This window comes from Lactobacillus sp. XV13L, from assembly GCF_059900875.1.
The window spans coordinates 56,831-114,501 of the sequence record NZ_JBWXGD010000003.1 but is presented as its reverse complement, the minus strand read 5'-3'; the positions used below and the strand labels follow the sequence as shown (position 1 = coordinate 114,501).

General features: G+C 50.1%; 51 protein-coding genes (2 of these 51 running past the window's edge). 6 read left to right on the top strand and 45 right to left on the bottom strand.

Going from position 1 to position 57,671, the window contains the following annotated elements; genetic code table 11:
• Both AC2JF6_RS03305 and AC2JF6_RS03300 read right to left on the bottom strand, forming a co-directional pair.
• Nucleotides 1-1,197: the 5' portion of an SH3-like domain-containing protein gene (locus tag AC2JF6_RS03305; protein ID WP_500729344.1), read on the bottom strand. The gene continues 342 nt to the left of window position 1, outside the view; the window shows 1,197 of its 1,539 coding nt (coding positions 1-1,197); it begins with the start codon at nt 1,195-1,197; its stop codon lies off the left edge, out of view.
• Between the two features lie 155 nt (nt 1,198-1,352).
• Nucleotides 1,353-2,891, bottom strand: a complete 1,539-nt coding sequence (locus AC2JF6_RS03300) for an LBA0864 family S-layer associated protein (protein WP_500729343.1) — start codon at nt 2,889-2,891, stop codon at nt 1,353-1,355.
• Nucleotides 2,892-3,078: 187 nt separating this feature from the next.
• Here AC2JF6_RS03300 and AC2JF6_RS03295 point away from each other — a divergent pair, with 187 nt between their 5' ends.
• Both AC2JF6_RS03295 and AC2JF6_RS03290 read left to right on the top strand, forming a co-directional pair.
• Nucleotides 3,079-4,521: an APC family permease gene (locus AC2JF6_RS03295; RefSeq protein WP_500729342.1), complete on the top strand. Its 1,443-nt coding sequence runs from the start codon at nt 3,079-3,081 to the stop codon at nt 4,519-4,521.
• A gap of 88 nt (nt 4,522-4,609) precedes the next feature.
• On the top strand, nt 4,610-5,074 hold the full coding sequence (locus AC2JF6_RS03290; RefSeq protein WP_500729341.1) for a Fur family transcriptional regulator: 465 nt from the start codon (nt 4,610-4,612) through the stop codon (nt 5,072-5,074).
• A gap of 32 nt (nt 5,075-5,106) precedes the next feature.
• On the opposite strand, the gene AC2JF6_RS03285 is transcribed toward AC2JF6_RS03290, so the two are convergent.
• The gene (locus AC2JF6_RS03285; RefSeq protein WP_500729340.1) at nt 5,107-6,855 is read right to left on the bottom strand and encodes an SH3-like domain-containing protein; all 1,749 of its coding nucleotides are present in this window, start codon (nt 6,853-6,855) and stop codon (nt 5,107-5,109) included.
• Nucleotides 6,856-7,027: 172 nt separating this feature from the next.
• Between AC2JF6_RS03285 and clpP the strand changes: the two genes are divergently transcribed.
• Nucleotides 7,028-7,612 carry an ATP-dependent Clp endopeptidase proteolytic subunit ClpP gene (clpP, locus tag AC2JF6_RS03280; protein ID WP_500729339.1) on the top strand — a complete coding sequence of 195 codons (585 nt, stop codon included), beginning with the start codon at nt 7,028-7,030 and terminating at the stop codon, nt 7,610-7,612.
• A 149-nt stretch (nt 7,613-7,761) separates the two neighbouring features.
• Here the strand turns inward: clpP and AC2JF6_RS03275 are convergent, their stop codons facing one another.
• The 6 genes from AC2JF6_RS03275 to AC2JF6_RS03250 all read right to left on the bottom strand — a co-directional run bounded on the left by AC2JF6_RS03275 (nt 7,762) and on the right by AC2JF6_RS03250 (nt 12,380).
• On the bottom strand, nt 7,762-8,136 hold the full coding sequence (locus AC2JF6_RS03275; protein ID WP_500729338.1) for a hypothetical protein: 375 nt from the start codon (nt 8,134-8,136) through the stop codon (nt 7,762-7,764).
• Between the two features lie 854 nt (nt 8,137-8,990).
• Nucleotides 8,991-9,734, bottom strand: a complete 744-nt coding sequence (locus tag AC2JF6_RS03270; RefSeq protein ID WP_500729337.1) for a class II aldolase/adducin family protein — start codon at nt 9,732-9,734, stop codon at nt 8,991-8,993.
• Nucleotides 9,735-9,740: 6 nt separating this feature from the next.
• On the bottom strand, nt 9,741-9,998 hold the full coding sequence (locus tag AC2JF6_RS03265) for a hypothetical protein (protein ID WP_500729336.1): 258 nt from the start codon (nt 9,996-9,998) through the stop codon (nt 9,741-9,743).
• A 20-nt stretch (nt 9,999-10,018) separates the two neighbouring features.
• On the bottom strand, nt 10,019-11,563 hold the full coding sequence (locus AC2JF6_RS03260) for a PTS galactitol transporter subunit IIC (protein ID WP_500729362.1): 1,545 nt from the start codon (nt 11,561-11,563) through the stop codon (nt 10,019-10,021).
• Between the two features lie 20 nt (nt 11,564-11,583).
• Complete coding sequence (locus tag AC2JF6_RS03255; RefSeq protein WP_500729335.1) at nt 11,584-11,901, bottom strand: PTS sugar transporter subunit IIB; 318 nt, start codon at nt 11,899-11,901, stop codon at nt 11,584-11,586.
• A gap of 11 nt (nt 11,902-11,912) precedes the next feature.
• Nucleotides 11,913-12,380: a PTS sugar transporter subunit IIA gene (locus AC2JF6_RS03250; protein WP_500729334.1), complete on the bottom strand. Its 468-nt coding sequence runs from the start codon at nt 12,378-12,380 to the stop codon at nt 11,913-11,915.
• A 276-nt stretch (nt 12,381-12,656) separates the two neighbouring features.
• On the opposite strand from AC2JF6_RS03250, the gene AC2JF6_RS03245 reads away from it, so the two are divergent.
• Nucleotides 12,657-13,439 carry a DeoR/GlpR family DNA-binding transcription regulator gene (locus AC2JF6_RS03245; protein WP_500729333.1) on the top strand — a complete coding sequence of 261 codons (783 nt, stop codon included), beginning with the start codon at nt 12,657-12,659 and terminating at the stop codon, nt 13,437-13,439.
• A 33-nt stretch (nt 13,440-13,472) separates the two neighbouring features.
• Here AC2JF6_RS03245 and whiA read toward each other — a convergent pair whose 3' ends face one another.
• The 17 genes from whiA to AC2JF6_RS03160 form a co-directional block, all read right to left on the bottom strand.
• Nucleotides 13,473-14,408 carry a DNA-binding protein WhiA gene (gene whiA, locus AC2JF6_RS03240; protein WP_500729332.1) on the bottom strand — a complete coding sequence of 312 codons (936 nt, stop codon included), beginning with the start codon at nt 14,406-14,408 and terminating at the stop codon, nt 13,473-13,475.
• A 5-nt stretch (nt 14,409-14,413) separates the two neighbouring features.
• Complete coding sequence (locus AC2JF6_RS03235; RefSeq protein ID WP_500729331.1) at nt 14,414-15,442, bottom strand: gluconeogenesis factor YvcK family protein; 1,029 nt, start codon at nt 15,440-15,442, stop codon at nt 14,414-14,416.
• Between the two features lie 4 nt (nt 15,443-15,446).
• Nucleotides 15,447-16,325 carry an RNase adapter RapZ gene (gene rapZ / locus AC2JF6_RS03230; protein WP_500729330.1) on the bottom strand — a complete coding sequence of 293 codons (879 nt, stop codon included), beginning with the start codon at nt 16,323-16,325 and terminating at the stop codon, nt 15,447-15,449.
• A gap of 119 nt (nt 16,326-16,444) precedes the next feature.
• Nucleotides 16,445-16,984 carry an HdeD family acid-resistance protein gene (locus AC2JF6_RS03225; protein WP_500729329.1) on the bottom strand — a complete coding sequence of 180 codons (540 nt, stop codon included), beginning with the start codon at nt 16,982-16,984 and terminating at the stop codon, nt 16,445-16,447.
• A gap of 51 nt (nt 16,985-17,035) precedes the next feature.
• The gene (gene uvrA / locus AC2JF6_RS03220; protein WP_500729328.1) at nt 17,036-19,888 is read right to left on the bottom strand and encodes an excinuclease ABC subunit UvrA; all 2,853 of its coding nucleotides are present in this window, start codon (nt 19,886-19,888) and stop codon (nt 17,036-17,038) included.
• A complete protein-coding gene (gene uvrB, locus AC2JF6_RS03215; protein ID WP_500729327.1) occupies nt 19,878-21,917 on the bottom strand; it encodes an excinuclease ABC subunit UvrB in 2,040 nt (679 codons plus the stop codon). The genes uvrA and uvrB overlap by 11 nt, the downstream gene beginning before the upstream one ends.
• A 96-nt stretch (nt 21,918-22,013) precedes the next feature.
• Nucleotides 22,014-23,738 carry a phospho-sugar mutase gene (locus AC2JF6_RS03210; protein WP_500729326.1) on the bottom strand — a complete coding sequence of 575 codons (1,725 nt, stop codon included), beginning with the start codon at nt 23,736-23,738 and terminating at the stop codon, nt 22,014-22,016.
• A gap of 139 nt (nt 23,739-23,877) precedes the next feature.
• Entirely contained in the window at nt 23,878-24,804 is a 927-nt protein-coding gene (gene trxB / locus AC2JF6_RS03205; protein ID WP_500729325.1) for a thioredoxin-disulfide reductase, read from the bottom strand.
• A 57-nt stretch (nt 24,805-24,861) separates the two neighbouring features.
• The gene (locus AC2JF6_RS03200; protein ID WP_500729324.1) at nt 24,862-25,881 is read right to left on the bottom strand and encodes an NAD(P)H-dependent glycerol-3-phosphate dehydrogenase; all 1,020 of its coding nucleotides are present in this window, start codon (nt 25,879-25,881) and stop codon (nt 24,862-24,864) included.
• A 33-nt stretch (nt 25,882-25,914) separates the two neighbouring features.
• Nucleotides 25,915-26,751 (bottom strand): prolipoprotein diacylglyceryl transferase, encoded by an 837-nt coding sequence (gene lgt, locus AC2JF6_RS03195; protein WP_500729323.1) that lies wholly within the window; start codon nt 26,749-26,751, stop codon nt 25,915-25,917.
• Nucleotides 26,748-27,710 carry an HPr(Ser) kinase/phosphatase gene (hprK, locus tag AC2JF6_RS03190; RefSeq protein ID WP_500729322.1) on the bottom strand — a complete coding sequence of 321 codons (963 nt, stop codon included), beginning with the start codon at nt 27,708-27,710 and terminating at the stop codon, nt 26,748-26,750. Before hprK ends, lgt begins: the two co-directional genes overlap by 4 nt.
• A gap of 18 nt (nt 27,711-27,728) precedes the next feature.
• Complete coding sequence (locus AC2JF6_RS03185; RefSeq protein WP_500729321.1) at nt 27,729-28,007, bottom strand: hypothetical protein; 279 nt, start codon at nt 28,005-28,007, stop codon at nt 27,729-27,731.
• A gap of 8 nt (nt 28,008-28,015) precedes the next feature.
• Nucleotides 28,016-29,132, bottom strand: a protein-coding gene (gene prfB, locus AC2JF6_RS03180; protein ID WP_500729320.1) for a peptide chain release factor 2 whose coding sequence is annotated in 2 segments (ribosomal slippage) — nt 28,016-29,059 and nt 29,061-29,132 — 1,116 coding nt in all. Because the reading frame shifts where the segments join, the coding sequence is not laid out codon by codon here.
• A 69-nt stretch (nt 29,133-29,201) separates the two neighbouring features.
• Nucleotides 29,202-31,601, bottom strand: coding sequence for a preprotein translocase subunit SecA (gene secA, locus AC2JF6_RS03175; RefSeq protein WP_500729319.1), 2,400 nt, complete (start codon nt 31,599-31,601; stop codon nt 29,202-29,204).
• A 126-nt stretch (nt 31,602-31,727) separates the two neighbouring features.
• Nucleotides 31,728-32,282, bottom strand: coding sequence for a ribosome hibernation-promoting factor, HPF/YfiA family (gene hpf, locus AC2JF6_RS03170; RefSeq protein WP_500729318.1), 555 nt, complete (start codon nt 32,280-32,282; stop codon nt 31,728-31,730).
• Between the two features lie 82 nt (nt 32,283-32,364).
• Nucleotides 32,365-33,060 (bottom strand): ComF family protein, encoded by a 696-nt coding sequence (locus AC2JF6_RS03165; RefSeq protein ID WP_500729317.1) that lies wholly within the window; start codon nt 33,058-33,060, stop codon nt 32,365-32,367.
• Nucleotides 33,057-34,340 (bottom strand): helicase-related protein, encoded by a 1,284-nt coding sequence (locus AC2JF6_RS03160; RefSeq protein WP_500729315.1) that lies wholly within the window; start codon nt 34,338-34,340, stop codon nt 33,057-33,059. The genes AC2JF6_RS03165 and AC2JF6_RS03160 overlap by 4 nt, the downstream gene beginning before the upstream one ends.
• Before the next feature lie 45 nt (nt 34,341-34,385).
• Between AC2JF6_RS03160 and AC2JF6_RS03155 the strand changes: the two genes are divergently transcribed.
• Nucleotides 34,386-35,048, top strand: a complete 663-nt coding sequence (locus AC2JF6_RS03155; RefSeq protein WP_500729314.1) for a YigZ family protein — start codon at nt 34,386-34,388, stop codon at nt 35,046-35,048.
• Nucleotides 35,049-35,134: 86 nt separating this feature from the next.
• Here the strand turns inward: AC2JF6_RS03155 and AC2JF6_RS03150 are convergent, their stop codons facing one another.
• The 18 genes from AC2JF6_RS03150 to AC2JF6_RS03065 all read right to left on the bottom strand — a co-directional run bounded on the left by AC2JF6_RS03150 (nt 35,135) and on the right by AC2JF6_RS03065 (nt 55,646).
• Entirely contained in the window at nt 35,135-36,301 is a 1,167-nt protein-coding gene (locus tag AC2JF6_RS03150; RefSeq protein ID WP_500729313.1) for a glycosyltransferase family 4 protein, read from the bottom strand.
• 204 nt (nt 36,302-36,505) lie between these two features.
• Nucleotides 36,506-38,302: an FAD-dependent oxidoreductase gene (locus AC2JF6_RS03145; protein ID WP_500729312.1), complete on the bottom strand. Its 1,797-nt coding sequence runs from the start codon at nt 38,300-38,302 to the stop codon at nt 36,506-36,508.
• A 21-nt stretch (nt 38,303-38,323) separates the two neighbouring features.
• Nucleotides 38,324-40,132, bottom strand: coding sequence for an FAD-binding protein (locus AC2JF6_RS03140; RefSeq protein WP_500729311.1), 1,809 nt, complete (start codon nt 40,130-40,132; stop codon nt 38,324-38,326).
• Between the two features lie 35 nt (nt 40,133-40,167).
• Nucleotides 40,168-41,163 carry a helix-turn-helix transcriptional regulator gene (locus AC2JF6_RS03135; protein ID WP_500729310.1) on the bottom strand — a complete coding sequence of 332 codons (996 nt, stop codon included), beginning with the start codon at nt 41,161-41,163 and terminating at the stop codon, nt 40,168-40,170.
• 170 nt (nt 41,164-41,333) lie between these two features.
• Complete coding sequence (gene rny, locus AC2JF6_RS03130) at nt 41,334-42,956, bottom strand: ribonuclease Y (RefSeq protein WP_500729309.1); 1,623 nt, start codon at nt 42,954-42,956, stop codon at nt 41,334-41,336.
• Between the two features lie 127 nt (nt 42,957-43,083).
• Nucleotides 43,084-44,196: a recombinase RecA gene (gene recA / locus AC2JF6_RS03125; RefSeq protein ID WP_500729308.1), complete on the bottom strand. Its 1,113-nt coding sequence runs from the start codon at nt 44,194-44,196 to the stop codon at nt 43,084-43,086.
• 151 nt (nt 44,197-44,347) lie between these two features.
• Nucleotides 44,348-45,007 (bottom strand): ABC transporter permease, encoded by a 660-nt coding sequence (locus AC2JF6_RS03120; protein WP_500729307.1) that lies wholly within the window; start codon nt 45,005-45,007, stop codon nt 44,348-44,350.
• The gene (locus AC2JF6_RS03115) at nt 45,000-45,941 is read right to left on the bottom strand and encodes a glycine betaine ABC transporter substrate-binding protein (protein WP_500729306.1); all 942 of its coding nucleotides are present in this window, start codon (nt 45,939-45,941) and stop codon (nt 45,000-45,002) included. Before AC2JF6_RS03115 ends, AC2JF6_RS03120 begins: the two co-directional genes overlap by 8 nt.
• Before the next feature lie 11 nt (nt 45,942-45,952).
• A complete protein-coding gene (locus AC2JF6_RS03110; RefSeq protein ID WP_500729305.1) occupies nt 45,953-46,576 on the bottom strand; it encodes an ABC transporter permease in 624 nt (207 codons plus the stop codon).
• Between the two features lies 1 nt (nt 46,577).
• Complete coding sequence (locus AC2JF6_RS03105; protein ID WP_500729304.1) at nt 46,578-47,756, bottom strand: ABC transporter ATP-binding protein; 1,179 nt, start codon at nt 47,754-47,756, stop codon at nt 46,578-46,580.
• A 156-nt stretch (nt 47,757-47,912) separates the two neighbouring features.
• A complete protein-coding gene (pgsA, locus tag AC2JF6_RS03100) occupies nt 47,913-48,473 on the bottom strand; it encodes a CDP-diacylglycerol--glycerol-3-phosphate 3-phosphatidyltransferase (protein WP_500729303.1) in 561 nt (186 codons plus the stop codon).
• A gap of 23 nt (nt 48,474-48,496) precedes the next feature.
• Entirely contained in the window at nt 48,497-49,615 is a 1,119-nt protein-coding gene (locus AC2JF6_RS03095; RefSeq protein ID WP_500729302.1) for a helix-turn-helix domain-containing protein, read from the bottom strand.
• Between the two features lie 64 nt (nt 49,616-49,679).
• Nucleotides 49,680-50,408: an SDR family NAD(P)-dependent oxidoreductase gene (locus AC2JF6_RS03090; RefSeq protein ID WP_500729301.1), complete on the bottom strand. Its 729-nt coding sequence runs from the start codon at nt 50,406-50,408 to the stop codon at nt 49,680-49,682.
• A gap of 177 nt (nt 50,409-50,585) precedes the next feature.
• Nucleotides 50,586-53,033: a DNA translocase FtsK gene (locus AC2JF6_RS03085; protein WP_500729300.1), complete on the bottom strand. Its 2,448-nt coding sequence runs from the start codon at nt 53,031-53,033 to the stop codon at nt 50,586-50,588.
• A 19-nt stretch (nt 53,034-53,052) separates the two neighbouring features.
• Nucleotides 53,053-53,445, bottom strand: a complete 393-nt coding sequence (locus AC2JF6_RS03080; RefSeq protein WP_500729299.1) for a DUF1149 family protein — start codon at nt 53,443-53,445, stop codon at nt 53,053-53,055.
• Nucleotides 53,446-53,447: 2 nt separating this feature from the next.
• Complete coding sequence (gene trmL / locus AC2JF6_RS03075; protein WP_500729298.1) at nt 53,448-54,005, bottom strand: tRNA (uridine(34)/cytosine(34)/5-carboxymethylaminomethyluridine(34)-2'-O)-methyltransferase TrmL; 558 nt, start codon at nt 54,003-54,005, stop codon at nt 53,448-53,450.
• Nucleotides 54,006-54,061: 56 nt separating this feature from the next.
• The gene (locus tag AC2JF6_RS03070; RefSeq protein ID WP_500729296.1) at nt 54,062-55,252 is read right to left on the bottom strand and encodes an AI-2E family transporter; all 1,191 of its coding nucleotides are present in this window, start codon (nt 55,250-55,252) and stop codon (nt 54,062-54,064) included.
• Nucleotides 55,253-55,265: 13 nt separating this feature from the next.
• A complete protein-coding gene (locus AC2JF6_RS03065; protein WP_500729295.1) occupies nt 55,266-55,646 on the bottom strand; it encodes a PTS glucitol/sorbitol transporter subunit IIA in 381 nt (126 codons plus the stop codon).
• Between the two features lie 207 nt (nt 55,647-55,853).
• On the opposite strand from AC2JF6_RS03065, the gene AC2JF6_RS03060 reads away from it, so the two are divergent.
• The gene (locus AC2JF6_RS03060; RefSeq protein ID WP_500729294.1) at nt 55,854-56,885 is read left to right on the top strand and encodes a lactonase family protein; all 1,032 of its coding nucleotides are present in this window, start codon (nt 55,854-55,856) and stop codon (nt 56,883-56,885) included.
• A 179-nt stretch (nt 56,886-57,064) separates the two neighbouring features.
• Here AC2JF6_RS03060 and AC2JF6_RS03055 read toward each other — a convergent pair whose 3' ends face one another.
• Nucleotides 57,065-57,671: the 3' portion of an RluA family pseudouridine synthase gene (locus AC2JF6_RS03055; RefSeq protein WP_500729293.1), read on the bottom strand. Its footprint extends 284 nt past the window's final position; 607 of the gene's 891 nt are visible here — the last part of the coding sequence; the start codon falls outside the window, past its right edge; its stop codon occupies nt 57,065-57,067.

Here is a 57,671-nt window from a genome sequence, read left to right as displayed (position 1 = left end):
CCCATCGGCAAACGTTGCGTTGTGGATGTAGCGCCCCGTCAGCTTCTTTTTGGTCTTGTTCCAGATCCTAAAGCTCCAGATTTGGTTAACACACAGGTCCGATTTGCGAATCTGCAGGATTTCCTCAGACCTTGTAGCGTTTTTATAGGCGTTGTCATTGGCAAGGACGTAAATATACTTGCCCGCTGCACTGATTGACTGCCCGTGCCCCAATTTAATGTAGGGACTGACCTTGATGTGGGCGGCGTATTTTTTAAACGTCCCCCACTTCAGGCCGGGAAGATTCTGCGCCTTGTACTTCTTGATCCGCTTCAAGTCGTAAGAAACCAAGTGGCCCTTTTTGTCACGGCTTGAATTGAACACCGCAACGGTAAAAGTGGAGTGGCGAACCGTGATGCCTTGCGGAATGATGCCCACTTGCCCCATGCGATCCGCTGCCTTGTGGTAGTCAAGGCTAACGAACCGGGGCTGAAAGAGCTTGGTCTTCAGGGTCAGGCCGCCCCCGTAAAACGTGTTCGGCCGGGTTTCAAAGGTAAAATGGTGCTTGGCATTCCAATTGCGCGACGTGGACTTCGAGCTCCCCTTCCACGTGGGGACGGGAAAAGGGCCCCAAATAGGCTTCTTGCGGGCGCGAGCAATGCCTTCCTTAACATTGTCGCGAACCGTCACGGCGACGCTCGCCCGGGCCTTGCCGTAGCGGTAATCAACAATCGTCCTGCCGGGCATGCCGGAGTTAATGTCCGAGTGCGAGACCCGCACCCGCGATACGTCGACGGCAGTGCCGCTTGCGTTGGCAACGTAATTAATTGCATCCCGCGTATTGAAGAAGTAATCGGCATTCTGCACGAGGCTGACCTTCTTGGCAACTGCTATGCGGTTGCGCACAAAGAAGTTCTGGTTAACCCAGCCCACGGGACGCCCGTCCACGATTATTTTCCAAAACTTGCCCTTTTTGGTTTTACGCCACTGTTTAGACTGAATCTGTGCGTGTTTAAAATACTTCGTTGAGGTAAACCTGCCCGTCGGCCCCTTCTTTTTAACGTGGTGGTAAATGGCATAATTGCCCGTGCCGGCAATCTTGGTCACGGCCTTATGATAGCTTTTTGCATATGCGCAAGTAGTGCTGCCAGCAAAAAATAAGCCGATTACGGTTGCAGCCCCCACAATCAGCAGCTTGCTTCTCAATCTTCTCCCCATTAATCCGTTTCCTTTCAATATTCGTATATATTATTTTTGCACTAAGAGCAAATAGAAGCAATGGAAAGTTGGTGCTTGATACACCTTTAAGCAAAAATCTAGCACAAAAAAAGCAGCCCCGTGCTTGAAGCTGCCTTAATTCATGTATAAATTTTTTACTTAATCTTGCCCGCAGTCAGCTCGCCGCGTTGAGCAAATTCAACGTAGAGCTTGCTGCCTGAAGCCGACAGGCCCTCGATCTCACGCTTAACGTGCAGGCGGTGGGTCTTCTTGTATGTGCCGTCTTGAGCGACCTTGAAGATGTAGTCGTTGAAGCCGATGTAGAAGTTGCCGTGACTTTGGTCGTACGTGAAGCCCTGAACCGGTGAATGGTTGCTAATGAAGTTGCCCCTCGTGGCACCAACTTCAACCGGCGTCCAGGTGTCGCCTGACCTTGTGACCTTCCAGTATTCGTAGTAACCGTTGCCGCCGTTGTGGAACAGGCAGTACATGGTGTTGTCACCGGCGAACGTTGCGTTATGAATGTAGCGGTTGGTGTGGCCGGACGACGTGCCGTTCCAGATCCTGAAGCTCCAAATCTGGTTGATCTTCATGTCGGACTTGCGGATCTGCAGAATTTCTTCGGACTGACTGGAGTTGCTGGACGTATTGTTGTTGGCAATGACGTAGATGTAGCTGCCCGACGAACCGATAGCCTGGCCGTGACCCAGCTTGATGTACGGGCTGACCTTGATGTGCGAAGCATAACGCTTGAACGTCGACCAGTTAAGGTCTGCCAGGTTCTGCGCCCTAAACTTGTTAATGTGGTTCAGGTCGTACGACACCAAGTGGCCATTCTGGCTGCTGCTGGATGTGAATTCCGCAACCGTGAAGTTGGAACCATGAACGGTAATGCCTTCTGGGATGGGGCCAACCTGGCCCATCTGGTCGCCTGCCTGGTGGTAGCCTAAACTGACGAAGCGCGGCTGGAACAGCTTGGTCTTCAAGGTCAAGCCATTTGCGCGAAAGGCGTTTGCCCTGGTCTCAGCGGTATAATTGTGGGCCGCGTTCCAGTTGCGGGATGATGACTTCGAGCTGCCCTTCCAGGTGGCAACGGCCTTGGGTCCGTTTTTAGGCGTAATGCCAGCGTGCGCAATGCCCTCGTTCTTATCTCCGCGAACGGTGACGCTAACGCTTGCTTTGGCCTTGCCGTAACTGTAGTCAACCTTCGTTTCGCCCGGCGTGCCCGAGTTAATGCTTGACTTAGACACGCTAACCTTATTTGGACTGACGGCGGTACCGCTGCCGTCGGTCACGTAGTTGATGGCATCCTTGGTCCTGAACGAAAAGTCCGGATTTTGCGCCAGGCTAACCTTCTTGGCAACCGAAATCTGGTTGCGCGCAAAGAAGTTCTGGTTAACCCAACCAACGGTGCGGCCGTCAACGATAATCTTCCAGAACTTGCCCCGCTTAGTTGCAACCGAATTTTTCGATTGAATCTGAGCGTGCTTGAAATACTTAGTTGACGTAAATTTGCCGAATGGTCCCTGCTTAGAAACATGCCGATAGATTGGATACGTCTTGCTTCCCGCAATCTTCGTGACCGCCTTGCGGTAGCTTTGGGCATTTGTCACAGAATTATTGCATCCCACGAATAGGCTCGCTGCGATTACCGTACCGGCAATCAATAACTTAGACTTGACTCCTTTTTTCATTTCACTTTTCCTCTTTTTCTCTTTTTCCTTTCAAGTTTCATATATTAATTATTTTGACACTATTATATTGACGAATCAATAGTTGTTTTGTATGTAAGTACTAAAATTCGCAGATATAATAGTATTACACTCTTGTTTGGTATATAATTAGGCGGTTATCACTTTTTATTTAGGGAGAACAGATTATATGATCGAATCACAGAAACAAACAAAAAAGATGGTGTGGACGACCCTGGCGCTAATGGCCTTCTCCACCGTCTGGGGCTTTGGCAACGTTGTCAATGGCTTCGTGTACTTCAACGGGACACAGGTTGTCTTCAGCTGGATACTTATCTTCCTGCTATTCTTCATCCCGTATTCACTCATGGTCGGTGAACTTGGTTCCGTATTCAAGGAGTCCAACGGCGGCGTTTCCTCGTGGGTAAATGCCACAATGGGACCCAAGTGGGCCTATTACACCGGATGGACCTATTGGGCCGTGCACGTTGTCTATATTTCAAGCAAGGGTACCGGTGGATTAAGGGGCATGTCCTGGGGCATCTTCGGCAACACCAACTGGTACGACAGCATTCCTACTTCCTGGACGCAACTGGCAACCCTGGTCGTCTTCCTCTTCTTCTGCTGGCTCGCAAGCCGCGGCGTTTCCGTCATCAAGACACTGTCAACAATCGCCGGCTCATCAATGTTTATCATGTCGCTTTTGTTCATTATCATGATGTTTGCCGCACCGGCAATTAATCCGCACGCCAGCTTCATGAACATTGGCTGGCACTGGAAAAACTTCGTGCCCAACTTCAACATGCAGTACTTTACTTCCCTGTCCATTCTGGTCTTCGCTGTCGGCGGCGCGGAAAAGATTTCGCCTTACGTCAACAAACTGAAGGATCCTGCCCGCAACTTCCCGAAGGCAATGCTCGGATTGTCGGCAATGGTCATGGTATCGGCCATCTTAGGCACCATCGCCCTCGCAATGATGTTCGATACCAAGGCGGTTAACAACAACCTCAACGAATATATTTCTAATGGTCCTTACATGGCCTTCAACCGGCTGGGCGAATACTATGGCCTGGGCGGACTGTTCATGTATATCTATGCCTGGTGCAACGTTATCGGCCAATTTTCAACGCTTGTGCTCAGCATCGACGCACCGCTGAGAATGCTTCTCGGCAGCAAGGAAGCCAAGGATTACATCCCCAAGAAGCTCCTGAAGGTCAACAAGCACGGGGCCTACATTAACGGCATCTGGATGATCGTAGTTCTTTCCGGCGGCCTGATCGTACTGCAGGCCCTGCTGCCCGATGCTCAGGCGGTTATGGCCCAATTAATCAAGCTCAATTCGATTGTGATGCCGCTGCGCTACCTGTGGGTGTTTGCTGCTTACATCGCCTTGCGCAAGCAAAACGCTAAGTTCCACACGCCGGGCAACTACCAGATGACCAAGCACCAGGGGCTGGCATACGTCGCAGGCATCTGGTGCTTTGCCATCAACCTCGCCTGCTGCGTGCTCGGCATCTATTCGTCAGACCCGTATACGTTGGCTTTGAACATCATCACTCCAATTGTACTGGTTCTACTAGGCTTGATTCTGCCGGCTATTAAGCACCGCCAGGATGCCAAATTCGTATCATAGTATCTAAAGATTAATTAAGCCGCCTTGCAAAGGGCGGTTTTTGCTGTGTAATAATGCTAAACTATAGTTAAGCAAAGGAGATGACATTGTGGTAGATTATCTTAATGCAGCCGAAGATTTGCTGCACACCCACCATCTGAAAGTCACAAAACCCCGATTGAAGATTCTTTCTTACCTGATGACACACCACAATCACCCCACCGCTGCGACTATCCTTGAAGCAATCAGTGATGGAAAACGCCAGCCGACATACCGCGCAACCGTTTATAACACGCTTAACAAGCTGGTTGAAGCCGGTGTGGTGGTTGAAATCAAGAATGGCGATGAATCCCTGCACTACGACTACTTTGTCAAGCCTCACTTTCACATTATCTGTACTAGTTGTGGCAAGATTGCGGATGTCTTCTACCCCGACTTTAGTGCGGTTGAAGCGCGCATGCGCATGGAGGCCGAAAAGCAGACCGGTTACGTCGCATCCACAAGTCACCTGGAGATTTACGGGCTCTGTCCCGATTGCCAGAAAAAAAGCGCAGAGCAAAAAAACAAGAGCTGAGAAGCTCTTGTTTTTGCATTACTAATGCTTGATTACTTGATTTTTGCGCTGGCCAGCAGCTCTGCACGCTGGGCCAAGTTAACGTATAACTTGCCGCCACTGACCGACATGCCTTCGATCTCCCGACCGGTGTCGAATGAATAAGTATCCTTCAGCGTGCCGTCACGGCCGATCTTAAAGATCAGGTCGTTGAAGGCCAGGTAGAAGTTCTTGTTCTTGGTGTCGTAAGTGAAGCCTTGAACCGGCGCATTGTTATTGACAAAGTTGCCGTCGGTCTTGCCCACCAATTTTGGATACCAGTTGTCGCCGGTACGGGTTAGCTGCCAGTATTCGTAGCAGTTGTTATCGGTGTCGTGGTAGACGGCATACATCTCCTTATCGGAAACGATCACGCCGTTTTGGAAGTAGCGCGGGTTGGTCTCGTCGCCGACCCAGGTCTTGAACGTCCAAATCTTGTTGATCTGCAGGTCACTCTTGCGGATCTGAACCAATTCCATTGAATCAGTCGTTTGCTTCAGCGTGTTGTCGTTGTTCAAAATGTAGACGTAGTCGTCGCTGGCGCCCAGTGCCTGGCCGTGGCCAATCGGAATGTACGGGCTGACCTTGATGTTCGCAGCAAACTTGTTGAAATCCTTCTGCGACATGTCAAGCATGAGCTGGGCATCGAACGGGTTGGTAATCTTGCTCATGTCATAGCCCACAATGTGGCCGGAGGTCAGGTTCGTGTGACTGAGCAGACTCGTGTAAGCCCAGTTGTTTGATACCGTCACGCCTTCTGGAATGTGACCGACCCGGTTGATGTTGTCATCGCTAGGATCCTTTACGCTGAGCAGAACCGGCTGGTACAATCTTGTCTTCAAGGTCAAGTTGCCACTGGTTAAGGTGTGCTTTTCCGTTTCGGGAGTGTACTCGGTTGGGCTAATGTAGTTGATGGATGAACCGTAGTGGGTCTTCCACGTCTGGTGGTCGCTAGTTCCCGGTCTGGCCGTGATGGTGTTTACCGCATTCTGGTCGGCAATCCCTTCGGTCGTGCTCTTTCTTACCGTAATCTTGACCACTGCCTTGGCATCGCCATAGGTATACTTAATCTTGTAGGTCTTAGGCTTTGAGCAGTCGATATTTTCTTTTGAAACCTTGACCTGTTCATCCTGACTGTCAATCACCGTGCCCATAAAGTTGGTAACGTAAGAGATAGCATCACGGGTGGGAAAGGTGTAGTTTTCATTGCGCACCAGTGAGATGGTCTTGGGCACTGCGATTTGGTTTCTCGCAAAAAACTTCTCGTTGACGTAGCCAACCTGACGGCCATTAACGTAAATGCGCCAGTAGCGCTGCTTCTTGGTCTCAATCAGTTGGTCTGACTGGATGTGGCTGTACTGGAAGTTGATCCCATCGGCCACTTTCTTGTGCACCTTGCCGTTGGTAACGCTCTTCCACACCTTGTAGTTCTTGTTGCCAGCCACCTTGGTCATCATCGCGTAGCCGGTAACGACCTGCTTAGGCTTCTTTTTCTTAGGCATAGGCTGATCACTAGCATCATCCTGCCCCCCGTTATCAGCCGCTTCGTTGTCCGTTGCACCAGGCTTGTTTGCATCGGTCTTGCCGCTGTCACCCGTCTTGTTAGCGGGTGCCGCGTTTGCAGGCTGATTCGTGCTGTCCTGCCCCTGTGGCTGAGTGTTGTCTGAATCTGCCGCAACCGGTGTCGCCGATAGCTTGGCTGAAATCAGCAGGCCACCCAGCAGTGTCATCGAAATCGTCGCAAATTTTTTAAAACGCTTCAAAACATTTCCTCCAAATCAAAATTCTATATTGCTATTATATAATACGGATGCTGTAACAAAGAATACAAAATCAATACACTTTCATTGACAGCCTTTAGCGTAAGTGCTTTAATTAGCACTGTACTTATTAGAGTGCTAATTAAAAGAGAAACATAAATTTAGGAGGTAAAATATGCTTGTACCTACAGTTATTGAACAAACTGCCCGTGGCGAACGCGCTTATGACATTTATTCCCGGTTGTTGAAGGACCGCATTATCATGCTTAGTGGCGAAATCAACGATAATATGGCCAACTCAATCATTGCACAGCTGCTGTTCCTTGATGCTCAGGATAACACCAAGGACATTTCGCTTTACATTAATTCACCGGGTGGCGTGATCACTTCCGGTCTGGGCATAATGGACACCATGAACTTTATCAAGTCCGACGTCTCCACGATTGCTATTGGCATGGCTGCTTCAATGGCATCCATTCTTTTGACCAGTGGTGCCAAGGGCAAACGCTTTGCCCTGCCGAACTCCACCGTCTTGATTCACCAGCCGCTTGGTGGCGCGCAGGGCCAGCAAACCGACATTCAGATTGCAGCTAACGAAATCCTGAAGAACCGGGAAAAGATTAATGAAATCCTGCATGACACGACCGGTCAACCGCTGAAGAAGATTCAAAAAGACACTGAACGCGACAATTACATGACCGCCCAGGAAGCCAAGGACTACGGCCTAATTGACGAGATCATGGTCAACCAGAAGAAATAACCAAGCAGATTTAATCAGAATAAGGGTCTGGGAAATAAGTTTTTCCCAGACCCTTTTATGCGGTTAATAAAAAAAGGTGGCGTGCTATCAGCGCACCCAGCCACCTAAAAGGTTTATGCCAATCTCAGAATCTAAATACAATAAAATTTCTATCCTTTGCTTTGCCTCTTATTCTGAAAATTGGCCTGATAAATCAGGCAGTCAAACAGAATTATCAAACCGATGTTTAACAACAGGATAAAGAAGATCAGCAGCGGGTGGTTCTGCTGCTTGTCCGTCCAGTTCATTAAGCATTGCAACTCAAAACTGATTGCTGGGCCCTGCATGATCAAGCAGTAAATCAGGTCGTTGCCGATTTGTTCAAGCAGCGTATTCCCCTCTATAACGATCCAGGTTGTGGCTATTATCGATATCAGGTAGCCGTTGACTGCCCATATTAAAAAGACGTAAGGCTCTCGATTAAATAAGGATATCCATATTGGACTTATTAAGATCAGGACGGCTCTTATTATTTTGTTTTTCATTTGTTTTACCCTTTAAATTTTGCTTTTCTAACCAAGAAAGCGTAATTTCGGGGCATAACCCTTGCCGGTAGCCTGAAAAAAGCGCTTTTCCTCGGCTATACAGCACAAAAGCCGAAATACCCTTAATCTTGCCATCCTTTTCGAATGCTATCATCCGCGCTTTGAGTTAAAATGGCGCGTGGCAATATCATTGAGCATCATTTGCCGCTTTTATCACGCCCGCAGAAATCACTGCCGGCTGAATAATCGCGACTGCAAGCATTGACCACAATGAATTGCGCCCTTTTAAAACATAACTATTTCATGATAGAATAATTCAACTATTGCTAGTTAAATTAAATTATAAATTATTTATTATTAATTGTAAACATTATTTATTATTATTTTTTAATTTTTTGTTTTTATTCATCGGTAGTCGGCTTCTATTAATATCAAGCACAACAAACACGTCTTCATCAAATAGTTTTGCCAGTGCACAATTAAGCTAGGGGGAGTAATCCTGAAAAAAAGCAGTATTTTGCTAAGTCTAGTCATATTATTTTTTCCAATTAAGATCTGAAGCTTGAATCGACTACCATAATTTTTTTGTGACCCTGTGCTAATTATCTTGGCCACGTGGCGACCACTGTAGACTTCTTTAATTAGCCTAAGCGCCTGTGATTTTTGTTCGACGGTAACTTTAACCATAATAAAACCGCTAGATGGCTTGGAATCCAATCTAGCGGGTTTACTTCACCGATTGATTTAATTGTAGAACTATTATTATGACTTTGATTAAAAAGAGGCTAAACAGTGATATTATCACGAATACGTTTAGCCTCTTTTATTTTTGAATATGTAATTACTCTTGCTTTTTAATCAATCATGCCGTTAGTACTTTTCCCTCGTGATTGATACTGGTCTATAATTCCTAATTTCTTGAAAATTGTCTGTTTATAAGCAATTTCAGCATTCCATTCTACAGTCTCTAAAACTTCTGCGGCAGCATGCAAATCCGTTTCGGTAATCAAAATCCCGTGGCTATTGAGCAAAAAAATATTCTCCTTAGCATCATCGCCTAATTTAACCAGTTCATCGTGAACTAAATCTGCTAATTCTTTGCTACATGCTTCCCGATATGGTAAACATTTGATTTTTCCTAATGGAATATTAAATGATGTAATCTCTGTTAGATTAGGCATATCCTGTCCCATAGTAGCCCAAAACATGCTTTTAGGTGCATGCGAATGATAAACAACTTGAATACCACTATTTGCTTTATATGCACCTATATGCATATTTATTTCACGGGTCAATCGACCTTCTCCCGCTAACTTTTTACCGGTTTCCATATCAATAACAAGAATTTGCGAAGCACTTAATCTTGAGAACCACGCTTCTGACATAAACGTTGGCGTCATCAATAGATAATCATGATTTGCATAATATGTTTGTCCATCATAAGAAAAAGTTTCATCTGGAGTAATCTTGATTGAAATATTGCCGCCAGCAACATTAGTCATTTGGCGATTGAACATTTCTCGTGCTACTTCAGCAATGTCTTTTCTTTCATTTTCAAATGGCAATCTTTCTTTTGTAATATTATAGTTCTCTATCATTTTATTTTATCCTTTTCTATTTCTTTTTAATTGTTTACTTTTAGCACGTGCTTTTTGATATCTAATTTCCCTTTGTTGATTATACTTTGCAAAAATAACTGGATCTCCGTATTTTGCAATAAACAGACCAAATAAAGTTACACTTATACAACCCAAAATATTTTCTGTTACTATTGCTTGAATTGTCAGAATTACATTGATGAACAGCGCAAATGACCACCAAATTTTTGAATAAGCCTTAGAAAGGGAAGTTTTGTTTTTCATGTAAACACTTTCCTTCATAATCAGCCATTAAAATTGCTAAAATCTGTATTATCAATATCAGACAAATTGAATTTTCTTTTAAATTGGACATCTGACTTTCTTTTATGCACATTGGCAAAGTCTAGTCCGTCAATATTAGAAATTGTCCAACTATTATTTACCGGTTCTGCACTGTTCGATGAATCAAGCACAATACTTTCATCAACTAAATTCAGATTAGTGGCATAACGTTTACTTGGTAACGCTACTTTGTTTTGATCTTTATATAGCCAAATGAAAATTAGAAGCCAAACCAGTGCCGCAACAATGGCCCACCACTTACCATTAAAAGCCTGCGCAAAAAACAATCTAAAATCTGGTCCTTCAAAAGTTGACCAAGAGAGTTGCTGACCAGCACTCACATGAACTGCTCCCGTAGACTTCGCTAAATTAGTTATAACAGGCGCAAAATACGTAGCGCCATATAAGAACAATGGTGTAGTTATAATTCCCAAGGTAAGCATCCGCCACAAGTTAGCGCCAGTTAAGAGAAGCGCAGCAACTACGAATGATAAATTAATAATTCCTGCAAATGGCAAAACGGTATTTCCAGGTAAAAACATTGCCATAATTAACATAACGGGTACAAGAATAATAACAGTAACCCATAGCTCATTACGACCTGCAAGAATTGGCCAATCTAATCCAATGAAAACTTGACGACCCTTGAAATGCTTTTTCATCATATCGTTCATAGCACTCGCAATAGGATTCAAAGCCTCCATAAATAATTTAGAAATCATAGGAAACATTGTCATCGCTGCAGCGGCTTCGATTGCCAATTTTAATGAACCAGAAACAGAATATCCCGCTCCAAAGCCTAGCAAGACCCCAATAATTGCACCCATAACTGAATTATCTGCGAAAATACCAATTTTCTTTTGAATAGCATTAGCGTCCGCTGGCTTATTCATAATTGGAATGAAATCTAATAACTTATTCAGTGGCATTAAAACTACTGCAAATAATGTTATAAAGTGCGGAACAGTCACTCCAGGAATCCCGGTCATGTCCTCAATATGCCTTTGCCACATATCACCAGCTTTGAGCTCTAGAACAATTTGAATACCTGCAACAATAAATCCGTAAAATGCGTTATGTGTAAAATATAGCACAACAACATAGGTGAATATTTTATTCCAAACATTCCACATATCAACGTTCAATGTTTTCGTCCAGTTAAAAGTTAACATAACGAAATTAATTAATAGTAAAAATGGAAAGAATAGAAATGCGGCCTTGTATGACCACGTAATAGCTGCTACTCCTGGCCATCCCTGATCAATTGCGTTTAAACTCAAATGCAACATTTTTGACATGGCTTTAGCTGCAGGCGAAATTGAATCCGTCATGTAGTTGACAACCAACGTCATTCCACTAAAGGCAACACCCAAAGTTAAAGACGCCTTTACAGCCTTGCTTAACTTTAATCGTGCAATTATTGAAATTATGAACATAATCAAGGGTACAAAAACAGCAGCACCCAAATTTAAAACATAATTAACAATATTTTTTAGTATTTCCATTTGCATTCATCGCCTTTCTTTTAAGCCAGACTTTTCAAAGACATCATTGCATTAACAAGTTCCAAATATGTTTTGTCACCTTTGGATCCCGTTAAGATATCGACACCATTTATTTCAGGTATACCTTCTTTTTGACAAATACCATGAATTTCCGGAGTTGGTTTTGCCAGCCAAACATAGATATCGTAGTTTGATAAAACACTTGCCAATTGCTTAAAGTCTGTAGCCTCGACTTCTACCCCTCTAACTTGGTGCTCTTCCAAAAATGATTTCACAGAGCCAACGACTGTTTCACTAGTAGCAATTCCACTTCCACATGCAACGACAATTTTTAACATGATAATCTCCTTCAAAATCTATCAACTAAATACTTATATACTTTGGCTGGTTCATCTAGCCTTTTAAAGCCATCAACAAAATTTTTATCATTCATTAATTGCATAAACCGTTGCAGCAATTTAACCTGCAATTCTTGTTTTTCTTTAACAATTCCCAAAAAGAAGAAATTTCTGGTACTCATCTCCTCGTCAGTGCCCATCTGTTTCATAACAATTTCTTTTTTAGTTTTTACAACCGCAATAAAAGCTTTGTTAACATTTTCTGGATTTGCATGTGGCAAAGCTATGGGAAGATATTGCGTTTCTAATCCCGTAGGAAACTCATCCTCCCTTTTGCACAGAGCATCAAAATAGCTCGATTTCGTTACTCCAGATTCAGTAAGTTTCCGTGCAATTGTTTGATATAAATCATCTCTATCTGTAGCATCAACTCCTTCAAAAATTAATTCTTTTGTAAACAAGTCGGCATATTCACTCATCTTTTCCTCCTTTGTTCATTTGTTTGAACTTTTATGAACTTTTATTTTACACATAATATTATAAAACGCTTTCAATAGATTAGCAATAGTATTTATTTTTTATTGCAAAAATAAATAGTTCAAAAAAATTCAATCAAATAAGATATATAATATTTTTTTGCATGATAACTTGCTATTTAAATTTATTTAGTCGCTGTAAACGCTATAATTAAACATATCCAAACGAAAAAAAGAGAACCAATAAGGTTCACTCTCAGAAATTTAGGAGGAGTAATTTTGAATATATCTAAGGCCGATCGACTACAGAAAATAATTGAAATTTTAGCTCACAACAAGAGAATTAGTACTAATGTTCTACAAAAAGAACTTGGAATAAGCATTTCTACTTTACGAAGGGACCTTATTAGCCTCCAGGCCACTAATACAGTTCAGCGCACCCATGGATACGTTAGCTTGCTAGAAAATTCTAACGTTGAAATAGCATATGCAACTAGAAAAAGTGAAAATGTTACGATTAAAAACAAACTTTGTAAATATGCTGCAGAATTAATTACTGATGGTGCTGCAATTTTTCTTGACGGTTCGTCAACATTAACTTTTCTACCAAAATATTTTGCAGGAAAGAAAAATATTCATGTAATTACTAACAACATTAACATTGTTGACGAGGTTACGCAGCTTAAAAACATTGACTTATCAGTACTAGGGGGCCAAGTTTCCTACCGTTCTAACTCCATTCTAGGACCCAAAGCAATTGATGATTTAAATCATAATTATCGCCCAAATTTAACTTTTCTTTCATGTAGTTCCATTGACAGCAGAGGAATTTATATGGCTGATGAAAACCAAACTTTCATGAAAAGAGCTGCTATTAATCGTGCACAAAAAACTATTTTCTTGATTGATCACAGTAAATTTGGCAAAAACGACTATATCCTGCTTTCTGACTTTGAATCAGATAAAATTCAAACCATTATTACCGATAAAGTCCCCGCAAAAGACATAGTTAGAAGCATCGCCCATAGCGGAATTGAACTGATTGTTGCCTCAAGCCACTAAAAAAAGAACCCTTCACCAGTGAAGGATTCTTTTTTATTCGCCCAGGCTCTTGGCCAATTCATGCAGCTTCTGAAACCGGTGGTTGGCTCCCGACTTGGAAATGGGACCATCCGGCACCTGCTCGGCCACTTCTTTCAGCGACAATTCGGGGTTGGCAAGACGCAGACGGGCCAGACCCTGCAACTTTTCGGGAATATTGTCCAGGCCGATTTTGCGCTCAATCAGCTCAATGTCCTCAACCTGCTTGGCGGCCGCCGTTGCCGTCTTCTTGAGGTTGGCCGTGTCACAATTGACGAGGCGGTTGACCGAGTTGCGCATGTCGCGCATGATGCGCAGGTCTTCGAAGGCCAGCATGGCATTCAGGGCGCCGACAATGTGGAGAAAGTCGCCGATTTTTTCGGCTTCCTTAACGTAAACGATGTAGCCCCGCCGGCGCTTAGTGCTCTTGGCATTCAGGTTAAAGTAATGATTCATCAATTCAAGCAGGTCATCGTTGTGGTCTTCGTAAGCCGAATAAACCTCAAGGTGATAGCGGCTCGTTGCGGGGTTATTGACGCTGCCGCTGGCCAGAAAAGCACCGCGCAAGTACGACATCGCCCCCTCGCGTGATGCGGTAATCCGCTTGGGAATCCTGGTAATGAGACCCGCGGACGGCGACAGTATTTCCAGGTTGGCCAATACTTCGCGCACGTGCGTCTGCAAACGTACCAGGTACTGGTTGTTCTTCTTCAGCTTCATCTTGCGCGACACGATTAGGAGCGGCTCAATCCGGTACGCGCTCTTGATCAGTGAGAAGATGCGCCGCGCAATCGCCGGGTTTTCGGTCGTGATATCCAGACTGAACTGGTGATCATGGTAGTTAAGCACGCCGTTCATACGCAGAAAGGCGGCCAGTTCCGCCTTGGCGTGCTCGGAATGAATCGGCAGCGCCGTAAGTTCCTTCTTCACCCCGCTAGCATAGCTTGCCATATCCGCTATTCCTTTCTGCGTGCCATCGCGGCGAAGGCCAGGTTGATAACCTCGCGCGCCACTTTTTTGCCGTCATGGAACACTAGTCCGCTGCGCTGATCAATGAAGTCGTCGGTGATCACGCGGCAGCCCTCTGCGCGCAAACCCGCGAAATCATTCTTAACCGGCTCCATGTACGCATCGTAGTCGCTGGGGTTGAACTTCCCCATGTCAATCTTGGCACCATTGACCAGGGTCGTGTCGATGTAGTGGCCGCCAAGGTGCTTGTTGATTACCGCCACGTGGTCCCGGTCCGAAAAGTGGTCGGTCTCGCCGAGCTGGGTCATGATGTTGCAGATGTAGATCACCTCTGCCCGGGTCTTACGGACGGCTTCGCCCAGATTGGGGATCATGAGGTTCGGCAGGATGGACGTAAACAGGCTGCCCGGACCCAAAACAACGGCATCGGCCTGCATGATTGCCGCCAAAACGGGGGCAACGGCTTCGGGTGCGGAATCTGAATTGGTATTGGTAACCCAGATGCGCTTGATGCGCTTGTCCATATCGGTGATTTCCTTTTCACCAGACTGAACGGTGCCATCGATAAACTCGGCGTTCAAGGTCAGGGGTTCATTGGACGCCGGATACACATGGCCGTCCACGTTCATCATTTGGGACAGTGACTGGACGGCGTCAAAAATATTGCCGTGCATCTCATTGAGGGCCGCAATAACCAGGTTGCCAATCGCATGGCCTGAAAAAAAGGAGTCCGATGAATCAAAGCGGTACTGAAAGATGTCTTTTGCTTCTTGGGAAATATTGCTCAAGGAAACAAGGACGTTGCGAATGTCACCAGGCGGAACCACGTTAATGAAGTTGCGAATCGAGCCCGACGAGCCCCCATCATCAGATACGGCCACAATTGCTGTTATTTCGGCATCCTTGTCCTTTAGTGCATTTAGCACTACGGGCAAGCCCGTGCCGCCACCAATTACAACTACCCGTGGCCGCTTGCCGGTGGCGGCTCTGCCCGTTTTGTTATTCTTATAAACCATTTTTTCACCTTTTCTTCGTATACCGGCTAATTTCGCGGTGCGTGATATCAACTGCGTAATTCTGGGCTAGATCATGGGCTAGCTGCTGGGCGATTGCCACGCTGCGGTGCTGGCCGCCCGTGCAGCCAATGGCAATCGTCAACTTGCTCTTTCCCTCTTTGATATAGCCAGGCAGCGCACTCTGGATGAGATCAAGCAGCTTCCGGTAGAAAGTCACCGTTTCTTTTTTATCCATAACATAGTCAAAGACGCGCTTGTCCAGTCCCGTAAACGGGCGCAGTTCCGGAATATAAAAGGGGTTGGGCAAAAAGCGGACATCCATCACGATGTCGGCATCGATCGGCATCCCGTACTTAAAACCAAAAGACATCACTTCGATTGCAAACTCCTGCTTTTGCTTGCCGCTGAACTCCGCGATGAGCTTTTGCTTTAGCTCCTTGGAACTCAATTCGGAAGTGTCAATGATGTCGTTTGCCCGATTCTTAATGCCCGTCAAGATCTGCCGTTCGTTCTTAATACTGTCAAGGAGCCGGCCGCCAGAACCAAGCGGGGGCACCCGGCGCGTTTCCTTGTAACGGGCAACCAGGGTATCATCAGATGCATTTAAAAACACAATACGAGTCTGGACGCTGCCATTGTCCTCGAGCGAATTCACTTCATCGAGCAGGTCCTTATAGAAACTCTTGATTCGCAAGTCCAGCACCACGGCCACCTTCGTGAAGTCATCCGAATCAACAATTAAACTCCAGAAGCTTGGAAGCAGCGTCGGAGGCAAATTATCAACGACAAAGTAGCCCATATCTTCGAGCGCATGTGCGGCCACGGTCTTGCCTGCACCACTCATCCCCGTCACAATCAACAACTGTTTTTTATCATCAGCCATATTGCCAGCCTCCCATTACAAAAATTATAACATACCGGGCGTTTCACAACTTTTTTATGCAAAGTTTATGCAAAAAAAAAGCTCTTTACGAACTTTTATTATTGCTTTATTATCTTTGCCTAGCGGTTGACGAAGGCTGCCACAATTTCGTTTAGCCCAAAAATAAGCAGCCAAAACGACACGAGCCAGATCAGCGTCAAGGCGGACAAGGCAGGATTGAACATCAGACTGACCGCAATCAGCAATCCGAGTACATTCAATATTATGTTCATCCACGAGTAGATGCTGGAAACGTTGCGCAGGTGCCACGAAAAGATGATCCCCGAGATTGAGTCAAACAGAAACCAGAAGGCAAACAGGTACGCAATCGTGAGGCCACCAGCATCGTATGAATAAAGAAACATGATGCCGATGAGAATATCCAAAACCCCCGAAACAATTGACAACCAGCTGTTCGGTATCAAGTAGCGGAAGCGGCTGTAAATCGCCAGCCAAACAAATCCCTGCACAATCGACAGAATGGCAAACAGCAGCACAAACGCGTGCAGAGCCGTACCGGGATGACGGATTAAGAATAAGCCGGCAACTATCATTAATACACCGGAAATGAAGGCGGCCCAGTTAAAGCCCCGCTTCTCCCCGAAACTAAAATTATCCATCTTTTTTCCTCCTTGTGGACTATTTTACTCTTTATCCAAATTAAATGAATACTATTGGATTGAATTCTTAGTTGCACGCCTGGTGAGAGCCGTATCCCGCTCGAGAATCGGCTTAAGGTACTGCCCGGTGTAGCTCTTTTTGACGGTAGCGAGCTGCTCCGGGGTACCCGTGGCAACAACTTCGCCGCCTCCTTCACCGCCTTCAGGTCCCATGTCGATGAGCCAGTCTGCATTTTTAATCACGTCCAGGTTGTGCTCAATCACCAAAACGGTATTGCCCTGGTCAACAAGCCGCTGCAGAACCTCAAGCAAGCGCTTGATGTCATCCGTATGCAGACCAGTGGTCGGCTCGTCCAGGATGTAAAAATTCTTGCCCGTTGACAGCTTTTGCAGTTCCGCAGCCAGCTTCATTCGTTGGGCCTCGCCGCCGGACAGCGTCGTGGCCGACTGGCCCAGCTTGACGTAGCCCAGGCCAACGTCAACAATCGTCTGCAGCTTGCGGGCAATCTTGGGGATGTTCTTGAAAAAGTCGCAGGATTCGCTAATGGTCATATCCAGGACCTGCGCAATATTTTTCTTGCGGTAAGTGACTTCCATCGTTTCCGAGTTGTAGCGGCTGCCGTGGCAGACCTCGCATGGCACATAAACGTCGGGCAAAAAGTTCATTTCGATCTTGATGATGCCATCGCCGTGGCAGGCCTCGCAGCGGCCGCCCTTGACATTGAAGGAGAAGCGGGCCTTAGTGTAGCCCCGCAGCTTGGCCTCGTTGGTCTGGGCAAAGAGCGCCCTGATATCGTCAAAAACGCCGGTGTAGGTGGCGGGGTTGCTGCGCGGCGTCCTGCCAATCGGGCTCTGGTCGATGTCGATGATCTTTTCGATATTCTTGTAGCCCGTAATCGACTTGTACTTGCCCGGCTTCGTCTGGTTGCGGTTTAATTTTTGGGCCAGTGCCCGCTTCAGGATTGTGTTGACCAGCGTCGACTTGCCGGAGCCAGAAACGCCCGACACCACTACAAACTTGCCGAGCGGAAAGTCCACCTTGAGGTTCTTCAGGTTATTTTCGGCTGCACCCTTCACGGTAATTTTCTTGCCGCTGCCCTTGCGCCGCTTCAGCGGCACCGGCACAAACTTTTTACCGGCCAGGTACTGCCCCGTCAGTGACTGAGCACTTTTTTCAACTTCCTGCGGACTGCCAGCTGCCATCACCTCGCCGCCATTCGCGCCCGCACCGGGACCCATGTCAATCAGGTAATCAGCCTGCCTCATGGTCTCGTCATCGTGCTCAACCACAATCAGGGAGTTGCCCAGATCGCGCATCCGCTTAAGGGCCGCAATCAGGCGGTCATTATCGCGCTGGTGCAGCCCGATGGACGGTTCATCAAGCACGTACATAACGCCCGACAAGTTGGAACCAATCTGCGTAGCTAGCCGTATCCGCTGGGCCTCGCCGCCCGACAGGGTATTGGCCGACCGCGACAGCGTCAGGTAATCGAGTCCGACGCTGTTTAAAAAGTTTAAGCGGTCCCGCACTTCCTTTAAGATCGGCTTGGCAATAGCGGTCTCCTGTTCATTGAGGTCAATCTTGCCAAAGAAGTCGAGTGCACGGTTGATGGGCAATTCCGATGCTTCCGCAATGTCTCTGCCCATCACCTTGACGGCTAGCGCCTTGCGGTTCAGCCTTTTACCGTGGCACGTGGCACACGTGAGCTCCGTCATGTACTTGCCCATTGCATCCCGCATGAACTTCGACATCGGGTGCAAGTAGCGCCGCTCCACGTTGTCCATCACGCCTTCGAAGGGCGCAGTGGCATCGTTCACGCCAAAGTCGCCGGTAACGTGGAACTTGATTTTCTTGTCAGAGCCGTGCAAAATCGTCATCTGCTGCTTGGCTGTCAGCTTGTTAAAGGGCTTGTCGAGTGGGATCTTGAGTGCCTCACAGGCCTGCTCTAGCATCGCAGTGTAATATTTGGAGTTTTTCCAGGGGACAAGCGCACCTGCAGCCAGCGTTTTGGCACGGTCAGGAACCACCAGGTCCTCGTCAACGGCCAGCTTGACGCCCAGTCCATCGCAGTCCGGACAGGCACCAAAGGGGGCATTGAAGGAAAAGAGCCGGGGCTCCATCTCGCCCACCGTGAACCCGCACTGGGGACAGGCGTAGTATTCCGAAAAGTTCAGCGTCTCACCGCCAATGACGTCAACGTTCATGTAGCCGTCCGACAGACGCAATGCGGCTTCGACCGAATCGAACAGCCGCGACCGGATACCATCCTTGACAATCAACCGGTCGACCACGATGTCGATTGTGTGCCGCTTGTTCTTATCGAGGTCAAAATCCTCGCCAATCTCGTGCATCTCGCCGTCAACAATCACGCGCACGTAACCGGCCCGCTGCACCCGCTTGAACACCTCCTTGTGCGCACCCCGCTTTGCCCTAATCACGGGGGCCAAGAGCTGAATCCGGCTGCGTTCTGGCAGGGCCAAGATGCGGTTAACCATCTGTTCAACCGACTGGCGTTCGATTGGCGTCCCGTCATTGGGACACAGCGGGTGCCCTACCCGGGCCCAGAGCAGACGCAGGTAGTCGTTGATTTCCGTGACCGTTCCAACCGTAGAGCGCGGATTGTGCGAGGTCGTCTTCTGGTCAATTGAAATGGCCGGATTCAGCCCGTCGATTGAATCGACGTCCGGCTTGTCCATCTGCCCCAAAAACTGCCGGGCATAACTCGACAGCGACTGCACATACCGCCTGCGTCCTTCCGCGTACAGCGTATCGAAGGCCAGCGAGCTCTTGCCCGAACCCGACAGGCCCGTAATTACAACTAACTTGTCCTTGGGAATCGACAGGCTAATATTCTTCAGGTTATGTTCCCGTGCACCACGGATAACAATTTTATCATTTACCATTTAGTGTTTTTCCCTTTTTCTTAATCGGTTTGCGCGTTGAACTTTCAAGTTCCATGATTGCGTCGCGCAGAGTGGCAGCACCTTCGAAGTCCAGCTTCTTGGCCGCATCCTGCATCTGCTTGCGCAGGTCTTTGATCATGTCTTTCTTCTGCTTGGCGGTTAATTCGTCGAAGTTCAGGTCGGCAAAACTGTCGCTATCAGCCACTTCCGCTACCTTGGTGGCAGAGATGACGTCCCGGATCGGTTTGACAATCGTCTGCGGCGTCATGCCGTGTTCCTCATTAAACTTAATTTGCAGCTTGCGCCTTCTCCTGGTTGCCTCAATGGCTTGGCGCATCGAGTCCGTGATCGTATCGGCGTACATGATGACCTCGCCGTGGGCGTTGCGCGCGGTCCGACCCATCGTTTGTACGAGCGGCCGGTAGGCACGCAAAAAGCCTTCCTTGTCCGCGTCGAGGATTGCGACCAGGGAAACCTCCGGGACGTCGATGCCCTCACGCAAGAGGTTGATCCCAATCAGGACATCATACTTGCCCAGGCGCAAATCCCGCAGGATCTGCATCCGTTCCAGCGTCTTAACGTCGGAGTGCAGGTACTGCACCTTGATGCCAAGGTCCTTGAGGTAGTCGGTCAGGTCTTCCGACATCTTTTTGGTTAAGGTCGTGACGAAAACACGCTCGTTGTTCTCAATGCGCTGGTTGATCTCGCCCACCAGGTCGTCAATCTGGCCCTCGACCGGCCGAACCTCTATTTGGGGGTCGAGCAGTCCGGTCGGCCTGATAATCTGCTCCACCTTGTGGTCGGTGCGGGCCAACTCGTAGTCGCCCGGCGTTGCCGACACGTACATAATCTGCCGGACGTGCTTTTCAAATTCCTCTAATTTAAGCGGCCGGTTATCAAGCGCAGAGGGCAAACGAAAGCCATAGTCGATCAACGTCTTCTTCCGGTTGCGGTCACCGTTGTACATTGCGCGAATCTCTGGCATCGTGGCGTGCGACTCGTCAATCAGAATCAAAAAGTCATCGGGGAAGAAGTCGAGCAGGGTATACGGCGGCTCGCCCTCCTTGCGCCCCTCCATGTGCCGTGAGTAATTTTCAATCCCGTTGGTGTAGCCGACCTCACCCATCATTTCCATGTCAAACGTGGTCCGCTGCTTGATCCGTTCGGCCTCAAGCAGCTTGCCCTGCCCCTCAAAATCCTTTACCTGGATTTTCATTTCCTGCGAAATAGCCTTGAGTGCCCGGCGCAGTTGCTCATCGTTGGTCATGAAGTGCGTTGCGGGAAACAGCGAGATGCTTTCCCGCTCCCCAATCACCTCGCCGGTCAGTGAGTCCACTTCAACGATACGGTCGATTTCATCGCCAAAAAACTCAATCCGGTAGGCGTGGTTGGAGTTGCCCGCCGGAAAGACTTCGACAACGTCTCCGCGTACGCGAAAACGTCCACGCTGGAAGTCAATATCGTTGCGGTCGTACTGGATGTTGACCAGGTTGCGCAATAAAACGTTCCTGCCGTAATCGTCGCCCTCATGGATGGTAATCACGCTGGCCGCATACTCATGCGGGTCCCCTAGCCCATAGATGCAGGACACGGACGCCACCACAATGACGTCGTTGCGCTCCATGAGGTCGCTAGTCGCCTGGTGGCGCAGCTGGTCAATCTCATCGTTGATCGCCGAGTCCTTTTCGATGTACGTGTCGGACTGGGGCACGTAGGCCTCGGGCTGGTAGTAGTCGTAGTATGAGACGAAGTAGTCAACCGCATTGTGCGGGAAAAACTCCTTGAATTCACCGTAGAGCTGCCCCACGAGGGTCTTGTTATGCGAAATCACCAGCGTCGGCTTGTTCAGCCGGGCAATAACGTTGGCCATCGTGAAGGTCTTGCCCGTCCCCGTGGCCCCCTCAAGGATCTGTTCCTTATAACCCTTTTTAAAACCAGCCGTCAGTTGATCGATTGCCTGTTCCTGGTCGCCCGCCGGCTTAAACTTGGACACAAGTTCAAATTTGCGTTTATCTTGTCTTTTAATCATAGATTCGCTCCTCGTAAAAAAGTTGGACGAAAAGTCCAACTTTTAATTCACAGGTATATTTTACTCTACCGAACGTATTTTCGCACATTATTTGCTTTACCTGAGCAGCTGCGCCAGAGCATCCTGGTAGCCGGCCGCGGCCGCCATCGCGGTTTTGATGTCGGGCTTGTTGACGCCAACGTAAACCTTAATAACCGGTTCGGTGCCAGACGGGCGCAGCGCAAGCCAGGTTTCGTCTTCGAGGTAATACTTCAGGACATTCGACTTCGGCAAGCCAGCAAGGGGCGTTTCCTGCCCCGCCGCCGTTTCCACTTGGGTCCAAAAGTCCTGCGTCTTGACTACCTTGACGCCGGCAACCGCGTCTAAGTGCCTGCTGCGCAAGTTGGCCATGAGTGCCACCATCTTCTTCTGGCCGCCGATGCCGGGCATCTCAACCGCCCGCGTAATTTCGTAGGACGTGCCGTACTTTTGCCAAATTTCCTGGAGGCCGTCAAGAACGGTCATGCCACGGGATGCATAGTAAGCTGCCACCTCGGCAAACATAAGCGCGCCCTGCATCGCATCCTTGTCGCGCGCGAAGGGCTTGAAGAGGTAGCCGTAGCTTTCCTCGAACCCCATCAAAAATTTGCCGTCGTGCTCCTTGTTCATGCGGTCGATTTCCTCGCCGATAAACTTGAATCCGGTAAGAACGGACTTGGTTTTGATGCCGAAAGCGCGTGCGATCTTAAGCGGCATGTTGCTGGAAACAACCGAGGTAACGAGCTCAAAGTCAGCACTCAGCCGGCCGCTATTTTTCAGGTTAACCAGCAGGTAGTAAATCATGAGGGTCGCAATCTGGTTCCCCGTCAAGACCTGAAAACTGCCGTCCTTCGTCCTGACGCACGCGCCCATGCGGTCGGCATCGGGATCCGTTGCGATAATCAGATCTGCCCCCTTGGCATCGGCGAGTTCAATGCCCGGGTCAAAGACGTCGCGGTATTCCGGGTTTGGCTTTTTGGTCGTCGGAAATTCGGGATCAACGATGGACTGGCTCGGTACGGGGATGACGTTGGTAAAACCGTCCCGTCTAAACGCGCGCTCATAGAGCATCTTGCCCGTGCCGTGGAGTGGCGTGTAGATTAGCGTTAGGCGGTCCGCGTTTTCCCTGATTAACTGGTGGTTGACATTGACGGTTTTTAATTCGTCCAGGTAGGCCTCATCAAGATCCTCGCCGATCAGCTGCAGAATTCCCTGCGCGCGGAGGCGCTCAACGGGAGCAGCCTCAACGCCAAAGATGTCGTCCACCTTTTGCATGTAGTCAAAAACCCGGTCCGCATTTTCCGGTCCCATCTGGGCCCCATCCGCGCCGTAAACCTTGTAGCCGTTATACTGCTTGGCGTTATGGGAAGCGGTGATATTGATGCCGGCGTAAGTGTGCAGGTGGCGGACCGCGTAAGACAATTCTGGGGTTGGGCGCAAGTCATCGAAGAGGTAAACGTGAATGCCGTGTGCACCCAGAACCCGGGCTGCATGCTCGGCAAAGTCGCGCGAATGGTAACGGGAATCAAAAGAAATCACCACGCCGCGCCTTTGCGCCTGGGCGCCTTCTTCATCGATCAGACGGGCGAGACCCTCGGTAACGCGGCCAACCGTAAACAGGTTAATCCGGTTGGTGCCCGGTTCAAGCCTTCCCCGCATTCCCGCGGTGCCAAAGTTGATGTCCTGCCCGAACGCATCCTCAATCCACTGATGGTCTTGCCCTAATTCAGCCAGCTGGTCCCGCAGGTAATCGGGCATGTGCGGTGCTTGCTGCCATTTTCGAAAAATTTCTTCTGCGCTCATGGAGCTTAGTCCTCGATTCTATCGTAAAATTATTGTGCTATTTCATTTTGATAACTCTTATTCTAGCATTTATCGATCGCGCTATCTGCAAAATAAAAAAGAATTCAGCCTTCAAACTGAGTTCTTTAATTATTCTTTATTAATCATTTAGTTCCTGCAGGTAGTTGTAAGCCTCCTGGCCAGCAATGCTGCCATCACCGACGGCATTGGCAATCTGGCGCAGGTCCTTGGCCCGAACGTCACCGAGTGCAAAAATGCCGCTGACCTTCGTCTTCATGTGCTCATCGGTCGGTATCCAGCCCTTTTCATCGGTGATGCCTAACTCCTTGAAAGGAGCGGTCTGCGGGATCACGCCGACGTAGATAAAGACGCCGTGCGTTGCCAGCTTCTTCTCTTCGCCTGTTTCCTTATCCTTGTAGGTAACACCGGTCACCCGCTTGCCGTCGCCGTCAATTGACTCGGTCAGGCCGTTCCAAATGAAGTGCATCTTCTCGTTCGCAAAGGCGCGCTTCTGCAGTGTCGGCTGGGCACGCAGCTGGTCGCGCCGGTGGATCACCGTCACTGACTTCGCACTCTGGGCGAGGTAAATCCCCTCTTCAATTGCGGAGTCGCCCCCGCCGATAACCGTGATGTCCTCATCCTTGAAGAAAGCAGCGTCACAGACGGCACAGTAGGAAACGCCCTTGCCCGAATATTCCTCCTCGCCGGGAACGCCCAGGTGACTGTGGTCAGCACCGGTGGCAATGATCAGTGCCGGCGCACTATATTCACCCGTATCGGTCTTGACAATCTTATCGGTGCCGTCTACCGTCACCGACTGCACGTCACCGTACTCAAACTCGGTGCCGAAGCGCATGATTGAGTTATACATCTTTTCGCCGAGTTCCGGCCCCTTAATCTCGCTGAACCCCGGGTAGTTGTCAATTGCATCCGTATTATTCATCTGACCGCCGTAAAGACCACGGTCAAGGAGCAAAACTGCCAAGTTGGCCCGGGAAGCATATAAGGCCGCGGTTAATCCACCGGGTCCTGCACCAATGATGATTACGTCATATTTTTTTGTCATGTTTTTCTCCCCGTAACATTCTTATTTTTAGTAAGTAAATAATACTATAACACCGGACTAAAGTCTAATTTCCTGTTTGGGACTTCTGCCCATCATCCGCGTAATCTCGTCATCAACGTTGGCACCTTCATACATGACGCGGTAAATCGCTTCGCTGATTGGCATGTCAATCTGCTTTTCCTGACACAACTCGTGAACCGCCTTGACGGTCGTAGCGCCTTCGACCACCTGCCCCATGTTCTTGAGCACGTAGTCCAGGCTCTTGCCCTCGCCGAGCTGCTTGCCACAGCGCCAATTGCGCGAGTTGACCGAGGTGCAGGTCACAATCAAATCGCCGATGCCCGCAAGACCGCTGAAGGTCAGCGGCTCGGCTCCAAAATAATTGACGCCCAGGCGCGTTATTTCGGCTAGGCCCCGGGTCATCAGTGCAGCCTTGGCGTCATCGCCGTAGTGCTTGCCCACCAGGATGCCGGCCGCAATCGCAATCACGTTTTTGACCGCACCGGCCACCTCGACTCCCACCAGGTCGTTGTTGGTGTACAGGCGGAAGTAGTCATTGCAAAAAAGCTCCTGCACCCGCCGCGCGTTTTCCATGCTGGTTGAAGCACAGGAAATGGCGGTAAGGTCTTTTTCGGCAACGCTTTCCGCGTGACTTGGACCAGAAATTGCCACAATCTGGTCCGGATTGGCGGGATAGAGCTCTTCTTCCAGGATCTCCGAGATTAGTTTCTTAGAGCCCGGTTCAATTCCCTTCGTGGCTGTCACGATCAGCGGCTTTTGCCCGCTTTTTGCCATGACCGCAGCCACATTCTGGGCAACGCTGCGAATGGCCTGCGTAGGCAAAACGAAGAGGACAATTGCTGCCCCATCCAGTGCCTGACTCAGGTCGCTTGTCGCCCAGGCCGCCGTATTGATGCTCCAATTCTTCATGTAGTGGGTGTTTGTGTGCTGCTCGTTAATTTCACGGACAACCTTTTCATTGTTGCCAAAAAGCACAACCTCGTTACCGTTGTCGGCAAGCATCGAACCCAAAACAGTGCCCCATGAGCCGGCTCCTAAAACTGCAATTTTTACCATTTTCTTCCAGTCTCTCTTTCAAATAATACTGTGCTAATCCCGCGTGTACGGAAACTTCAGGCCGCTGCCATCGAGGTACCACTTCGGCTTGACCACCATGCGGCGGTAGCAAAACAGACCGAGAACCACAATAAACAAAATCAGGCTCAACAATTGCGAGACCCGGATGACGCCGCCCAAGTATAAGCTATCGGTCCGCAGCCCCTCAACGAAAAAGCGCACAACCGCATACCAGCCGACATAAAGCATGCAGACCTCACCCTGTTTGAACAGGTGCTTGCGGTGGCGCAGAGCCAGAATGAGGAGCAGCCCCAGAAGGTTGAAGAGCGACTCATACAAAAAAGTGGGCTGGTAGTAAACGCCGCCGATTTTCATTTGGCTGATGATAAACTCCGGCAGGTGCAGCAACTGCAGAAAATGCAGCGTGGTAGGACCACCGTGTGCTTCCTGGTTGATGAAGTTGCCCCAACGGCCCAAGATCTGGGCGGCCATGACGCCCGGCGTAATCACATCGAGCATTAAAAAGGGCGGCAGCATGCGCCGGTAGCAAAATACTAAGAGAACAACCAGGCCGGCAAGCAGGCCGCCGTAAATAGCGACCCCTCCGTTCCAGATTGCAATAATCTGGTCGGGGTGCTGGGCGTAGTAGCCCCACTCAAAAACTACGTAATAGGCGCGGGCGCCTACGTATCCCAGCGGGACGCCCCACAATAGCAGGTCGAGGAAATCATCGCTTGCAATTTGCCGCCTGCGGCCCTCTACGATTGCCATCGAGACGGCCAGGATAATTGCAACCGCCATGATGACGCCATACCACTTGACGCTCAGGCCGCCCAGGGTAAAAGCAACCGGATTGATTGTGAGAATCATTTATCATTATCCTTTTCTGCATCTTTCCGGGAATTTTGGGCAATCAGCTTGCTCAGGTTGCGGTCAAAAGTCTCGGTTGCATTATAGCCAATCTGCTTTGCCCGGAAATTCATCACCGCGATCTCGATGATGTCCTCCATGTTACGTCCCACCTTGACCGGAATGGTCACCTGGGGAACCTCGACGTTGCAGATGTCACGCTTGCTCTCTTCAAAGCCCAGGCGATCATAGTTGGCGCTATTGTCCCAGTTAACCAGCTTGATCACCAGCTTGATGCTCTCACGGTTCTTCACGGCGCCCACACCGAACAGGTCCATGACGTCGATGATTCCGATGCCCCGGATCTCCATCAGGTGCTTCAGAATCTGCGGCGACTCGCCCATCACGGTTTCCACGTCCTTCTGGTAGACGTCAACCCGGTCGTCCGCGATCAGCCGGTGCCCGCGGTGGATTAGCCCCAGTGCCGTTTCAGACTTGCCGACCCCGGAATCACCGGTGAGCAGAACGCCTAAGCCCTTGACCTCAATCAGCACGCCATGGATCGTATCCCGAACCGCCAGGCGCTCACGCAGGTATTCGGTCAGAATGCTCAAAACGTAGGTGGTCGACTCGTGGGAAGACAAGATGGGAATGTGTGCTTCATCCGCAGCAACCAGCAGTTCCGGCGGCACACGCAAAGAACGCGACACAAAGAAGCAGGGCGTGGCCTCCGTGCACAGCTTGCCAAAAACGTGCACCAGGCTCTCGTGGTCCAACCGGGCGGCGTATGAGATCTCCGTGCGCCCCAGCAGCTGGATCCGCTTTTTGGGGTAAAAATCAAAGTAGCCCGTCAGTTCCAGCCCGGGCCGGTAAATATCGGAAACCACTATTTCTTTATCCGCAATGTACTGCTTGCCCTGGACGACGTGCACAATCTTGTTGTCACGTATTAAATTTTTCAGTTTGACTGCTTTCGCCATTTCAATTGCCCCCTTAGATTATTTATCCACATCCTTGGTTTCGGCATCACGGACCTTCTTGCGCCGCAATTGGGACCCATTTTCACCCCACGGTTCGGACCAATTCTGCTGGTCAAACCGTGAACCAGTTGGCGCATTATCGTCGTCTTTTTTGGTAAAGCGGTTGATCAGCCAAATAAGCGCCGCAATCACGACAACCGCGGGCAACAGCATAATCAAAATGTGAAACACCGCAAACAAAATACTTAAGATGACCACCGCCAGCAAAACGAGGCCAACAATTCCCCAAAAACTCATTTTATCACCTATTCCGGATTATCCTGACCGAGCAGCCATTGCAGGTACGCGTAAACAAACGGCTGCAACTTTCCATCCATTACACCACTTGTATCGGCCGTTTCATAGCCCGTGCGCATATCTTTAACCAAATTATAAGGGTGGAAAACGTAGGACCTGATTTGCGAACCCCAGCCGATCTCCTTCTGGTCGCCCTTCAGTTCCTGCTTGTGCTGGCGCTTTTTCTCCTCTTCCTGGTGAAAAAGCTTGGCCCGCAATTCGTTCATCGCCGTCTCCCGGTTCTGCAGCTGCGAGCGCTGCGCCTGTGAGGTGGTGACAAAACCCGTTGGCAGGTGCGTGATCCGCACCGCGCTAGAAGTCTTGTTAATATGCTGACCACCGGCACCGCTTGAACGGTAGACGTCAATGCGCAGGTCCTTCGGATTAATATCAATCTTAATGCTGTCGTCAACCTCGGGAATCACTTCGACCGATGCAAAGGAAGTGTGCCTCCTCTTGGCCGCGTCAAACGGCGAAATCCGCACCAGGCGGTGAACGCCGTTTTCGGACTTGAGCAGTCCGTATGCGTTTTTGCCGCTGATCCGGGCACTGACGCTTTTGAGCCCGGCCTCTTCACCGGGCTCGTAGTTGCTGATTTCAAACGCAAAGCCGCGACTATCAGCATAGCGCTGGTACATCCGCAGCAGCATCTGGGCCCAGTCCATCGCTTCCGTGCCCCCGGCCCCGGGGTGGATTTCAAGCAGCGCATTGTGGTTGTCATACTTGCCCGCCAGCAGCAGGTCCATCTCATATTCATGAAATTCGTCCTGCAGCTTTTGCAGGTCGCGTTCAACCTCTTCTTGCAGGTCCGCATCCGGCTCCTCGCGGAGCAGTTCGACCGCCGTGACCTCATTTTGGTAGTTTTCCTGCAGGCTTAAAAAGGAATCCCTCTTCTCCTTCAGCACGTTGTTTTCACTGATTAATTTTTGTGCCTTCTCCTGGCTATTCCAAAAAGAGGGCTCCTGCATCTTGTTCTCATTGACCAGAATGCTCTCGTTAATCGCTTCGAGGTCAAAGAGACCCCCTAAAGTGATCAAGACGCTTCTTTAAGTTGTCCAGTTCACTTTGAATTTCGCTTAGTTCCATCACTAATATTCTCCTTAATCAATTTACAGCAAAAGGGGAAAGCAGCCGCTTTCCCCTCAACCTTAACTTTTAACGGGTAAGATTTTGCCTGATCTCAGCCTTCATGAATAGACGGGTCACGTCAAACTCAATATTTGAAATCATTTCCTCAAACATGTTGTAGCCTGAATCCTGGTACTCGACCAGCGGGTTGAGCTGGCCGTAACCCCGCAGGCTGATTGACTGGCGCAGCTGGTCCATGGCATCGATGTGGTCGGTCCAGCGGTCGTCAACCACCCTCAAAATAACCACTTTCTCAAATTCGAGCATCTCGGACGGATCGGCTAGAATCTGCTCCTTCTCCTTGTAATTCTTCTCTACCAGATTGTACAGTTTTTGCTTTAACTCCGACACCGTAATGGTCTTGAAGTCGATTTCAGCCGCTTTTTCCTCGGTTGTCAGACTCGAGCTGATGAAGTCGCGCAGCGAATCGAGCCGCCACTTGCTACGGTCGCCCTGCGTGAACATGTCGACCTGGCTGTTAATGGTACGCCGGATCATCGGAAGCAGAACGTCCTTCAGTGAGTTCTCCTCATTAATGACCTGCATCCGTTCACCGTAAATGATTTCACGCTGAATACGCATAACATCGTCGTACTGCAGGGTTTGCTTACGGGTGTCATAGTTGTTGCCCTCTACCCGCTTCTGGGCAGATTCAACCTGCCGGGTGATCAAACGACTCTCGATTACCTTGTCGTCATCATTATCGGACAAGCGGTCCAGGAAGTTCTTGACCCGATCGCCCCCAAACCTTTTCATTAAATCATCTTCCAGCGAGAGGTAGAAGCGGGTTACGCCCGGGTCGCCCTGACGGCCAGACCGGCCCCGCAGCTGGTTGTCGATTCTGCGGGATTCGTGCCGTTCGGTACCGATAACAGCCAGACCGCCCAATTCCTTGACGCCGGGCCCCAACTTGATATCGGTACCACGACCGGCCATGTTAGTGGCAATCGTAACGGCACCGCGCTGACCCGCATTCATGATAATCTGTGCTTCCTTAGCGTGGTTCTTAGCGTTCAAGACGGCGTGCGGAATGCCCTCCTGGTTAAGCAGCATGCTCAATCGTTCGGAGCTTTCAACCGCAACGGTACCAACCAAAACCGGCTGCCCCTTAGAGTGGCGCTCCTTAATCTCATCAACAACTGCGGCAAACTTGGAGTCCAGGGTAGGATACAGAATGTCGGAACGGTCCTTCCTGATCTTCGGGCGGTTCGTCGGAATCGTGATGACCTGCATGTTATAGATTTCACGGAACTCCTCTTCCTCCGTCTTGGCCGTACCGGTCATGCCGGATAATTTTTTGTACATTCTAAAGAAATTCTGGTAGGTAATCGTGGCCTGCGTCTTGGATTCTTCCTGGATCCGAACGCCCTCCTTGGCCTCGATTGCCTGGTGCAGGCCGTCGGAATAGCGCCGACCCTGCATTACACGCCCGGTGAACGAGTCGACAATCAGAACTTCGCCGTCCTGGACCACGTAGTCAATGTCCTTGAGCATAATGTAATTGGCCCGCAGAGCCTGGTCCAGGTGGTGGACCAGCTTTTGGTTTTCAACGTCGTACAGGTTTTTCAGCCCAAAGTGCTCACAGGCCTTCTCGATACCCGTCCTGGTTAGCGAGATTGTCTTAGTGGGCCAGTCAATCTTGTAGTCACCGTGATCCTCATTGTCATCGGCATCCTCGTCGCTCTTGTCTTCATGCAGCGTCTTAACAAACCGGTCGGCACGGATATAGTCGCCGTTGGCCTGCTCCGCTTCGCCAGAAATAATCAACGGGGTACGTGCCTCATCAATCAAGATTGAGTCAACCTCATCGATGATTGCGTAGTTAAGTTCACGCTGAACCATCTGCTCCTTGTAGACAACCATGTTGTCCCGCAGATAATCGAAGCCGAGTTCAGAGTTGGTTGAATAGGTCACGTCCGCGGCGTACGCTTCCCGCTTTTCATCCGGCGACATTGAATTGAGGTTCAGGCCGACCGTTAGGCCGAGCCACCTGTACAGTTGGCCCATTTCCTCGGCGTCACGGCTGGACAGGTATTCGTTGACCGTAACAACGTGCACGCCCTTGCCTGTCAAGGCGTTTAGGTATACCGGCATGGTTGCGGTCAGCGTCTTGCCTTCACCGGTCATCATTTCGGCGATGTTGCCAAAGTGCAGGGCGATGCCACCCAGGATTTGTACGTGGAACGGAAATAAGCCGAGCACGCGTTTGGCTCCTTCACGCGCAACCGCAAATGCTTCAGGCATAAGACTGTCTAAGCTTTCACCATTCTGCAGCCGTTCCCTGAATGCGGGCGTCTTGGCCTTTAGCTCCTCGTCCGAGAGCTTGCTGTATTCATCGGCATGGCTCTCAACTCGAGCCGCAATCTTTTCGAATTTCTTTAGTTCCCTTTTATCGTTGTTGTATAGCTTCTTTAAAATGTTTGCCATTTAATCGATCCTTATATGTAGTAAAGTATAAAAACACATGATAATTCTAACATGATTGGCCCTAAATGAAAAATAAACAAAACAAAGACCTCACACAAGAGGTGAGGCCCCGCCTAAATAACATTATTATTTTGTTTCAATCAAACCGTAGCGGCCATCATTTCTCCGGTAAACAATGCTGGTGCCGTCGGTCTCAGCGTCCTGGAAAACAAAGAAATCGTGTTCCAGCATGTTCATTTGTAAAACTGCCTCTTCTGGACTCATCGGTTTCAGGCCAATATGCTTGTTGCGGACAATAGCAAATTCGCTGTTGTCCTTTGTATCGTCATCCTGTTCTTCCGCTGCTGCTTCGACGAAAAAGTCGTTCATGCCCTTCTCCCGGCTCTTGCGGTTGACGCGCGTCTTGAACTTCCTGATCTGTCTCTCCAGCTTCTCGGAAACAAAGTCGATACTGCGGTACATGTCATCAGTTGTCTCTTCTGCTCGCAATACCAAGTATGGCAGTGGGATGGTAACTTCAACTTTAGCCGTGTGATCACGATATACTTTCAGGTTAACATGGGCAAGCATGTCCTGATTCAACTCGAAATACTTTTCTAATTTCTTCAGTCGCTTCTCAACGTAACTTCTTAGAGCATCGGTTACCTCAATATTTTCACCACGAATATTATACTTTAACATATGAGACTCTCCTTTCAACTGCTCGTGCAGTTTTACGTTATCTATATTATAGCAAAACTTAAAAGCACAGAACAAGATAATTCTACCTGCAAATTGAGAAGCTCATGATGCGGGCTTTTGGAAAAACCGCTGCAAGCGCGTCCCGAGCGTGATACAGCGTTCGACCAGTAGTATAAATATCATCCAGCAGTAGAACTTTATGATTATTTAAATTAAACTTAAGCCTTTCTTTAACAAAAAAATTCTGCTGGCTCTCGAGGCGTTCTCGGCGTGTTTTTTCCCCCTGCGCGCCCCCACCCGGCTTTTTGCCCAAGATCGGCGTCAGGTGGACCAGATCGCCAAAAATGGCACTGACCGTATCAAACTGGCGCTTAGCGCTGTGTTCGGGCGACGTCGGCACGGGCACATAAAAATCGGCATGACGCTTGTGCAGTTCACGGTAGCACAATTCCTGCAAAACGTGGCGCAGGACGTAGTCCCCGTAGCGCTTGTATCTGACCATCAGGTCGTGAAAGGCCTCGTTATAGCGGTAGAGGGCCTGGTTGTGCAACAGGTTGGAGCCGTAAATATTTTGCCACCTCACGCAATCCGCACACATCCCTGCTTGTCCGTCTTCGAGCTGCCCGGAGCACACCCGGCAGCGCTTCTGGGGAAGGCGGCGAAAACGGGCCAGGCAGCGTCCGCAAATACAGGACGCACGAGCCCCGTGCCGGGAAAAAAGGCGCAGGAGCGGGACAGGCAAAACGAAGTCCTGGCCGCACAGAAGGCACTTTTTCATTCGTTCATCTCCCTGATCTGCCGCACCGCCCGGCGAATACTAGCCGTGTATTTGCGATAGCAAAACTCCACAAGTCCCGTTGGGTCGTCTGCCGCACGGCCAACCCGCCCGGCAATCTGAACGAGACTCGATGCGGTGTAAATCTGGTCGTCGGCCTGGACGATGATCACCCACACGTTCTTAAAGGTGACGCCGCGTTCCAGGATGGTCGTGGTAACGAGCAGCTGCAGCTTTCCAGACCGGAACTCGTCCACCTTTTCCAAGCGGTCCTTGTCCCGGGCGTGCACCCCGGCAAGCGCAACGCCCTGTAGGCGGTCTTCCCTTCTGAGGGCAGCCAAATAGAGCGGAATCTGATCAATCCGCGGAACAAAGAGCAGCAAGGGGTGGCCGGCCGCAATTGCGTTCACAATCTCTCGCAGCAGGTGGGCGTTGATCCGGCCCCTTTGTAAAAACGGCCGCAGAAAAAAGCGCTCACGGGGAACCGGCAGCAGACCACCGTGAAAGCGGCGGTTGAGCCGCAGGACTTGCATCCGGCCCGCTGCGACTTCTTGGAGCAGGTCTTTAGTCGGCGTGGCCGTGAGGTAAACGCGCATGCCGCCGGCCCTGACCGCGCTGCGTGCCCCAAAGTGCAGCTGCTCGTCCCCGGCATAGGGAAAGGCATCTGCTTCATCGATGACCAGCAGGTCAAACGCACTGAAAAACTTGAGCAGCTGGTGCGTCGTGCAAATCGTCAGCTGCTCTAGTCCCGGCTCCTTAAATTCGCGGCCGTGGTACTTGCCGATGGCGACTGCGCCAAACGCCGCCTGAAAACGGGGGTACAGTTCATTGACCACGTCGATGCGCGGCGTCGCAATGCAGCAGCGGCCCCCGCGGGCCAAACACGCGGCAACCAGGGGGAAGAGCATCTCTGTCTTGCCGGCACCGGTAACGGCATGCACAAGCACGCTCTCCTTTTTATCCAGGCTAGCCACCAGGCTGCGGGCAATTTTTTCCTGCCCCGCGGTCAGCCGGCCCTTCCACGTCAGACCGCCGTTTTTAAGGTGGGGAAACGCACCGTTGCCTGTGTAGCGCACCAGCCAGTCGCCCTCAACAACGCGGCCGATTCCGATGCAGGCCCGGCAGTAGAAGCGTCCGCCGGGCAGCTTGGCGGTGACCGTGGCGCCACAGCGGCTGCAGCGGCCATTTTCAATCGCCCTGACTTTGGTTAGTCCCGCTCTTATGCTAAAATCCTCTTGACGGCTAATCCACTGGCGGCCGGCGAGGCGTGTTAAATTTTCCATACTCTCACCCTCCACCATTAACTACGCAAAAAGGAGGCAGATCTTTTGCCAGAGACGCAAAATTACTTAACGATTAAAGAAAACGGCAGCCACGAGCTGACCATCAAAAAGAGCCGCTTCATCGCAACCCTGGTGCGAACCACGACAGTTGCCGAAGCCGAAGCGGCGATTGAAGGAGCCACACAAAAATACCGCGATGCAACCCATAACACTTACGCCTACACGATTGGGCCCAACGACGAGCACGTCAAGGCCAGCGATAACGGCGAACCGTCCGGGACCGCGGGCGTGCCCGAACTGAAGGCCCTTCAGCTGATGAACCTAAAAAACGTGACCGTTATTGTCACGCGCTACTTCGGCGGGATCAAGCTCGGCGCGGGCGGCCTGATTCGGGCCTATTCAAACAGCGTCACCAAGGGCGTCGAGGCCATCGGAGTGGTCAAGCGCGTCCTGCAGCAGGAGCTCATTTTTCACGTTCCCTACAACCGCTTTGACGAGGTCCAGCATTTTTTAACCCAAGAGCAGATTTTCGTTGCCCACATCGACTACGGCGTTGACGTCGCCATCCACCTCTTTATCGATGAAGACGCCCAGCAGGACCTTGAGGACAAGCTGACCAACCTCCTGGCCTGCAAGATTGAATTTGCCTTGGGCGACCGGCGCTACAATGAGCTCCCGGTCAGCGCCACCAACTACCACGAACAGTAAGGGTGTGGTCACCGTCCCGCAATAATTTGCCCTAACAAAAAAAGACTGGCAGCTACCGCTTTAAAAAACGGTATTGCCAGTCTTTTTTACTTGTCCGCCCCGGGCTTGTTTTTGCTTTTCAATTGATCCGGCTTGTCCTGCCCGAGGTGCCACACCTCAACGGTGGGATCCTTTTTGCTGCGCGAGTTGATTATTTTTTGCGTTAACTGCAAGAGGGGCTTGTACTTTTCGCCCAATAAGCCAATCGACTCAACAAAAAGCTCCAAAGCAAGAACTAAACCGGCAATCAGCAGCCACATCCCCCAAACCGGCGAAAGCAAAAACAGCAGCGATATAAACGAAAAGACGAGCGACAGTGCGTAAATTGCAAGCACTGACTGCCGGTGCGTCAGCCCCATTTTCATCAATTGGTGGTGCAAGTGGTGCTTGTCAGCCTCCGAAACCGGCCGGTTATTGAGCTTGCGCCGAATCATTGCGTAGATTGTGTCCGTGATTGGCACTCCAAGAATCGTGACCGGGACGAGCAGCGAAATAAATGTAACGTTCTTGAGCCCCTTGAGCGAAAAAATGGCAATCATAAAGCCGATGTAAAGTGCACCCGTGTCACCGAGAAACATTTTAGCGGGGTGAAAATTGTACGGCAAAAAGCCCAGCAGACATGCCGCGAGCATGAAGCAGCCGATGGGGATATACAGTTGCCCCGTGTGCAGGAAAAAGTAGCCCACAATCCCCATCGTGATGAGCGAGATCATTGACACCCCATCAGCCAAGCCGTCGAGTCCATCAATCAGGTCAACCGCATTGGTCAAGGCAAGGATCCAAAAAATTGTAACGGGCAGGCTCCACCAGCCCAAATTGATCTGCTTATTCACAAAGGGCAGGTTGAGCACGTTCATCTTGATGCCACCCAAAAAGTAGATGACCATGGCGCCCGTAAATATGCCGAGCATCTTTTGCCTCGGCTTTAGTTCCATAATATCGTCAATGATGCCCGTGAGCACAATTACGCTGGACGCCAAGAGGATGCTAAACGCCTCGTGGGTGGGAAACTGCTCCCGCATGAGGACAAAGACACCGATGTTAAAAGTGACAAAAATGCCCAATCCGCCCAAGGTTGGCATCGGCTTTTTGTTAATCCGCCGCTTATTGGGATTATCGACGGCGCCCAGAACAAAGGCCAGCCGCCTGATAAAGGGAGTAATGGCAGCCTGGATGATCACCAAAAAGAATATTTCAACAATAATTTTAAACATAGTTAGCTACTTTCATCGTTAAGTTGCCTTAATTATACAAGGTTGCCCAAAAATGCACAAATCGCTGCACAGCTTAATGGTCGTACTTAATTACCGGTGCAGCCAATTTGTATCGCTAAATAAGATTTTGAGCCGTTTATAAGTGTACACACTGGCTAAATGCGTCGACCAAAAAAGGTCAAACCTTTCAGTTTGACCTTTTCATTATGCTAGTGATGCACCTGAACTAGTATCAGACTTTTTTTGTGCATTGTCAGCAGCGTTTGTACCGGCAATCCTACCGAAGACGACCGCGTTGGTAATGCCCATGCCACAACCCGGATAAATCATCCCGCGCCAGCCACCAGTTGTACTACCGGCGGCGTAGAGGTTGGCAATAGGCTGATTGCGATTATCTAAGACTTCAGACTTGATATTGATGCTTAAACCACCAGCCATGTCCGGGGTCGACGGTGCAAGCTTGGCCGCATAATACGGCGCTTTAAAGGCCGTCAGGTCCTTCTCACGTCCAAATTCTGTATCCCGGCCCTGGGCCACATCTTTGTTCCACCGTGCAAGTGTTTCATGCAGAACTTTAGGATTAAGGCCAATCTGTCGGGCCAATTCTTCAATAGTGTCTGCCTTTTTGAAGTACCCGTCCTCGACTTCACGTTTAAGGTGCGGTGAAGGAGCGGGAGCGGAAAATGCAGTGGGCATCTCATTAGCCATGCCCCCATCAAAGAGTAGCCAGACAAAGCCCTGATTTAAACCTGCAATTTTCTTTGACGCAAACTCAAAGTACATATCTTCTCTGAAGTGCCGCTTGGCATCAGTTCCAACCCAAATGTAAGGCTTGGTCCAAGCAGTGCAGAGGGGCCCAATGCAGACATTATCACCCGACTGCGTACCAATTGACTGGGCAATTGGCATCCACATGTCTTTTAATTTAGCTCCAATTTCTGCTCCCATGGTAATACCATCGCCCATCTGGCGAATTGAACCATAGGATTTACCAACAGCAAAATCAGGTGCAAAATTCTTCAACATCTCCTTGTTACGTGAGAAACCGGCGGTGGCAACAATTACGCCTTTGCCACGGTAATTGCCCTTATTAGTGTGCACGCCAATCACACGATTCTGCCGGTCAGTGATTAAATTCTCTGCGGTAATATTAAAGATAAACTTGACGCCAACCTCCTTGGCCTTGTTAAACAATGGCTTGGAGAGACCGTAGCCGCTTTTCTCTACCGTGAGGTGTGACCGGGCCGCTGGAACAGCGTACTTCTTCATGGCGTCCTCATTGCCAATCTGCTGGACCTCTTCAAAGTGAACACCAACGTCGTTTGCAAGCCACTCATAGTCTTCGGCACCGTGTTCAACGATTGTCATGCGCATGTCCGGATCCTCGTAGCCCTGGCCAACGGCCTTGAGATAATTATTCCAGTTTGCTTTTGAGTCTGCAACGCCCTGTGCCTCCTGCAGGCTGGTGCCACCGCCAGCGTTATAGTAGCCACCCGACAGAGTCATGTCGGAGAGCATGTAGCTGGACGTATATTCAAGGCAGAGAACAGAGACGCCCTTCTGGCTGGCTGCAATCGAGGCCGACAGGCCAGCTGCACCCGAGCCAATAACTAGGACGTCCGCTTCATCAGTAAAATCTAGACTAGCAGGATCAACGTAACGGTAATCTCGGTGCTCTCTTTCTTGCGTCGTATTCCTCAAATCAACCTTCTTATCCAAGCCCTTCGGATTGCCGGCCTTAGCAACAGCGACCTTTACGGCCTTTTGCACCGCCTGGAAGCTGATGGTCGCACCCGTGACCGCATCAATATTATACGACTGGTGCTCAACAATTAATTCGGGGGCTATTTTCAGGGCAGCGTTACTAATGCCTCTTGTTTCATCCTGCTGGTCGATTTTAACCGCCTTAATTGCATTATCCTTAACCGTGACTGACACCTGAATCTGACCACGGTTGCCGGATCCAGTTCCTTGGTAAATCCCATCCCTTAAATTAGCCATAATAAACTCTCACCCTTCTTCTTATTTAGCTTGCATCGTCGCAGATGAAACGGCTTCTTTGAAGGCACGGCTTGTGGCAGACGCACCTGACACCGCATCAACGTCGGTCGTCTTTTCTCTAACCATTCTTTCCTGCAACTGCTTGATGGCCTTGCCGCCATAATCAGGAGACTCGCTCTCCTTTAAGACTTCAATTTTACGCAGCTGCTTTTGGTCATCAACAGTCACGCGCACAACGATTTCATTACCTATTCCGCTTGTCGACTTGCCAATGTACTGATTTTTATCAGTTTCATAAGTCTTGGCCCTGAGCGCAGATGTCGGAAAGGCTGCGTCAATAACGGTTGAACTCGCATTGGTAGCCATAACTGAGCCCTTTTCCTTAACTTTAGCCGCATTTTCGCCAGCAATCTTGCCAAAAATCAGACAATCAGCAATATCACCGCCACCGTTGTACTGGTTAGCACCAACATGCCCCAATTCACCAGCAGCGTATAAGTGTGGCAAAACTTCATGATTTGTGTCCAGTACCTCAGCTTTTTCATTGCGCCGCGGTCCACCCTGGGTATTGAGCATCGTATGCTGCTGGGGCAAAGAATAAAACGGACCCGTCAGCGAAATCTTGACCATCGATTCTGGCTTACGGCCGTATTGGTAATCCACGCCCTGGTCAACAAAGAAATTATAGGTTTCGATGGTATTTTCCAAGACGGCTGAATCCACGTTGATTTCTCTGGCGAGCTCAGCAATTGTATCCGACTTTACAACCTTGGCTAGAGTTTCCTTTTGGAAGTTGTCATTAACACTTGCCATAAACTCATCGTACTTCTTCTGGTCAAAAACCAGGTGCGGATGCACTTGAGCTAGCGGAATCCGCCAAATGCCGTGATTGTAGCGGTGACCGTGCCGGGTAGGATCGTCTTCCGCAATATAACGGGTGCCGTCATCGCCAACTGTAATGAGGGAGCCCTTAAAGAGTTCCGTCCACGCCATCGTGCTATGCGCCCGCTGGCCCTTAGGAGCCGCAATGTTGACCGGGCCGCCCGGTTCATAATTGTTCATGTGCCATAAGTCTGCGCCAACCTCGATTGCCATCTTGATGCCATCCCCATTGTTGTACAGTGACCCGTATGGCAATAGTCTTGTTTCACCAAGATAGTCCTGAATCATCTGCTCATTGTTTTCAAAACCACCCAGAGTCAAGATAACACCATTTCTAGCCTTGATGTTGAACCGCCTACCTCCATTTTCTATTTGAACGCCAATGATTGTCTTGTCGCTATTCTGAAGCAGATGTTGGGCCGGACTTGAGTAGAGCACATCAATTTTATCACTTCGATTAAGAACATTTTGACGCAGCCTTTTCCATAAAGCTGCATCAAAAATATGGTCGTGAATGAGTAAATCGTCATTCGTTTCGGCTCCCTCAAATTCCGGATACTCGGCAATCATGTAAGCCAGGAGCGCCACGTTTTTATTCCCCGGATTTTTTCTGACGCTGAAGGCTGGGCCACCCAAGTACTTGGTGAAGTAAGCTGGCAAGTTAACCATCCCTTTAACAAAGGTGTCCAAGACTTGCTCATCGAGATCAAGTGGTGCCGTCATCTGCAAGAAATAATTCTTCAGCTTGTTAAAATCATAGCCGGCTTGGACAATCTGACCACAATAACGAGTGTTGCCACCCTCATGACCTTCGGGTGCGCTATCCACCAGCAGCACCTTAGCTCCATTATCCGCCGCAAAACGGGCAGCCGTCGCACCAGCACCGCCAACCCCAACTACAACAACGTCATAGCTTGCATTCCACGTTTCATTATCTTTTAAAATCATTTTAGATTCCTTTCATTTTAGATTTCTTTATAGTATTACATTTCTTGGTTATCCTTATTTTTCTTTATAATAACCTGGTGCCGGTACGTAAGCACAGTCTTGCCCGTCCACTTTTTAAAGGCCTTATAAAAAGTTGTTACATTGCTAAAACCGACTAAGAAACTGACCTCAGCTGTATCTATGTTCACGTCCTGAAGCAAGTTCAGTGCTAGGAATTTTTGAACTGTGACTAGCTGCTTTTCAAAGGTCGTTCCCTCTTTTTCCAACCAGCGTTGGAGAGTGCGTGGCGAGATACCGATTGAGTTTGCTACGTCCTTCAACTGAAAGTTACCCCCGGCAATCAGCCGGAACAGCGTGTTCTGCACTACGGCTGCAAAGGGTGGATCAACGTTCAGTTCGCCAATGTATTTCTTTAAACCCGGCTCCATGAAATTCCAGAGTATATCGTTTTGGGTAATAAAGGACTGAAGCAAATCCTGCTCTTTGAACACCAGATAATTGTCCACGCTCTTCTGCGGGGCAATCCCCAGATACGCGGATATATCCGGACCATAAGTGAACATGCTGCCGATTGAAACCGGCTCAACCCGTTTATTCGTACCAAACCGCAACATGCTAACCAACGACAACTGATCAACCAGAAGACTAAAGCGAGACCTTTTGCGGTACTGGTCAAGGTAACTGATATGAATTCGTAAATTCTCACCCTCCTTAAATGTGCCTAATTTCAGTGGACCAATCAACTGCTCATAAGACGCTAAGCGGAAAATTGCCTGCTTGCCATTCTTACTTGACAGTGCAGCAAAATACGGTGGCATAAACTGGTAAAAATTGCGGACGTCGCTGCATTTCAGTAATTGCTTGTCGCTTGCTTTTTTATCCAGGATTTCAAACACATGTGAATTCTTGATCCACTTTGAGTTTAAATACTTGCTTATTGCACCGGCATCCAGCAAACCAGAAATCGAGTCAAACGGATAACCCAACTCCTGCAAAAAGTCCTTACACTCGCGTGTTTCTTCTTGGCCCACAGCTTATCTCCCTCCACTTAATTATTATTGTATACCCTTTCATTTTAGCAAAATATAATTAATTGCGATATTTTATGTCTAACTACGCCACAGCTCTTTGCGAATTAGTGATATAAGTCACAGTAAAAATAGGCAAACAAAAAACCGGATCCAAAGATCCAGTTTTTTGCCTATTTTGCAACTGTAACGACGCGTTTTTCGCGGATAACGGTAATTTTAATGTTACCGGGGTAATCCAGTTCTTTTTCAACCTGGTTACGAATGTCACGTGCCAAAACGGTGATGCGGTCGTCCGAAATCTTCTCCGGCTCCACCATCACCCGGACCTCACGTCCGGCCTGAATGGCGTATGCCTGCTTGACCCCGTCATACCGCTTGGCAATCTGCTCAAGCTCGGTCAACCGTCTAATATAGTTTTCCAAGCTTTCGCTCCTGGCGCCCGGCCGGGCCGAGGAAATCGTGTCTGCCGCAACAACCAGTTCGGCAATAAACGATAACTTCGGCACATCCCCGTGGTGCGCCGCAATTGCGTTAACAACTACATCTGATTCATGGTACTTCCTGGTTAACTCAACGCCAATTTCGACGTGTGAACCTTCAATATCATGATCGATGGCTTTTCCAATATCGTGTAATAATCCCGCGCGAACCGCTAATTTTTCATTTAAACCAAGTTCAGCAGCCATTGTTCCGGCTAATTTGGCAACTTCAATTGAGTGCCCCAAAACATTTTGCCCGTAAGAGGTCCGATATTTAAGCCGGCCGAGTATCTTGACTAGTTCCGGGTTCATCTTGTGAATCCCCAGCTCCATCAAGGCGCTCTCACCCGCTTCATAAATATCGTCGTTTACTTCTTTGCGTGCCTTGTCCACCATCTCTTCAATGCGAGCTGGGTGAATCCGACCGTCTTTAACCAGACGCTCCATTGCCCGTTTGGCAATCTCCCGCCTGATCGCATCAAACCCGCTGAGGGTAACAACCTTAGGCGTATCATCAATGATCAGATCCACACCAGTGAGGGCTTCAAATGAACGGATGTTGCGGCCTTCACGGCCGATAATCCGTCCCTTCATCTCTTCATTGGGCAAGTCAACCACCGAAACCGTGGTTTCGGCAACGGTATCGGCAGAACTGCTCTGAATTGCATCAATAATTACCTTGCGCGCATAATGATCGGCCTTGGCATGAACTTCTTCATTGCTGTTCCTAATCATTTCTGCCCGCTCCTTGAACAATTGCTCAGATAATTGATTCAGAACAAGCTTCTTCGCCTGTTCCTGGTCTAAGTGGGCAACTTCGTAAAGCTTTTGCTGGCTTTGTTCAATTAAATCATTTGCATCCTGAACTTTCTTGCTCAGTTCAGTTTGGTCCTTCTTTAATTGTTCCTCCTTCTTGGCTAGTCCATTTTCACGTTCCACCAGCAGCTCGTTCTTGTGGTCAAGCGTATCCTCACGCTGTTTTAGACGATTGTTGTCACGTGCAATTTCGGCACGCTTGACGTTCAGGTCGTCTTCAACTTTTTGCCGGTAGCCCTGAATCTTTTCCTGCGCCTCAAGAATTTTTTCCTTCTTGGTGTTTTGCGCACTCTGCTCTACTAGCACCTTCTGTCGCAAAGCTTCAGAGTTAGTTAAAGCTGCCTGTTTTTTTGCTTCAGTTAGAATATGGTCGGCATCGTTTTGCGCATTCTGCGCCTTCTTTTCCCAGATATCCCTGCGGATAAGGTATCCAATATCTGCACCCATTAAAATTGAAATAATAACAATCGCGACGGGAATCAAAATTATTTTTGTCATGATTACTATCGCCTTTTTTATTTTTAAGATTATTCACACAGTATTAATGATAAAGAACCGCAAGGGTTATGTCAATTAATAGAAAAAACCTTGACCACTTTACAGGTCAAGGTTAATCTCTTCAACTCTAATTGCTTTTGCTATCGGCTTCCTTATCTGCGGAAGCCTCCTTTTCTGCAGGCTTGACTTCTTGGGCCTTCTTCGCCTTGACCTTCTCCGGGTCCTCGCGGTCGGCAATCGAGTCCTCATCGATGCCAAAGGCATGGCGCACCTGCTGTTCAACGTCTGCGTAAATATCCGGGTGCTCTTCCAGGTACTTCTTCGCGTTCTCACGGCCCTGGCCAATCCGCTCGTCATTATATGAATACCACGAGCCGGCCTTGTTGACAATATCTTTTTCGGCCGCCATGTCAAGCAGTTCACCGCTCTGCGAGATCCCCTGGCCGTACATCATGTCAACCTCGGCAACCTTGAACGGCGGGGCAACCTTATTCTTGACCACCTTGATTTTGACACGGTTACCGGTAATCTCACCGCCGGTCTGCTTAATCTTCTCCGCCCGCCTGATTTCAAGCCGAACGGTCGCGTAAAACTTGAGCGCACGACCACCAGGCGTGGTCTCCGGGTTGCCAAACATGATGCCAACCTTTTCACGAATCTGGTTGATAAAAATCGCAATTGTTTTGGTCTTATTGATGTTGCCGGAGAGCTTGCGCAGGGCTTGACTCATTAAACGGGCCTGCAGCCCGACGTGGCTATCGCCCATGTCGCCGTCTATTTCAGCCTGCGGAACAAGCGCCGCAACGGAGTCAACAATTAGGATGTCGATGGCACCGCTGCTAATCAGGGTATCAGCAATCTGGAGGCCCTCTTCACCCGTGTTGGGCTGGGACAGAATCAGCGCGTCCACGTCAACGCCCAGTGCCTCGGCATAGGCCGGATCCATTGCGTTTTCGGCATCGATATAGGCCGCCGTGCCGCCGCGTTTCTGGACCTCAGCAACCGCATGCAGTGCAACGGTGGTTTTACCGGAAGATTCTGGTCCGTAAATTTCAACTATTCGTCCCCGGGGGTAGCCACCCACGCCGAGGGCGGCGTCTAGCGCAAGCGAACCGGACGGAACGGTTGAAATCTTGGTGTTTGCCTTATCGCCCATCCGCATAACGGCACCCTTGCCAAAATTTTTCTCAATTTTCTTCAGTGCCGCGTCCAGCGCAGCCTTCTTTTCATCTTTGGCCAAGACTTGTTTTCCTCCTCTAATAATCGTTAATTAATCCTCGTTAATTATACTTTGATTCACTTGTTATTTGCAAGAAAAAGCGAACAAGCGTTTTGATTTTTTTGCCTTGCATTATTAATTACGCCAAAAAAGCCACATTTCTCCTAAAATTTTACCGTCTGAGTCCCCGGGGCTGCAGCCATTTTTGCATAAAATTCAGAAGCAGGTCGACCATGATGGCCATCAAGGCCGTCGGGAGTGCACCCGCCAAAATTATTGCGCTGCCGCTCGTGGCGTTGGTTCCGCGGATGATAATGTCGCCCAGACCGCCCGCGCCAACGAACGAACCGATTGAGGTTATCCCGATCGCGATGACCAGCGCGTTTTTTAGGCCGGCAATTATTACGGACAGCGACAGCGGCAGGCGCACCATGTAGAGCAGCTGCAGCTTCGTCATGCCCATGCCCTTGCCGGAGTCGATGATGTCCTTGTTGACGTTCCGCATGCCCGTGTACGTGTTCTTGATGATCGGCAAGAGCGAATACAGCGTGACGGTAACGATGACCGTCATGACGCCAAGGCCCAGCCCGATCATGATGATTGACAAGAGGGCAAGCGAGGGAATGGTCTGGATGAAGTTGGCAATTTCCACTACAAAGTCGCCCAGGTGGGCATTGCGCGAAATGAAAATACCGATTGGAATTCCGATGATTGCGGCAAACAGGACCCCGTATATTGAAATCAGAAACGTGCGGTTGAATTGCTCAAGCACGTAGCCGCCATTATGCTGATAATAATAGATAAACTGCCGCCATAAAGATAACTTAGCCATTATTTTGCCCCCTAAAGTAATTGTGCTTCACTAAAAACTGGCGGGCAACGGTTGCTGGTTCCAGCAGCTTGTCATCCACCTGGAAGTTCATTTTGCGAATCTCATGCACGTTAATATTGCCGACAAGACGCCGCAAAAGCGGCTTTAGTTCCGGGTGCTCGCGCAGCAGGTAATTATTGATCAGCATGCCGCAGTTGTAGGGTGGGAAAAAGTGCTTATCGTCTTGGAGCAGATGCAGGTGGTAGGAATCAATGCGGCCATCGGTCGAGTAGCCCAGGATGACGTTCATCTTGCCGCTCTTCAGGGCCGAATAAACCAGCCCGATGTTCATCGGGTGCGCCTTGCTAAAGGTCATGCCATACGCCGTTTGAAAGGCCGGATAGCCCACGCCGGGCGCATTGACCCACTCGGACGCAACGCCGAAGGAAAACTTGTTTTCCACCTTCTTCAGGTCCGAAATTTTGTACAAACGATATTTTTGCTGGTCCTTCTTCCGTACCATGAACGCATAATTATTGGCAAAGCCATAGGTGTGCAGGTAGGTTTGGTCCCAGCGCTTCTTGACCTCGCGGCGCACCGTGGCGTTTGCCCGGCGCGAGTCCTTGATCGGCGGCAGCAACAAGTTGGCCGTCAGTTCTCCCCCGTCATAAGCAGCGGCCTGGATATCGGCGTCGTGGCGCACTAGGGCCTGGTGCTGCATTGGGGCCGAGCCGAGGTTGTTGACAATCGAAGCCTTGTAGGGCGTCTCTTTTTCAATCAGCTGCGCGATAATGTTGGCAACTATCTGTGATTCCGTAGTGGTCAGTGCCGTTATCCGGATATTTGCGCTGCTGCCCCGCGTATCCGCCAAGCCCGGCAGGCCGCAGGCACTGGTAGCCACCATGACTACGAAAGCGAGGAACGCCAGCGTTATCTTTTTGAAATCTTTTTTCATCAGCGTCCTCCTCATATGCCCTTAGGCGTAATCCGCCGTTCCAACTTGCCCAGCAGGTAATCCGTTAAAAGTGCCATGATAATTACCGGAATAGTCCCACCCAGGATCAGGTCGGGCTGGTACAGGCTGAGCCCGTTAAAGATAAAATCGCCCAGGCCACCGGCACCAATGTAGGAAGCAAGCGTTGCCCACGCAATGACGTAGATGGCCGAAAGACGGATGCCCGCCATAATCACGGGCATTGCAAGCGGGATGTCAACCTTCATAATCAGCTGCATCCTCGTCATGCCCAGACCAAGCGCCGAATCAACCGTATCGGGATTGACGCTCGTCAAGCCCACGTATGTGTTGCGCAGAATCGGCATCAGGCTGTACAAAAAGAGCGCAATAACCGCCGGCACCTGCCCGACCCCGAAAAACGGAATCATCATCGCCAGGAGCGCCAGGGCGGGAATCGTCTGCAGCATGCTGGCAACGGCAATTACGACCTTGGCCGTGCGGGGAAACTTCAGCAGAAGAACGCTGAGCGGAACCGCCACAATAATGCCCAACGCAAGCGAAATGGCCGCAATGTAGATTTGCTGCCAGGTTTTGACAATCAATTCTGAACCGTGCTGAGCTAAAAAAACCGACATACTAATTCGCCTCTTTTTTGGATTGCGTATGCAGGGGCGTCTTGTCGCCCCAAATTTTTTCGTAAACAACATTAACCAGGCTGGAGCGGGTGACGATGCCAATCAGGTGCTGGTCCTTATCGACAACCGGCACGTACTGCCCGCTGTGGCTCAGGATGCGGCGGAAATTATCCCGCAGGTACTCGTCGGGGCCGACCGTGGCAAAATCCGTGATGAGAATGTCACTGACGCTGCGCGTTTTGTGGTACTTGCGCTGCAGCATATCGATTGAGACATAGCCCTTGAGGTGGTCATCATCGTCAACAACCAGCAACGTGTCCACATGGCGCTCCTTCATCATTGTCAGGGCCTCGGTTAGCGAAGCACCCAGGTTAATCTTGACCGGCGTGGTCAACATCACGTTTTTGACCTTAACCGTCTCATACTTGGCCTCAGAGAGGCGTTCCTCGCCAATCAGACTCTTGACGAAGTCATCGGCCGGGTGCCGCAGAATATCATCCGGCGTGCCCACCTGAATCAGCTGCCCGTCATGCAAAACAACAATCTTCGTGGCCAGCTTCAACGCCTCATCCATGTCATGCGTGACAAAGACAATCGTTTTGCCCAGCTGCACCTGCAAGTTTTGCACCATATCCTGCAGGCTTTCACGCGTTATCGGGTCAAGCGCCCCGAACGGCTCGTCCATCAAAATCAGGTTTTGATTGGCAGCCAGCGCCCGCACAACGCCAATTCGCTGCTGCTGACCCCCGGACAATTCGCCCGGGTAGCGGTCAAGGTAAGAATCGGGCAATTCGGCCAATTTGATCAGCCTGTGCGCCTCGCTGTTCAGCTTATCCTTGGACCACTTCAGCAATTTTGGAACGAGAATGATGTTTTCACGGATCGTCATGTGGGGCATCAGGCCATTATTCTGAATGACGTAGCCGATGTGACGGCGCAGGTCGACCGGGTTGAGCGTCTTCACGTCTTTGCCTTCGACCAGCACTTCGCCCTTGGTCACGCTGTTCATCCGGTTGATCATCCGCATCAACGTGGTCTTGCCCGAGCCCGAGGTACCGATCAGACAGCAAAACTCACCCTGATCTATTTCAAAACTGATATTGGCAACGGCAGGTTTTTTCATCTTGGGATACAGCTTCGTGACATCCTTGAACTCAACCATTGGTATCTTCTTTCCCATAAAATCCCCCTTTTTCACTGATAGTATAATTCAATCTTAGCAATGTAACGTGTGTTAAGCAAACTTATGCCTTTATGACGGCAGTTTTTTGCCGCAATTGCGGCAAGAAAAAAACACTAACGCTGTTAGTGTTTTTTTAAAGCAGTCCTGTTTTTGCTACATCGAACCGCGGAAAACATCCCATGAACTGCGGAAATAATCGTATCCGGAGTAGATGGTAAAGATGAGGGCAAGGTAAAGCAGAATTGTTCCGCTGTAATAAAAGTCCCCAATTAAAAGAAAGATAATCGACAGCATCTGGCACGTCGTCTTAATCTTGCCGGGCATTGCGGCTGCCATAACCTGGCCCTTGTTTTCCGCCAGGATAAGCCTGAGCCCCGTAACGGCCAACTCGCGGCAAACAATAATTGCAACGATCCAGGCCGGTGCAAGGTTCAGCGGTATCAGCATGATGAATGCCGTCATCGTCAACATCTTGTCCGCCAATGGGTCAGCAAACTTGCCGAAGTTCGTCACCAGATTGTTGGCCCGGGCAATGTGGCCGTCAAACCAGTCGGTGGCAGACGCAACGGCAAAGACCGCCGCGGCAGCCACCAGTCTCCAGTAGACCGTAGTACCGGCAACCTGGACGCTCGCATTCCCACCAAAGATCACGATCAAAATAAAGACCGGGATCATAAAAATCCGTAAAACCGTTAATTTATTTGGTAAATTCATTCTTAACTCCTCTTCTACAACATTTAGTTATTGCTACCATTATTGCCAGACGAGGAACCCTCAGAATGATTGTTCTGCCCGTTGCCAGTGGTCTGGTTATTGTCGTGACCGGTCTGGCCGCCATTTTGGCTGGTCTGTCCAGTTTGACCACTCTGCCCGGTCTGCCCGCTATTATTCGTCCCGTTAGTTCTATTATTGCCGCTTTGCTGCTGTTGGCCCTGGTTCTTATTTTGGTTTGGCCGGTTGGTACGAGCGGTGCCGGAATTAGCGGTGCCAGTGGTGGAGCCGGAGCGATTCTGTTGGTTGGCAGTCGATGAACCCGGCTGCGGCGCGCGGCGGTTGCCGATGAAGAAGGTCAGCGTCAGGCCGGTAGACTGCACGTCGTACGGCACCTTCCTGCCCCCAATGGAAATCGAGGTCCCACGGGCGTTGCTGAAAGTCACCACTACTGTTTGAGCAGTATCCGGAATCCTCACCGTGTGCTTGAGCCCGGCCGCTAGAGTTTGCCCGCCCTGGTTAACCCCGTTCATTGCGATAGAAACAGTCGTCGCCTGGTCCCCGGCGCGAACGACCAGGTTGCGGTTTGATTTCAGGCCGGTGACCCGGTACTGGTTGACCGCTACCTGCCTAATTTTTACCGGGTTCTTCTTGACCTTCTTTTTCTTCTTGGACTTGTGCGTATTCTCCGAAGAAATAGCCACATCGTTTGCGGTGTCATTGTTTTGGTTATTATTGGATGAGAAGTGTGCGTATACGACATAGCACACCAGTATAACAACGATAACCCCTACGCCAACAACGATCCGGGGGAGGTAATCCTGCCACAGCTTTTTCTTGCTGCTGGTCGTCTTGCTTACCTCTTCGCTCTTGTTGTCGATCGAATCCTTAACGTATTCCTCGGGTTCAACACTGGGAATCTCCTTGTGAAATTCACTGAGCAGTTCCTTGCCGTCTAGGCCAACAACCTGGGCGTATTGCCTGATGAAGGCCCGCACGTAGAATTCTCCGGGAAGCTTGTCAAAATCATTTTGCTCAATTGCCGTCAGGTACCTGCCCTGAATCTTCGTTGCCTTTTCAATATCCCCAATTGAAAGGCCCTTGGCCTCTCTAGCACTGCGTAATTTGTCTCCGATATCAGCCATAATTACCCCTTTAATTTCCTTTTTATACATTGAGTATATCATATACCAATAACTAATTTCACTATTATTTCAGCCAACCACCGCTCACGTATATCGTCTGGCCGGTTAAGTAAGCTGCGCGGCGGTCAAGCAGCGCCCTGACCCAGTAGGAAACATCGCTGCCCTCAGCCAGGCGCCCGGCCGGAATTTCGCCTCTGACCTCTTCCATTGTTTCGGGTGCAAACAGCGAATTCATCGCCGTGTTGACCGCACCCGGCGCAACAACGTTGACCGTCAGGTTGGCCGATGCCACTTCGCGCGCATAGCTCTGACTGAAGCGCGACAGCCCCGCCTTCGCGGAACTGTACACTGCCTCCATTGCGCTGCCGTTGCCGCCATAGACGGAACCCAGATAAACGATCCGGCTAAAGTCGTTTTTAGCCAGTAATGGTTCCAACAGGCCGGTCAGCTTAATCGGCGTAACGAGGTCAATTTGTATAATCTCAGCAATCTTGCCCATGTCTTCATCGCTGACAAAATTGTAGTCCGTGATGCCCTGGGCAAAAACGGCGGCATTAACAGGCAGCATGTCCGCGACGAACGCAGTCAAGTCCCTATCTCCAGCCAAAAAATCAAGCTTAACCGGGATGAAATCCTGCTGTGGGTATTGCCGCCTGAGCCGCTCGCTCAGGTCGCTCGCCGCAGACCAATTACGGCTGCAGTGAACGTAGAGCGACCAGCCCGCCTGTGCCAAATCGGCACAAATTGCCTGGCCAATTCCGCCCGTGGCACCAAAGATAATTGCTCGCTGCATCTTTATTTTCCTTTTCTGCTTCTCACTTAAGTAAAAATTCAGCCTTAAGCAGACCACTAATGAACGTCTGCTCCACTATAACCAGCAATTTTACTTTAACATCGAACCGGTCTAATTTTACCATTATTTTTTAACTAAGCAGGCGCAAAAAAAGACATGCTAAACTTTCTTAAAAATTTAGCTACCGGCATCATCCTTTACGGGTGGCAGCAGAACCTGGCGGGGCTTAGAACCCTCAGACGGTCCCACCACACCCTTTTCTTCCATGTCATCAATCATTCTGGCCGCGCGGTTGTAGCCAATGCGGAAACGCCGCTGCAGCATTGAAACGCTGGCCGTCTGCTGGCGCCTGACCAGGTCGACGGCCTGCTCGTAAAGTTCATCTTCAGGCTCCTCAGCATTATTGGCTGCGGCTTCTTCGCCCTTCTGTGGCATCATTTCCTTGTCGTATTCCGGCTTCTGCTGGTCCTTGACCCATGAAATAACCTTTTCAACCTCGTGGGAGGCAACGTATGCACCCTGGATCCGTTCCGGCTTGGATGCACCGACTGGCATATAGAGCATATCGCCGCGTCCTATCAACTTTTCTGCACCAGTCTGGTCCAGAATCGTTCGTGAGTCAATCCCGCTCGAAACCGCAAAGGAAATTCGCGATGGCACGTTGGCCTTGATCAAACCGGTGATGACATCGACACTCGGTCGCTGCGTGGCCAGGATCATGTGGATCCCGGCGGCGCGGGCCATCTGACCCAGGCGCACGATTGCACCCTCAACGTCGTGACCGCCGACCATCATCAGGTCACTCAGTTCATCCACCACGACCAGGATATAGGGCAAAGGAGCCATCACCGTCTTAGTCTTGTCCTGGTTGTTGATGCGCACCTGTTCGTTAAATTCGTCCATATTGCGTGCACCGCTCGCCGCAAACAGCTTGTAGCGTCGCTCCATTTCCTTCACGGCCTTGCCAAGGGCGCTTGCCGCCAGCTTGGCATCGGTCACAACCGGAATCAGCAAGTGCGGCACGCCGTTGTATACGGACAGCTCAACCATTTTGGGATCAATCAGAATAAGCTTGACCTGGTCCGGGGTTGACTTCATTAAAATGCTGGTCAGAATCGTGTTGATCGCAACGGATTTACCTGAACCCGTCGAGCCCGCAATGAGCAGGTGGGGCATCTCCGCCAGAGGGGCGGAGACAATCTGACCACTGACATCTTTGCCCAGCGGCACCTGCATTGGATCCCTCTTCGCCGTAGCATCCTGATTCTGCATTACATCCTTAAAGGCAACAACGGAAGTAGTCCGGTTGGGCACCTCTATTCCAATGAAGGGTTTTCCCGGAATCGGAGCCTCGATCCTGATATCTTTGGCGGCAAGCGCTAGCGCCAGGTCGTCTGCCAGGTTGACGATGCGGCTCACCTTCACGCCCACAGCTGGCTGAATCTCGTAGCGCGTAATCGTTGGTCCCAGAATCGCCTTCTTGATGATCACGTTCACACCAAAACTCTTAAAGGTCGATTGCAGCGTCTGCGTATTCTTCCTAATGAGGGCCTTGTCCGTTGATTGATCGGCATTAGGTACGTTGTCAAGAAGTTTCAAGGGCGGCTTCTGGTACTGCGGATTTACCTTCGCTGTCTGCTTTAATTCGCCGTGGTCAACCGTACCCAGCTCCTCGACCATCTTTTTGTCCTCATCTGCAAACGAGTGCGCCCGGGGCAGGTCCCTTTCTTTTAGGGGCTGTTTAGGCTGCGTTGGAGCTTGCGCCTCTTCCTGCCCTTCATCAGCAAACTGAATTTGCGGCTCCTCATCTTCACCTGCCGCACTGTCCTCCTGGGCGCTAGCAAACGCGGACGGTGCGTCCGCATCATCGTGGCTGCTCGGTTCACCTTCAGCAGTGAAGTCGTCAACATTCGGAAAAACGGGCGACTCGCCTGCAAGCGGGTCATCCAGGTCCGGGGCCTTCTGCTCTTTCCTTTTTTGTTCCTGCTGCTCACGCAGAAGACTGTACTTGTCCTTCAGCTTGGCTCCGGCTTCCTTGTTTTTCCTGATGAAAAGCTGGCTGAGGGACTGAAACTTGCCGAGCACGTCCTTAAACTTGACGTCAAAAAACATCAGAATGCCGGTGGGGATAAACAGGCATGCAAACACGCGCAGGCCAATGTGACCCAGCAGTGGGTAAAAAAGCTGGTAGCACAGGGCACCAATAACGCCGCCGCCAACGGATTCGGTAATGGCCGCCCGGCCAAATTCAGCCCTCATCTCGTGCCAGAAAACGTTCATGAAGGCGCTGTTAACCAGTTCGCGTTCAAAATAGAGGCTGCTCTGAATGATTAAAAAACCGAGGATAGCCAAAAACAAGCCGCTGCTGCGCTTAAACTTAAAGTGCAGGGGCTTGTTATAAATCAGCATCACCAGGCCAAAGACGACGCAGAGCCCGGCCGCCAGCAGGTATGAATTGCCAAAGAACAAGCGAAAGACGTTGGCAGTTTGCCTGCCTAAGATGCCAAACCGCGCAAACACCAAGAGGGCGCAAATTACCAGGACAAGGCCCGTAACGGCCCAGGACATCCCGGTGTTTTGCGTTTTTTTGCGTGCTTTGGTTGCTTTTCTTTTTTTCTTAGGCATCTTTTCACCTAATCAAGCGTTAAAAGTTGGCTTTGAAGTTCAAATTAACCGGCTCATCCAGCGTAATTTGGGTAACTTCATAGGTTAACGTCTCAATGTACTCGACCAGCGGGCGGCTGAGCAGCTTGTAGTCGCTTTTGGCAAGGTCGCTGCCGTCACCGAAGTAGTCCTTAAGCTGGACAATCTGACTGATCACGCCGCTGACGGAAAACTGGCCCGGAGCGGGTGCAACGTCGAAAACAACGGTTACTTCGAAGTAATTGCCGTTTTCGCCCGAGTCGGTCGTCCCGTCCTCGTTCTGCTTCTCCACCTTCTTCAGGCCGAAGTTAACGTTGTCCTTGGTTGTGGCCTCTTCATTAATATCGTAGTGAAAGTTCTTGACCATCACTGGCGTTTCTTTGCTAAAATCCATTTCTATTCTCCCCCTAAATTACGTTCGTAGCGTCCTGGCCGGTTGTAACTGTCCTTCAGCTTGTCATTTTGATAGTGGTGTGCGGTCTCCATGTTGGGAAAACCCTGCTGGCGCAACGCCTCAAGCAGGACGATTGCCACCGAGTTGGCCAGGTTGTAGCAGCGGATATTGTCCGTCATGGGAATCCGCAGGTTCCGTTCATAATATTCTCGCATAAACGTTTCCGGTAGACCAGTTGTTTCCTTGCCAAAAACAAAATAATAATTTTTGCCGGGTTCGGTATAGTCAACCTCCGCGTAGTTCCGCGTCGAAAACTTAGAGATGAGGTAGAGTTCGTCCTGCGGCCGCAGCTTCTTAAGGAAAGCCGCAAGGTCGGTGTGCCTGCGGACGTCAACCTTGTCCCAATAGTCGAGCCCCGCCCGCTTCATCTTCTTGTCGTCAATCTGAAAGCCCAGCGGCTCAATCAGGTCGAGCACCGTGCTAGTGCCCGCACACGTCCGGGCAATGTTGCCCGTGTTGGCCGGCATTAATGGTTCGTATAAAACAACGTGATTCGTCAATTTTTTCTCCTTAACTCAAAAAGCGTGGTACCGTGACCACGCTTCTTTAATTCTTGTCACTCTTGGTCTTTACCGGTGCCCTTGGTGGTCAATACCGTGCTCTCGTCTTCTTCAAACACCTTCGAAACCCTGCGGTAATAATTGTAAACGCGCATGGTGATGATTTTCAGGACCGCGTAGATCGGAATCCCGAAAATAACGCCCCAGAGGCCCCCAACGGCACTTGCACCAATCAAAACCAGAATGGTGGTAACGGGGTGCATCTCCATCTTGTTGCCCATGACCAGCGGACTGATAATCCGCGACTCAATGGTCTGCTCGACCACGAAGACGACCAGAACCTTGATGATCATCGGGCCCGACATCATGATTGCAATCACGATTGCCGGGATAAAGGCAATGAAGGTCCCAAAGTAGGGAATCAGGTTTAAAAAGGCACTAAAGACGGCCAACGCAATGCCGTACTGCAGTCCGACCAGGCTGTAGCCGATTGCAAACATAACGCCCACCCAGAAGGCAACGGTAATCTGCCCGCGGATGTACGCGGCCAGCGCGCTGTTGATTTCATACAGAAGCTCGCTAAAGCCGCTTTGCCAGCGTTTAGGGGCAAATTGCGTCAAGTAGGGCCGCAGCTTGTGCACGTCCTTCAGCATGAAGAACAAAATGAACGGGGCCGTCACGAGCGTCATGAAGATAATCGTCACGATGCTGATTGCTGAAGAAATGTTGGTCAGGGTCGCGTTGATCGTGTTCTGTCCGGACTTGAACAGCGTATCCTGCGCCCGGTTGATTACATCGTTAATATTGTTTTTGACGCTGTGCAGCTGCGGGCTCTGCAGCGTATTCTGCAGCGCGATCGACGCATCCTTCCAGATGTGCGGCCAGTTCTTGATTAGTGAATTAACCTGCCCCTGCACTACCGGCAGCAACGTGTTGATGATCCACACGAGCAGAACCGCCACCAGCAGGAAGAGCACGCTAATGGTTATGATCCGCGGCACTTTGAACTTGCGTTCCAAGACGTCCACCAGCGGGTTCATAATGTAAAACTGGATCAATGCCAACATTAGCGGCGGAAGAACCGCGCTAACAAACAAGCGCGCCGGATTCAGAACAAAAGAAACCTGATTAAACAGCCAGATTACCAAAAAGAACAGTAAGATATTGACCAGCGCGATGCTAAAACGATTGTTTAAGAACCATTTTTGAAAAACGGTTTGCTTATTATGCTTTTTTTCGTAATCCATCAAATCATCCTAATCAAATGTGCTCGTAAATAATATCGTCGCCGACGTTAAATTCAGGTGCGGTCTGCTTGTCCGCAAACCTGAGGTAAACGGCGTTGGCCAGCGGGTTGCGCGGCTTTTTTTGGTCAAAAAACAGGGTCATGTGGCCCAGGGCCTTCATGTCGCTCACGACCATGGCGCCAACGTAGGCGGCCACATACGTTTCGCCGTCAATCGTGATCGTGTCGCCCTTCTTGAAAATAAACCCGTTCAGCTGCGTGTCATCCGTAAACTTTTGGATGACCGCCACGTCGGCAAGGTCCTTCGTGACGGATTCACCGAACAGCATCACCATGCTGGCCTTGGGCTCAATTGCCTGCTTGCCGATTTTTGCAATAGTTGAGATCCACTTCATTTTGTGCTCCTTATATAAGCTCCTTAAGACCTAATTTTAGCATAACAAAAACCGCTTAACTAATATATTGGCGGTTTTCTTTGTTAGATCTTTATTTTTGGCGGTGACCAGCGTTAGCACGTTGTGCCCAAAGCCGAAGCAGCCCATTGCGGCGCGTGCTATACTATTTGGTAGACAATATCTTTAAACGTGACGGAGGTTTAACTAATGAAAGTATTGATTGGCGGCTACACCAAGAAAAAGGGAACCGGGATTTACGAACTGCCGGTAGCCGAAGCAGATGACGGTCAAGCAAGACTAACCGCGGCGCGGGAAATAATCAGAGTGGACGGCCCCACTTACTTCGCCGTTGACCAGGACCTCATCTTTGCAATTACCAAGGCAGGCGATTGTGGCGGCATCACCGCCTTTAGGCTGCACGCCGGGAAGTACCAGGAGGCGTCTTCTTGCTTGACAGCGGGTTCATCGCCGGCCTACATTGGCATCAACCGCACGCAAAAGCTGCTCTACACGGCAAACTACCACACAGCGGTCCTGGCCGTCTTCTCCTACGATGCGGCAGGTGAATTGACGCTGCTCGATCAGGTTGTTCACACCGCAGATACGCTGGGCCCGCAGCCCGAACAAGCCGACGGCCCGCACCCCCACTTCTTTGACGAAACGCCCGCCGGCAACCTGGTCAGCTGCGATTTAGGCAATGACCGCGTCGACTTCTACCGTCTTGAAAATGGGCGCTTGCGCCAACTGGCCAGCTACCACAACGAAGCCGGCTTTGGCAGCCGACACATTGTTTTTAGCCCCGACGGACAATACTTCTACGTGGTCGGCGAACTCGCCAGCAAGGTTAACCTCGTTAAGTTCAGCGAAAAAAACTGGAGCTTCTCAAGCGTTGCGACTTACGCCACAATCCCCTCTACCTTCACCGCTCATAACGGTGCGGCGGCCATCAGAATCAGCCGCGACGGCAAATTTGTCTACGTTTCCAACCGCGGCCACGACTCTATCACCGTCTTTGCCGTCAACGCCGACCACACGCTGCAGCTGCGCCAGCGCGTTTCGACCTTCGGGGAATTTCCGCGCGACTTTGGCTGGGACCGGTCCCAGCGCCTGGTGGTCGCGGTCAACCAGAATTCCGACAACGCAACACTCTACACGCGCAGCACGCAGGACGGCTGCCTGACCCCCATCCAAAAAAACATTGCGGTTCCCGAAGGGACCTGCGTTCAGTTTCAAGAATAGGTTAAGACGCATGCAAAACGCACGCTGGCAACTGCCCGCGTGCGTTTTTTGGTCCATCTAATTAGACTCGTCCTTATGCTGCTTAATTGCTGCCCCCCGCTTTTGCGCCCGCGGATTGCACGCCCCGGCTTCAAAGCCACATTATTTGCCAGATGGTCATAAATAATACAGCACTTTTATTATCCCTCCAGTTCCTGCCACAAGTCCTGCATGTCCCGCGGCTCCGGAACTGTGACCTCAACCTGCGCGCCACCCGCAAAGGGGTCCGGGAAGGACAAGTAAAAGCAGTTGAGTGCCTGGCGGTCAAAGTCGTCGCGAACGCCGTACAATGGATCGCCAAACAAGGGGTGGCCCAAATGCTGCATGTGCAAACGAATCTGGTGCGTGCGGCCCGTGTAGAGGCGCAGCTCGACCAGACTCGCGCCCGGAACCTGCTTCAACACGCGGTAAGCGGTCACGGCCGCCTTGCCGCCGGAATCGATGCTGCGTGCAACGGTGGCGGTTGCGCGTCCAATCGGCGCGTTAACGACGCCTGCCAGTTCACCTAGAGCAAAGTTGCCGTGCACGATTGCATGATATTTTTTAATGAAGTCATCTTTGCTCAGCTTGCTGAAACGAGCGTGGGCAATTGCGTTCTTGCCGATCAGGACTAGCCCCGACGTGTCTCGGTCCAGACGCGTCACGACGTGGGGCTTGATGCCCGTCAGCTTTTTCCGCGCAAAGTAACCCAAAACACGGTTGACCAGTGCATTATCGTCATAGCGCGACGGAATCGAAAGCAGCCCC

Excerpts from the sequence above, each read along its gene's own strand:
- AC2JF6_RS03300 (WP_500729343.1), bottom strand. The coding sequence starts at position 2,891 with ATGAAAAAAGGAGTCAAGTCTAAGTTATTGATTGCCGGTACGGTAATC.
- AC2JF6_RS03295 (WP_500729342.1), top strand. The coding sequence starts at position 3,079 with ATGATCGAATCACAGAAACAAACAAAAAAGATGGTGTGGACGACCCTG.
- clpP (WP_500729339.1), top strand. The coding sequence starts at position 7,028 with ATGCTTGTACCTACAGTTATTGAACAAACTGCCCGTGGCGAACGCGCT.
- AC2JF6_RS03275 (WP_500729338.1), bottom strand. The coding sequence starts at position 8,136 with ATGAAAAACAAAATAATAAGAGCCGTCCTGATCTTAATAAGTCCAATA.
- AC2JF6_RS03270 (WP_500729337.1), bottom strand. The coding sequence starts at position 9,734 with ATGATAGAGAACTATAATATTACAAAAGAAAGATTGCCATTTGAAAAT.
- AC2JF6_RS03265 (WP_500729336.1), bottom strand. The coding sequence starts at position 9,998 with ATGAAAAACAAAACTTCCCTTTCTAAGGCTTATTCAAAAATTTGGTGG.
- AC2JF6_RS03260 (WP_500729362.1), bottom strand. The coding sequence starts at position 11,563 with ATGGAAATACTAAAAAATATTGTTAATTATGTTTTAAATTTGGGTGCT.
- AC2JF6_RS03255 (WP_500729335.1), bottom strand. The coding sequence starts at position 11,901 with ATGTTAAAAATTGTCGTTGCATGTGGAAGTGGAATTGCTACTAGTGAA.
- AC2JF6_RS03250 (WP_500729334.1), bottom strand. The coding sequence starts at position 12,380 with ATGAGTGAATATGCCGACTTGTTTACAAAAGAATTAATTTTTGAAGGA.
- whiA (WP_500729332.1), bottom strand. The coding sequence starts at position 14,408 with ATGGCAAGCTATGCTAGCGGGGTGAAGAAGGAACTTACGGCGCTGCCG.
- AC2JF6_RS03235 (WP_500729331.1), bottom strand. The coding sequence starts at position 15,442 with ATGGTTTATAAGAATAACAAAACGGGCAGAGCCGCCACCGGCAAGCGG.
- rapZ (WP_500729330.1), bottom strand. The coding sequence starts at position 16,325 with ATGGCTGATGATAAAAAACAGTTGTTGATTGTGACGGGGATGAGTGGT.
- AC2JF6_RS03225 (WP_500729329.1), bottom strand. The coding sequence starts at position 16,984 with ATGGATAATTTTAGTTTCGGGGAGAAGCGGGGCTTTAACTGGGCCGCC.
- uvrA (WP_500729328.1), bottom strand. The coding sequence starts at position 19,888 with ATGGTAAATGATAAAATTGTTATCCGTGGTGCACGGGAACATAACCTG.
- uvrB (WP_500729327.1), bottom strand. The coding sequence starts at position 21,917 with ATGATTAAAAGACAAGATAAACGCAAATTTGAACTTGTGTCCAAGTTT.
- AC2JF6_RS03210 (WP_500729326.1), bottom strand. The coding sequence starts at position 23,738 with ATGAGCGCAGAAGAAATTTTTCGAAAATGGCAGCAAGCACCGCACATG.
- trxB (WP_500729325.1), bottom strand. The coding sequence starts at position 24,804 with ATGACAAAAAAATATGACGTAATCATCATTGGTGCAGGACCCGGTGGA.
- AC2JF6_RS03200 (WP_500729324.1), bottom strand. The coding sequence starts at position 25,881 with ATGGTAAAAATTGCAGTTTTAGGAGCCGGCTCATGGGGCACTGTTTTG.
- lgt (WP_500729323.1), bottom strand. The coding sequence starts at position 26,751 with ATGATTCTCACAATCAATCCGGTTGCTTTTACCCTGGGCGGCCTGAGC.
- hprK (WP_500729322.1), bottom strand. The coding sequence starts at position 27,710 with ATGGCGAAAGCAGTCAAACTGAAAAATTTAATACGTGACAACAAGATT.
- AC2JF6_RS03185 (WP_500729321.1), bottom strand. The coding sequence starts at position 28,007 with ATGAGTTTTTGGGGAATTGTTGGCCTCGTTTTGCTGGCGGTGGTCATC.
- secA (WP_500729319.1), bottom strand. The coding sequence starts at position 31,601 with ATGGCAAACATTTTAAAGAAGCTATACAACAACGATAAAAGGGAACTA.
- hpf (WP_500729318.1), bottom strand. The coding sequence starts at position 32,282 with ATGTTAAAGTATAATATTCGTGGTGAAAATATTGAGGTAACCGATGCT.
- AC2JF6_RS03165 (WP_500729317.1), bottom strand. The coding sequence starts at position 33,060 with ATGAAAAAGTGCCTTCTGTGCGGCCAGGACTTCGTTTTGCCTGTCCCG.
- AC2JF6_RS03160 (WP_500729315.1), bottom strand. The coding sequence starts at position 34,340 with ATGGAAAATTTAACACGCCTCGCCGGCCGCCAGTGGATTAGCCGTCAA.
- AC2JF6_RS03150 (WP_500729313.1), bottom strand. The coding sequence starts at position 36,301 with ATGTTTAAAATTATTGTTGAAATATTCTTTTTGGTGATCATCCAGGCT.
- AC2JF6_RS03145 (WP_500729312.1), bottom strand. The coding sequence starts at position 38,302 with ATGGCTAATTTAAGGGATGGGATTTACCAAGGAACTGGATCCGGCAAC.
- AC2JF6_RS03140 (WP_500729311.1), bottom strand. The coding sequence starts at position 40,132 with ATGATTTTAAAAGATAATGAAACGTGGAATGCAAGCTATGACGTTGTT.
- rny (WP_500729309.1), bottom strand. The coding sequence starts at position 42,956 with ATGACAAAAATAATTTTGATTCCCGTCGCGATTGTTATTATTTCAATT.
- AC2JF6_RS03120 (WP_500729307.1), bottom strand. The coding sequence starts at position 45,007 with ATGGCTAAGTTATCTTTATGGCGGCAGTTTATCTATTATTATCAGCAT.
- AC2JF6_RS03115 (WP_500729306.1), bottom strand. The coding sequence starts at position 45,941 with ATGAAAAAAGATTTCAAAAAGATAACGCTGGCGTTCCTCGCTTTCGTA.
- AC2JF6_RS03110 (WP_500729305.1), bottom strand. The coding sequence starts at position 46,576 with ATGTCGGTTTTTTTAGCTCAGCACGGTTCAGAATTGATTGTCAAAACC.
- AC2JF6_RS03105 (WP_500729304.1), bottom strand. The coding sequence starts at position 47,756 with ATGGGAAAGAAGATACCAATGGTTGAGTTCAAGGATGTCACGAAGCTG.
- pgsA (WP_500729303.1), bottom strand. The coding sequence starts at position 48,473 with ATGAATTTACCAAATAAATTAACGGTTTTACGGATTTTTATGATCCCG.
- AC2JF6_RS03095 (WP_500729302.1), bottom strand. The coding sequence starts at position 49,615 with ATGGCTGATATCGGAGACAAATTACGCAGTGCTAGAGAGGCCAAGGGC.
- AC2JF6_RS03090 (WP_500729301.1), bottom strand. The coding sequence starts at position 50,408 with ATGCAGCGAGCAATTATCTTTGGTGCCACGGGCGGAATTGGCCAGGCA.
- AC2JF6_RS03085 (WP_500729300.1), bottom strand. The coding sequence starts at position 53,033 with ATGCCTAAGAAAAAAAGAAAAGCAACCAAAGCACGCAAAAAAACGCAA.
- AC2JF6_RS03080 (WP_500729299.1), bottom strand. The coding sequence starts at position 53,445 with ATGGATTTTAGCAAAGAAACGCCAGTGATGGTCAAGAACTTTCACTAC.
- AC2JF6_RS03070 (WP_500729296.1), bottom strand. The coding sequence starts at position 55,252 with ATGGATTACGAAAAAAAGCATAATAAGCAAACCGTTTTTCAAAAATGG.
- AC2JF6_RS03065 (WP_500729295.1), bottom strand. The coding sequence starts at position 55,646 with ATGAAGTGGATCTCAACTATTGCAAAAATCGGCAAGCAGGCAATTGAG.
- AC2JF6_RS03060 (WP_500729294.1), top strand. The coding sequence starts at position 55,854 with ATGAAAGTATTGATTGGCGGCTACACCAAGAAAAAGGGAACCGGGATT.